Origin of the sequence: Thermococcus sp. M36 (genome assembly GCF_012027355.1) — an archaeon.
GTDB lineage: Archaea > Methanobacteriota_B > Thermococci > Thermococcales > Thermococcaceae > Thermococcus.
The window spans coordinates 437127-488404 of record NZ_SNUH01000001.1 but is presented as its reverse complement, the minus strand read 5'-3'; the positions used below and the strand labels follow the sequence as shown (position 1 = coordinate 488404).

The 51278-nt window shown below is 55.8% G+C and carries 71 protein-coding genes (2 of these 71 cut by a window edge); 23 read left to right on the top strand and 48 right to left on the bottom strand.

Annotated features, from left to right (window positions below):
• Positions 1 to 480, top strand: the 3' portion of a protein-coding gene (locus E3E36_RS02850; RefSeq protein WP_167893876.1) for a phosphoglycerate kinase. It extends 762 nt beyond the left edge of the window; the window shows 480 of its 1242 coding nt (coding positions 763-1242); its start codon lies beyond the left edge, outside the window; it ends in the stop codon at positions 478 to 480.
• Positions 481 to 492: 12 nt separating this feature from the next.
• Here E3E36_RS02850 and trxB read toward each other — a convergent pair whose 3' ends face one another.
• The 3 genes from trxB to E3E36_RS02835 form a co-directional block, all read right to left on the bottom strand.
• On the bottom strand, positions 493 to 1485 hold the full coding sequence (trxB, locus tag E3E36_RS02845; protein ID WP_167894726.1) for a thioredoxin-disulfide reductase: 993 nt from the start codon (positions 1483 to 1485) through the stop codon (positions 493 to 495).
• Positions 1486 to 1577: 92 nt separating this feature from the next.
• On the bottom strand, positions 1578 to 2108 hold the full coding sequence (locus E3E36_RS02840) for a metal-dependent hydrolase (protein WP_167893875.1): 531 nt from the start codon (positions 2106 to 2108) through the stop codon (positions 1578 to 1580).
• Positions 2109 to 2114: 6 nt separating this feature from the next.
• Positions 2115 to 3320, bottom strand: coding sequence for an AAA family ATPase (locus tag E3E36_RS02835; RefSeq protein ID WP_167893874.1), 1206 nt, complete (start codon positions 3318 to 3320; stop codon positions 2115 to 2117).
• Between the two features lie 61 nt (positions 3321 to 3381).
• Between E3E36_RS02835 and E3E36_RS02830 the strand changes: the two genes are divergently transcribed.
• Genes E3E36_RS02830 through E3E36_RS02815 form a run of 4 tightly spaced genes read left to right on the top strand, consistent with a single transcriptional unit; the run spans position 3382 to position 5312 of the window.
• Entirely contained in the window at positions 3382 to 3867 is a 486-nt protein-coding gene (locus tag E3E36_RS02830) for a THUMP domain-containing protein (RefSeq protein ID WP_167893873.1), read from the top strand.
• 33 nt (positions 3868 to 3900) lie between these two features.
• On the top strand, positions 3901 to 4611 hold the full coding sequence (locus E3E36_RS02825; protein WP_167893872.1) for a SagB/ThcOx family dehydrogenase: 711 nt from the start codon (positions 3901 to 3903) through the stop codon (positions 4609 to 4611).
• Positions 4604 to 4783 carry a hypothetical protein gene (locus E3E36_RS02820; RefSeq protein WP_167893871.1) on the top strand — a complete coding sequence of 60 codons (180 nt, stop codon included), beginning with the start codon at positions 4604 to 4606 and terminating at the stop codon, positions 4781 to 4783. The genes E3E36_RS02825 and E3E36_RS02820 overlap by 8 nt, the downstream gene beginning before the upstream one ends.
• A 46-nt stretch (positions 4784 to 4829) precedes the next feature.
• The gene (locus tag E3E36_RS02815) at positions 4830 to 5312 is read left to right on the top strand and encodes a ferritin family protein (RefSeq protein WP_167893870.1); all 483 of its coding nucleotides are present in this window, start codon (positions 4830 to 4832) and stop codon (positions 5310 to 5312) included.
• A gap of 2 nt (positions 5313 to 5314) precedes the next feature.
• On the opposite strand, the gene E3E36_RS02810 is transcribed toward E3E36_RS02815, so the two are convergent.
• From E3E36_RS02810 to E3E36_RS02675, 28 genes are all read right to left on the bottom strand, one after another.
• On the bottom strand, positions 5315 to 5812 hold the full coding sequence (locus tag E3E36_RS02810) for a 4Fe-4S dicluster domain-containing protein (protein ID WP_167893869.1): 498 nt from the start codon (positions 5810 to 5812) through the stop codon (positions 5315 to 5317).
• A 3-nt stretch (positions 5813 to 5815) separates the two neighbouring features.
• Positions 5816 to 6781, bottom strand: a complete 966-nt coding sequence (locus E3E36_RS02805) for a respiratory chain complex I subunit 1 family protein (protein WP_167893868.1) — start codon at positions 6779 to 6781, stop codon at positions 5816 to 5818.
• Positions 6778 to 8016, bottom strand: coding sequence for a nickel-dependent hydrogenase large subunit (locus E3E36_RS02800; protein WP_167893867.1), 1239 nt, complete (start codon positions 8014 to 8016; stop codon positions 6778 to 6780). Before E3E36_RS02800 ends, E3E36_RS02805 begins: the two co-directional genes overlap by 4 nt.
• Positions 8016 to 8579: an NADH-quinone oxidoreductase subunit C gene (locus E3E36_RS02795; RefSeq protein ID WP_167893866.1), complete on the bottom strand. Its 564-nt coding sequence runs from the start codon at positions 8577 to 8579 to the stop codon at positions 8016 to 8018. The genes E3E36_RS02800 and E3E36_RS02795 overlap by 1 nt, the downstream gene beginning before the upstream one ends.
• On the bottom strand, positions 8576 to 9022 hold the full coding sequence (locus tag E3E36_RS02790; RefSeq protein ID WP_055430039.1) for an NADH-quinone oxidoreductase subunit B family protein: 447 nt from the start codon (positions 9020 to 9022) through the stop codon (positions 8576 to 8578). Before E3E36_RS02790 ends, E3E36_RS02795 begins: the two co-directional genes overlap by 4 nt.
• Entirely contained in the window at positions 9023 to 9376 is a 354-nt protein-coding gene (locus tag E3E36_RS02785) for a hydrogenase (RefSeq protein WP_167893865.1), read from the bottom strand.
• On the bottom strand, positions 9373 to 10926 hold the full coding sequence (locus E3E36_RS02780) for a proton-conducting transporter membrane subunit (RefSeq protein ID WP_167893864.1): 1554 nt from the start codon (positions 10924 to 10926) through the stop codon (positions 9373 to 9375). Before E3E36_RS02780 ends, E3E36_RS02785 begins: the two co-directional genes overlap by 4 nt.
• Positions 10923 to 11288, bottom strand: coding sequence for a sodium:proton antiporter (locus tag E3E36_RS02775; protein WP_167893863.1), 366 nt, complete (start codon positions 11286 to 11288; stop codon positions 10923 to 10925). Before E3E36_RS02775 ends, E3E36_RS02780 begins: the two co-directional genes overlap by 4 nt.
• On the bottom strand, positions 11281 to 11748 hold the full coding sequence (locus E3E36_RS02770; protein ID WP_167893862.1) for an MnhB domain-containing protein: 468 nt from the start codon (positions 11746 to 11748) through the stop codon (positions 11281 to 11283). The genes E3E36_RS02775 and E3E36_RS02770 overlap by 8 nt, the downstream gene beginning before the upstream one ends.
• Entirely contained in the window at positions 11745 to 12017 is a 273-nt protein-coding gene (mbhE, locus tag E3E36_RS02765; protein WP_167893861.1) for a hydrogen gas-evolving membrane-bound hydrogenase subunit E, read from the bottom strand. Before mbhE (E3E36_RS02765) ends, E3E36_RS02770 begins: the two co-directional genes overlap by 4 nt.
• A complete protein-coding gene (locus tag E3E36_RS02760) occupies positions 12014 to 12277 on the bottom strand; it encodes a hydrogenase subunit MbhD domain-containing protein (RefSeq protein ID WP_167893860.1) in 264 nt (87 codons plus the stop codon). The genes mbhE (E3E36_RS02765) and E3E36_RS02760 overlap by 4 nt, the downstream gene beginning before the upstream one ends.
• On the bottom strand, positions 12274 to 12627 hold the full coding sequence (gene mnhG / locus E3E36_RS02755; protein ID WP_167893859.1) for a monovalent cation/H(+) antiporter subunit G: 354 nt from the start codon (positions 12625 to 12627) through the stop codon (positions 12274 to 12276). The genes E3E36_RS02760 and mnhG (E3E36_RS02755) overlap by 4 nt, the downstream gene beginning before the upstream one ends.
• Entirely contained in the window at positions 12624 to 12923 is a 300-nt protein-coding gene (locus tag E3E36_RS02750) for a cation:proton antiporter (RefSeq protein WP_167893858.1), read from the bottom strand. The genes mnhG (E3E36_RS02755) and E3E36_RS02750 overlap by 4 nt, the downstream gene beginning before the upstream one ends.
• Positions 12920 to 13423 carry a Na+/H+ antiporter subunit E gene (locus E3E36_RS02745; RefSeq protein WP_167893857.1) on the bottom strand — a complete coding sequence of 168 codons (504 nt, stop codon included), beginning with the start codon at positions 13421 to 13423 and terminating at the stop codon, positions 12920 to 12922. The genes E3E36_RS02750 and E3E36_RS02745 overlap by 4 nt, the downstream gene beginning before the upstream one ends.
• Positions 13424 to 13663: 240 nt before the next feature.
• The gene (locus tag E3E36_RS02740) at positions 13664 to 14089 is read right to left on the bottom strand and encodes a 4Fe-4S binding protein (RefSeq protein ID WP_167893856.1); all 426 of its coding nucleotides are present in this window, start codon (positions 14087 to 14089) and stop codon (positions 13664 to 13666) included.
• Complete coding sequence (locus E3E36_RS02735; protein ID WP_167893855.1) at positions 14086 to 15075, bottom strand: respiratory chain complex I subunit 1 family protein; 990 nt, start codon at positions 15073 to 15075, stop codon at positions 14086 to 14088. The genes E3E36_RS02740 and E3E36_RS02735 overlap by 4 nt, the downstream gene beginning before the upstream one ends.
• On the bottom strand, positions 15072 to 16367 hold the full coding sequence (locus E3E36_RS02730; RefSeq protein WP_167893854.1) for a nickel-dependent hydrogenase large subunit: 1296 nt from the start codon (positions 16365 to 16367) through the stop codon (positions 15072 to 15074). The genes E3E36_RS02735 and E3E36_RS02730 overlap by 4 nt, the downstream gene beginning before the upstream one ends.
• Entirely contained in the window at positions 16364 to 16891 is a 528-nt protein-coding gene (locus E3E36_RS02725; RefSeq protein WP_167893853.1) for an NADH-quinone oxidoreductase subunit C, read from the bottom strand. Before E3E36_RS02725 ends, E3E36_RS02730 begins: the two co-directional genes overlap by 4 nt.
• On the bottom strand, positions 16888 to 17370 hold the full coding sequence (locus E3E36_RS02720; protein WP_167894725.1) for an NADH-quinone oxidoreductase subunit B family protein: 483 nt from the start codon (positions 17368 to 17370) through the stop codon (positions 16888 to 16890). The genes E3E36_RS02725 and E3E36_RS02720 overlap by 4 nt, the downstream gene beginning before the upstream one ends.
• Before the next feature lie 56 nt (positions 17371 to 17426).
• Entirely contained in the window at positions 17427 to 17774 is a 348-nt protein-coding gene (locus E3E36_RS02715) for a hydrogenase (protein WP_167893852.1), read from the bottom strand.
• Between the two features lies 1 nt (position 17775).
• Positions 17776 to 19314, bottom strand: coding sequence for a proton-conducting transporter membrane subunit (locus E3E36_RS02710; RefSeq protein ID WP_167893851.1), 1539 nt, complete (start codon positions 19312 to 19314; stop codon positions 17776 to 17778).
• Complete coding sequence (locus E3E36_RS02705; protein WP_055430023.1) at positions 19311 to 19670, bottom strand: NADH-quinone oxidoreductase subunit K; 360 nt, start codon at positions 19668 to 19670, stop codon at positions 19311 to 19313. The genes E3E36_RS02710 and E3E36_RS02705 overlap by 4 nt, the downstream gene beginning before the upstream one ends.
• Positions 19667 to 20113: a Na(+)/H(+) antiporter subunit B gene (locus E3E36_RS02700; RefSeq protein ID WP_167894724.1), complete on the bottom strand. Its 447-nt coding sequence runs from the start codon at positions 20111 to 20113 to the stop codon at positions 19667 to 19669. Before E3E36_RS02700 ends, E3E36_RS02705 begins: the two co-directional genes overlap by 4 nt.
• Entirely contained in the window at positions 20103 to 20405 is a 303-nt protein-coding gene (gene mbhE, locus E3E36_RS02695) for a hydrogen gas-evolving membrane-bound hydrogenase subunit E (RefSeq protein ID WP_167893850.1), read from the bottom strand. Before mbhE (E3E36_RS02695) ends, E3E36_RS02700 begins: the two co-directional genes overlap by 11 nt.
• A complete protein-coding gene (locus E3E36_RS02690) occupies positions 20402 to 20668 on the bottom strand; it encodes a DUF4040 domain-containing protein (RefSeq protein ID WP_055430021.1) in 267 nt (88 codons plus the stop codon). The genes mbhE (E3E36_RS02695) and E3E36_RS02690 overlap by 4 nt, the downstream gene beginning before the upstream one ends.
• Complete coding sequence (gene mnhG, locus E3E36_RS02685) at positions 20665 to 21036, bottom strand: monovalent cation/H(+) antiporter subunit G (protein WP_167893849.1); 372 nt, start codon at positions 21034 to 21036, stop codon at positions 20665 to 20667. The genes E3E36_RS02690 and mnhG (E3E36_RS02685) overlap by 4 nt, the downstream gene beginning before the upstream one ends.
• On the bottom strand, positions 21033 to 21296 hold the full coding sequence (locus tag E3E36_RS02680) for a cation:proton antiporter (RefSeq protein ID WP_167893848.1): 264 nt from the start codon (positions 21294 to 21296) through the stop codon (positions 21033 to 21035). Before E3E36_RS02680 ends, mnhG (E3E36_RS02685) begins: the two co-directional genes overlap by 4 nt.
• Positions 21293 to 21790 (bottom strand): monovalent cation/H+ antiporter subunit E, encoded by a 498-nt coding sequence (locus E3E36_RS02675; protein ID WP_167893847.1) that lies wholly within the window; start codon positions 21788 to 21790, stop codon positions 21293 to 21295. Before E3E36_RS02675 ends, E3E36_RS02680 begins: the two co-directional genes overlap by 4 nt.
• Before the next feature lie 364 nt (positions 21791 to 22154).
• Between E3E36_RS02675 and E3E36_RS02670 the strand changes: the two genes are divergently transcribed.
• The 3 genes from E3E36_RS02670 (at position 22155) to E3E36_RS02660 (ending at position 24076) form a co-directional block, all read left to right on the top strand.
• Positions 22155 to 22367, top strand: a complete 213-nt coding sequence (locus E3E36_RS02670; RefSeq protein ID WP_055430018.1) for a TRAM domain-containing protein — start codon at positions 22155 to 22157, stop codon at positions 22365 to 22367.
• 78 nt (positions 22368 to 22445) lie between these two features.
• Positions 22446 to 22745, top strand: coding sequence for a hypothetical protein (locus E3E36_RS02665; RefSeq protein WP_167893846.1), 300 nt, complete (start codon positions 22446 to 22448; stop codon positions 22743 to 22745).
• A gap of 53 nt (positions 22746 to 22798) precedes the next feature.
• Positions 22799 to 24076 carry a tRNA (N(6)-L-threonylcarbamoyladenosine(37)-C(2))-methylthiotransferase gene (locus E3E36_RS02660; RefSeq protein WP_167893845.1) on the top strand — a complete coding sequence of 426 codons (1278 nt, stop codon included), beginning with the start codon at positions 22799 to 22801 and terminating at the stop codon, positions 24074 to 24076.
• A gap of 30 nt (positions 24077 to 24106) precedes the next feature.
• Here E3E36_RS02660 and E3E36_RS02655 read toward each other — a convergent pair whose 3' ends face one another.
• Positions 24107 to 24760: a DUF257 family protein gene (locus E3E36_RS02655; RefSeq protein ID WP_342764369.1), complete on the bottom strand. Its 654-nt coding sequence runs from the start codon at positions 24758 to 24760 to the stop codon at positions 24107 to 24109.
• 188 nt (positions 24761 to 24948) lie between these two features.
• Positions 24949 to 25305 (bottom strand): cupin domain-containing protein, encoded by a 357-nt coding sequence (locus tag E3E36_RS02650; protein WP_167893844.1) that lies wholly within the window; start codon positions 25303 to 25305, stop codon positions 24949 to 24951.
• A gap of 128 nt (positions 25306 to 25433) precedes the next feature.
• On the opposite strand from E3E36_RS02650, the gene E3E36_RS02645 reads away from it, so the two are divergent.
• The 3 genes from E3E36_RS02645 (at position 25434) to E3E36_RS02635 (ending at position 29096) form a co-directional block, all read left to right on the top strand.
• Positions 25434 to 27092: a metallophosphoesterase gene (locus tag E3E36_RS02645; RefSeq protein WP_167893843.1), complete on the top strand. Its 1659-nt coding sequence runs from the start codon at positions 25434 to 25436 to the stop codon at positions 27090 to 27092.
• 107 nt (positions 27093 to 27199) lie between these two features.
• Positions 27200 to 28417 carry an inorganic phosphate transporter gene (locus E3E36_RS02640; RefSeq protein ID WP_167894722.1) on the top strand — a complete coding sequence of 406 codons (1218 nt, stop codon included), beginning with the start codon at positions 27200 to 27202 and terminating at the stop codon, positions 28415 to 28417.
• A gap of 4 nt (positions 28418 to 28421) precedes the next feature.
• Positions 28422 to 29096: a TIGR00153 family protein gene (locus E3E36_RS02635; RefSeq protein WP_167893842.1), complete on the top strand. Its 675-nt coding sequence runs from the start codon at positions 28422 to 28424 to the stop codon at positions 29094 to 29096.
• A gap of 55 nt (positions 29097 to 29151) precedes the next feature.
• Here E3E36_RS02635 and E3E36_RS02630 read toward each other — a convergent pair whose 3' ends face one another.
• Positions 29152 to 29379 carry an Lrp/AsnC family transcriptional regulator gene (locus tag E3E36_RS02630; RefSeq protein WP_012572508.1) on the bottom strand — a complete coding sequence of 76 codons (228 nt, stop codon included), beginning with the start codon at positions 29377 to 29379 and terminating at the stop codon, positions 29152 to 29154.
• A gap of 52 nt (positions 29380 to 29431) precedes the next feature.
• On the opposite strand from E3E36_RS02630, the gene E3E36_RS02625 reads away from it, so the two are divergent.
• Positions 29432 to 30079: a serine/threonine protein kinase gene (locus E3E36_RS02625; RefSeq protein ID WP_167893841.1), complete on the top strand. Its 648-nt coding sequence runs from the start codon at positions 29432 to 29434 to the stop codon at positions 30077 to 30079.
• Here the strand turns inward: E3E36_RS02625 and E3E36_RS02620 are convergent.
• On the bottom strand, positions 30047 to 30373 hold the full coding sequence (locus E3E36_RS02620; protein WP_167893840.1) for a hypothetical protein: 327 nt from the start codon (positions 30371 to 30373) through the stop codon (positions 30047 to 30049). The two genes, E3E36_RS02625 and E3E36_RS02620, sit on opposite strands and share 33 nt — an antisense overlap.
• A gap of 118 nt (positions 30374 to 30491) precedes the next feature.
• Between E3E36_RS02620 and E3E36_RS02615 the strand changes: the two genes are divergently transcribed.
• Positions 30492 to 32375: a S9 family peptidase gene (locus tag E3E36_RS02615; RefSeq protein ID WP_167893839.1), complete on the top strand. Its 1884-nt coding sequence runs from the start codon at positions 30492 to 30494 to the stop codon at positions 32373 to 32375.
• On the opposite strand, the gene E3E36_RS02610 is transcribed toward E3E36_RS02615, so the two are convergent.
• Both E3E36_RS02610 and E3E36_RS02605 read right to left on the bottom strand, forming a co-directional pair.
• Positions 32372 to 33229: a methyltransferase domain-containing protein gene (locus E3E36_RS02610; protein ID WP_167893838.1), complete on the bottom strand. Its 858-nt coding sequence runs from the start codon at positions 33227 to 33229 to the stop codon at positions 32372 to 32374. The genes E3E36_RS02615 and E3E36_RS02610 overlap by 4 nt on opposite strands.
• A 169-nt stretch (positions 33230 to 33398) precedes the next feature.
• Positions 33399 to 34334 (bottom strand): dipeptidase, encoded by a 936-nt coding sequence (locus E3E36_RS02605; protein ID WP_167893837.1) that lies wholly within the window; start codon positions 34332 to 34334, stop codon positions 33399 to 33401.
• Between the two features lie 131 nt (positions 34335 to 34465).
• On the opposite strand from E3E36_RS02605, the gene E3E36_RS02600 reads away from it, so the two are divergent.
• A complete protein-coding gene (locus E3E36_RS02600) occupies positions 34466 to 35026 on the top strand; it encodes a DUF531 domain-containing protein (protein ID WP_167893836.1) in 561 nt (186 codons plus the stop codon).
• Positions 34990 to 35466 carry a signal peptidase I gene (locus tag E3E36_RS02595; protein ID WP_167893835.1) on the top strand — a complete coding sequence of 159 codons (477 nt, stop codon included), beginning with the start codon at positions 34990 to 34992 and terminating at the stop codon, positions 35464 to 35466. The genes E3E36_RS02600 and E3E36_RS02595 overlap by 37 nt, the downstream gene beginning before the upstream one ends.
• A 69-nt stretch (positions 35467 to 35535) precedes the next feature.
• Here E3E36_RS02595 and E3E36_RS02590 read toward each other — a convergent pair whose 3' ends face one another.
• From E3E36_RS02590 to cgi121, 5 genes are all read right to left on the bottom strand, one after another.
• A complete protein-coding gene (locus tag E3E36_RS02590) occupies positions 35536 to 35862 on the bottom strand; it encodes a hypothetical protein (protein WP_167893834.1) in 327 nt (108 codons plus the stop codon).
• The gene (locus tag E3E36_RS02585; RefSeq protein WP_167893833.1) at positions 35852 to 37057 is read right to left on the bottom strand and encodes an MFS transporter; all 1206 of its coding nucleotides are present in this window, start codon (positions 37055 to 37057) and stop codon (positions 35852 to 35854) included. The genes E3E36_RS02590 and E3E36_RS02585 overlap by 11 nt, the downstream gene beginning before the upstream one ends.
• An 11-nt stretch (positions 37058 to 37068) precedes the next feature.
• On the bottom strand, positions 37069 to 37305 hold the full coding sequence (locus tag E3E36_RS02580; protein WP_167893832.1) for a TMEM165/GDT1 family protein: 237 nt from the start codon (positions 37303 to 37305) through the stop codon (positions 37069 to 37071).
• Between the two features lie 41 nt (positions 37306 to 37346).
• The gene (locus E3E36_RS02575) at positions 37347 to 38525 is read right to left on the bottom strand and encodes a pyridoxal phosphate-dependent aminotransferase (RefSeq protein ID WP_167894721.1); all 1179 of its coding nucleotides are present in this window, start codon (positions 38523 to 38525) and stop codon (positions 37347 to 37349) included.
• 84 nt (positions 38526 to 38609) lie between these two features.
• Positions 38610 to 39017: a KEOPS complex subunit Cgi121 gene (gene cgi121 / locus E3E36_RS02570; protein ID WP_167893831.1), complete on the bottom strand. Its 408-nt coding sequence runs from the start codon at positions 39015 to 39017 to the stop codon at positions 38610 to 38612.
• Between the two features lie 209 nt (positions 39018 to 39226).
• On the opposite strand from cgi121, the gene E3E36_RS02565 reads away from it, so the two are divergent.
• From E3E36_RS02565 to E3E36_RS02550, 4 genes are all read left to right on the top strand, one after another.
• On the top strand, positions 39227 to 39418 hold the full coding sequence (locus E3E36_RS02565) for a ribbon-helix-helix domain-containing protein (protein WP_167893830.1): 192 nt from the start codon (positions 39227 to 39229) through the stop codon (positions 39416 to 39418).
• Positions 39419 to 39485: 67 nt separating this feature from the next.
• On the top strand, positions 39486 to 40742 hold the full coding sequence (ftsZ, locus tag E3E36_RS02560) for a cell division protein FtsZ (RefSeq protein WP_167893829.1): 1257 nt from the start codon (positions 39486 to 39488) through the stop codon (positions 40740 to 40742).
• Between the two features lie 36 nt (positions 40743 to 40778).
• On the top strand, positions 40779 to 41549 hold the full coding sequence (locus E3E36_RS02555; protein WP_167893828.1) for a ParA family protein: 771 nt from the start codon (positions 40779 to 40781) through the stop codon (positions 41547 to 41549).
• Positions 41536 to 41874 (top strand): CopG family transcriptional regulator, encoded by a 339-nt coding sequence (locus tag E3E36_RS02550; RefSeq protein WP_206203461.1) that lies wholly within the window; start codon positions 41536 to 41538, stop codon positions 41872 to 41874. Before E3E36_RS02555 ends, E3E36_RS02550 begins: the two co-directional genes overlap by 14 nt.
• A 59-nt stretch (positions 41875 to 41933) precedes the next feature.
• Here the strand turns inward: E3E36_RS02550 and E3E36_RS02545 are convergent, their stop codons facing one another.
• The 5 genes from E3E36_RS02545 to E3E36_RS02525 form a co-directional block, all read right to left on the bottom strand.
• Positions 41934 to 42395: an adenylyltransferase/cytidyltransferase family protein gene (locus tag E3E36_RS02545; RefSeq protein WP_167893826.1), complete on the bottom strand. Its 462-nt coding sequence runs from the start codon at positions 42393 to 42395 to the stop codon at positions 41934 to 41936.
• 1 nt (position 42396) lies between these two features.
• Positions 42397 to 42915 carry an RNA-binding protein gene (locus E3E36_RS02540; protein ID WP_167893825.1) on the bottom strand — a complete coding sequence of 173 codons (519 nt, stop codon included), beginning with the start codon at positions 42913 to 42915 and terminating at the stop codon, positions 42397 to 42399.
• The gene (pyrF, locus tag E3E36_RS02535; RefSeq protein WP_167893824.1) at positions 42915 to 43556 is read right to left on the bottom strand and encodes an orotidine-5'-phosphate decarboxylase; all 642 of its coding nucleotides are present in this window, start codon (positions 43554 to 43556) and stop codon (positions 42915 to 42917) included. The genes E3E36_RS02540 and pyrF overlap by 1 nt, the downstream gene beginning before the upstream one ends.
• 4 nt (positions 43557 to 43560) lie before the next feature.
• Positions 43561 to 44163 (bottom strand): DUF4443 domain-containing protein, encoded by a 603-nt coding sequence (locus E3E36_RS02530; RefSeq protein WP_167893823.1) that lies wholly within the window; start codon positions 44161 to 44163, stop codon positions 43561 to 43563.
• A gap of 61 nt (positions 44164 to 44224) precedes the next feature.
• Positions 44225 to 45373: an inositol-3-phosphate synthase gene (locus E3E36_RS02525; RefSeq protein ID WP_167893822.1), complete on the bottom strand. Its 1149-nt coding sequence runs from the start codon at positions 45371 to 45373 to the stop codon at positions 44225 to 44227.
• Between the two features lie 235 nt (positions 45374 to 45608).
• On the opposite strand from E3E36_RS02525, the gene E3E36_RS02520 reads away from it, so the two are divergent.
• Genes E3E36_RS02520 through E3E36_RS02505 form a run of 4 tightly spaced genes read left to right on the top strand, consistent with a single transcriptional unit; the run spans position 45609 to position 50156 of the window.
• Positions 45609 to 47243 carry an extracellular solute-binding protein gene (locus E3E36_RS02520; protein WP_167893821.1) on the top strand — a complete coding sequence of 545 codons (1635 nt, stop codon included), beginning with the start codon at positions 45609 to 45611 and terminating at the stop codon, positions 47241 to 47243.
• Between the two features lie 9 nt (positions 47244 to 47252).
• The gene (locus E3E36_RS02515) at positions 47253 to 48191 is read left to right on the top strand and encodes a carbohydrate ABC transporter permease (RefSeq protein ID WP_167893820.1); all 939 of its coding nucleotides are present in this window, start codon (positions 47253 to 47255) and stop codon (positions 48189 to 48191) included.
• Positions 48191 to 49060, top strand: coding sequence for a carbohydrate ABC transporter permease (locus E3E36_RS02510; RefSeq protein ID WP_167893819.1), 870 nt, complete (start codon positions 48191 to 48193; stop codon positions 49058 to 49060). Before E3E36_RS02515 ends, E3E36_RS02510 begins: the two co-directional genes overlap by 1 nt.
• 10 nt (positions 49061 to 49070) lie before the next feature.
• Positions 49071 to 50156: an ABC transporter ATP-binding protein gene (locus E3E36_RS02505; protein ID WP_167893818.1), complete on the top strand. Its 1086-nt coding sequence runs from the start codon at positions 49071 to 49073 to the stop codon at positions 50154 to 50156.
• A gap of 1 nt (position 50157) precedes the next feature.
• Here E3E36_RS02505 and E3E36_RS02500 read toward each other — a convergent pair whose 3' ends face one another.
• On the bottom strand, positions 50158 to 51278 hold the 3' portion of the coding sequence (locus tag E3E36_RS02500) for a bifunctional L-myo-inositol-1-phosphate cytidylyltransferase/CDP-L-myo-inositol myo-inositolphosphotransferase (protein WP_167894720.1). It continues 166 nt past the right edge of the window; 1121 of the gene's 1287 nt are visible here — the last part of the coding sequence; its start codon lies off the right edge, out of view; the stop codon is at positions 50158 to 50160.

Sequence of the window (51278 nt, the reverse complement as noted above, 5' to 3'; positions counted from 1 at the left end):
GTCGAGCGGGCGGAGGGGATACTGGACGAGTTCTACCCATACGTCAGGACGCCAGTGGATTTCGCCGTCGATTACAGGGGGGAGCGCGTTGAGGTTGACCTGCTGAGCGGTGAGAAGAGTCTCTTCGACGAGCATCCGATACTCGACATAGGCTCCAGGACGGTAGAGAAGTACCGCGATGTCCTCATGCGGGCGAAGATAATAGTCGCCAACGGCCCTATGGGGGTCTTCGAGAGGGAAGACTTCGCGGTCGGGACTGTCGGCGTGTTCGGGGCCATCGGCGAGAGCCCTGCCTTCAGCGTTGTTGGGGGCGGCCACAGCATAGCCAGCATATACCAGCACAACATCACCGGGATAAGCCACGTCTCAACCGGCGGCGGCGCGATGCTGAGCTTCTTTGCGGGGGAAAAGCTGCCGGTGCTTGAAGCATTCAGGCTGAGCTATGAGAAGTTTTCCGGAAGGCTCGGAGGGGTAAAATAGTTGGGGAGAGGGTCACTCCACGACCTTCGAGTTCCACTCTTCCAGAAGTTCCTTGGCGGAGTTTGCAGCGATGGCACCCTGGCCTACTGCCACCGCTATCTGCTTGAAGACGTTGGTTATGTCTCCCGCGGCAAAGATGCCCTTCACCTTGGTGCGCATGTGCATGTCCACCGGTATGTAGCCGTACTCGTCGGTTATGCCGAGGTGCTTGACGAAGTCGGTCTTCGGCTCGTAGCCGATAAAGATGAAGACTCCATCGACCTCCATCTCCGTCTCCTCGCCCGTTTTGACGTTTTTGAGCCTCACGGCCTCGACCTTGTTTGTGCCCCTGATCTCCGTCACGACGGTGTTGAGTATCGTCGGAATGCCGCTCTCCTTAAACCTGTCTTGGAGTATCTTGTCGGCCCTGAACTTGTCGCGCCTGTGGACGAGCGTCACATCAACGCCGATGCTCTTGAGGTAGAGCGCCTCCTGGAGGGCAGTGTTTCCGCCGCCCACAACTATTACCTTCTTGCCCTTGAAGAGCGGGCCGTCGCAGGTGGCGCAGTAGGAAACGCCCCTTCCGGTGAACTCCTCCTCGCCGGGCACGTGGAGCTTTCTCGGGGCAGCACCGACGGCTATGATTATCGTCCTGGCCTTGTACTCCTTGCCGTTCTTGGTCTTAACCGCGAACTTGCACGGGCCCTCGTAGTAGGCGCACTCCGTCGGGTCTATCCTCTCGACCTCATCGAAGACTATATCAACGCCGAGGTTCTTGACCTGCTCGTGCATCTTGTTGGTCAGCTCCGAACCGCTGATGCCCTCTGGGAAGCCGGGGTAGTTCTCTATGAGGTCTGTTAAAGCCATGTTTCCGCCGAGATCCTTGCTTATGATGAGGGTCTCCAGACCGAAGCGCGCCGCGTATATCGCTGCGGTGAACCCTGCCGGTCCGGCACCTATGATGAGAACGTCCCAGGTCTTGTTCTCGTACTCTCCTCCGCGTGAGAATCCTCCGAGGCTGAACATCTCCTTCACCTCCGGTTCTTAACCTTGGGTTGAACACTTAAAAACATTGCGGGACAATCGTGGGTTAATCGGGGACAAAAAGATGGAGGGGGTTAAAGAAGCGATATATCCCTGTCGAGGATCAGGTGGAGGGTGTAGCCGCTGAAGGCCGCGAAGCCGACGTATAATCCCTCACCTGTGCCCATCCCCAGGCCATACTCGACGAGCAGGAAGGCCAGAGCACCGTATACTGCCGCAAAGAGTAGGGAGTGGACAACCCCCCTGTGGCCCGGCATCATCCAGGTGAAGGCGTACCACGCTACCAGTGCCGCAGCCACCGCGATTCCCCAGGCAACGGCGGTGTTTAACCACTGCTCACCGACGTTTATCGAGCTGGCAAGGTTGATGTATGCTGCTCCTCCCACCAAAACGCTCACTATCGGCTTTGCCCCTCGGTGGATGAGCGCGTTCGGGTGGTCCATGTCCGGCAGGTCTGCCCCGAGGACGTAGAGCCCGTAGCCTATTACCAGCGCCATCGTGCTCAGCTCGAAGGGTATGCCCCTGGTGGAGAGAAAGCCCGCCATCGCCACAACAAGCGGATAGCTGGCTACCCCGCTGAGCACGTGGGCGTCGTAGTTCGGCATAGGACATCACTCTTCTTCCCTTTCCGCCTGCCCTTCCTCAAGGAACTTCCTCACGTACTCCGGAACCTTGTAGTTGCCCTTCGGGTCGCCGACAAGAAAGCCGAGCCGTATAAGCTCGTTGAGCTGGTCGTAGACCTGTATTCCCGGCCTCTTGACGGTTTTGGCAACCTGGATGTAGCTCACTGGGCCGCCGTTGAACTCGTAGACTATCGCCTCGACGAGGTCCTTGTAGTCCTTCGGGATCCTCGTGAGGTATTCCTCAAGGCTCTTTGGCTCCTCAAGGATCGTCGTAACCACGTAGTCGTCTATCGGGTCGAACTTGTGTTTTGCGGCTTCACTAAGCACGTAGTGGAGAAGGCGGAGAATCTGCCTCGGGTTGCCCTTTCCGAGCTGGTGGATGAGCTTTACCGCCTCTTCTGTGAATGGGTATATCGGGTCGTCGGTGTCCCGTATCCTCACGAGGTTGAGCCTCTTCTTGACCAGCTCGTAGGCCTCATCGAGGCTCATTGGTCTGAGCCTGAACTCGTAGTGGAGGCGCATGAAGAACGCCGGGAATATCCTGGAGTACTCCTCATATGCTTCAGGAACGCAGGCAAACGCCACCACACAGCCCTTCGGCATGTTGCTTATGAAGTGCCTTAGCATCTCGAAGAACTGTATCTTCTCCCTCTCGCTCGCGCTCCCCATGTTCTCAAGCTCGTCAAGGAGGAGCGCGCAGTAGGGGTACCTGCCCATCTGCTCTGTTAAAAGCTCGGCTATGTCCCTGCTCTTGTACTCGTCCCTGTCGCTCAGCATCTTTTCAAGCCTGTCGATGAAGCCGAGCTTTCGCGAAAGGTTCTCAAGGAAGATGTTCGTCCTGCCCTTCGGCGGTTTGAGGGCGTAGAAGATGTCCCTGGTGAGCTTGAGGATGTCGTTGGTGTCTACCTTTACGTATATCGCCTTGCCCCGGTTTTCCTCTATGGCTTTCGCTATGGTCTTGAGCCTCTGGGTCTTGCCCATCCCGAGGGGGCCGACTATGCTCAGCGCTATGGAGCTCTTGTTGCCTATTACTTCGGATACTATCATCTGGAGGCGCATGTCCACCTCCTGGTAGACGTGGATGCTCTCAACGTCCCTTATGCCTTCGCTTGCGAGCTGTTCAAAGGGGTTTCGAGAAAGGCCGTAAACCTCGTATGACTGGTAGGGATAAAGCTTAAGGCCACCTCTTTCCATTTTAACTCACCGGGTAGTTTAGGAACGCGAAATATAAAAACTTGTCCATCGGTGAGCAGAGATGACGGTTCTCATCGTAACCGCCCCTCAGGGGCGCGAGGGGGATGCCATACTTGAGCTTGAGTGGGCGCTTGAAAACGTCCGCGTTAGGGGAACCGACTGGAGGGGCGTTCTCCTGGCCGAGACACCGCTGTCGAAGGAGGAAGCCCTCGAACGGCTGAAGAACTTCGAGACCCAGGCAATACAGAGGGTTGTTCCCCTCGACCTCATCGTTCCCGCCAAGAAGGAGGAGATTGAAAGGGCAGTCCTTGAACTAGCGAAAAAAATAGACGGCACCTTCGCCGTCCGCGCCAAGGTCAGGGGAAATAAGAGGCTCTCCCAGAGAGAGCTGGAGACAGGCCTCGGCTCGCTCATAGTGGAGCGCTTTGGCCTGAGAGTGAACCTGGGCTATCCGGACTACACAGTTGTCGTTGAGATTCTGGGGAATAGGGCAGGAATCGGGCTCCTGGGGAGGGGAGAACTGCTCCGCTTTGAGGTAATAGAGTGAAGCCTAAAATAGTATGATGTCCAATTCATGAATATGAACTTCAGGCACGTTTCGTACATCGTTGTGGTGCTGGTGGTGGCGTCATCCCTCCTTCTCCTCCTCAAGCCCTACCTCCTCTGGAGAGGGCAGGGTGAGACCCTTTCAGGGGAGGTTATAGTCCTGCCGGAGCCGAGGCTGGACTCAGAGGTCAGCGTCGAGGAAGCGATAGCGAAGCGGAGGAGCATCCGTTCTTATCGGAACGAGCCATTAACCCTGGAAGGGCTCTCCCAGCTCCTCTGGGCTGCCCAGGGGATAACATATTCGGCCAAAAAATACCGCTCTGCCCCGAGCGCAGGAGCTACTTATCCCTTCGAGGTCTATGTTGTAGCAGGAAACGTCGAGGGTCTTGAGCCAGGGATCTACCTCTATGACCCCTTCACCCATACCCTGGCCCTCGTGAGGAAGAGGGACTACAGAAACGCTCTCCAGAAGGCGGCACTCGACCAGGAATGGGTGGGAAAGGCGGCGGTTGATATAGTTCTGGTGGTATTCTATGATAGAACTGCCCATTACTATGGGGAGCGCGGAATAAGGTACGTGCACATGGAGGCCGGGCACATAGGCCAGAACATCTACCTCCAGGCGACTGCTTTAGGTTTGGGGACCGTCGCGGTCGGGGCCTTCGACGATGCATCGGTGGCCGGTATAATCGGAACCGACGGTGTTCCCCTGTACATCTTCCCGGTGGGTGTTCCAGGTGGTTAGCCTCGACCACTACACGCTGGGCTACCTTACATTCGCTTTTATGGGCCTCTCAATGCTGAGCGGGGCACTGATATTCCTCACCAAGCGGAGAGACTTCTGGATAAAAGTCCACGTGGTCATCAGCATAATCGCCTACATCGCGATGTTCCTGACGATATGGGTCGTCAGGTAGCCCAAAGCTTATTTATCGGACCGTCCTAGTGAGAACGGGATGAACCATGTACGACGTTGACGAGGTCGTCGAGGCGCTTTCAAAGCTGAGCTATGAGGAAGCTTTAGCTTACTGGATATGGGGTGAAAAGAAGGAGGCCGAGTTCTATGGCGAGCTGGCCAGGAGGGCCAGAAACCTGGGTCTCGGGAGGGAGCTCGTGGAGACCTTTGAGAGGCTGGCTGAGGATTCCCTCAGACACTCAACCGAACTGGGTGCCCACTATGAGGTCAGATACGGGGGAAAGCCGAAGGTTGATATACCGCCCCTTGAGGTTCTGTCCGTCATCGACGAGTTCGAGAGGGCGGACCAGCTCGAGGAGGTTCTTAAAGCTGCAATGGAGAGCGAGTTGATAGCCCACGAGTCCTACAAGCTGCTCGCGGAGAGGGCCAGGGACGGGGGGCTTAGGGAGCTCTACACAAAGCTCGCCGAGGTGGAGAGGAGGCACTACGAGATGCTCAGGGAAAGGTACGAAGAGTTGAAAAAGAAATAGCCTTATGTCTTTTCCCCCACCTGAGCAGGGGCTTCGGGCTTTTTCTTGTGGAGCTCCTTCGCCTCGGGCGGCTCCTCGATGAGGTTGTCGCTGTACTTGTCGTAGTCAGCTATGAGGAACTCCTCGCTCATGCTGAGCGCCTTCACAGCCTTCTCCTCGCCTGGGAACTTCTTGCCGGGGCAGACGTCAACACAGAGGGCGCAGAACATGCACCTGCTGACGTAGTGCCGTATCTTTTTCAGCTCGGGTATCCACTCCATGGCGTTGGCCGGGCAGACTAGGATGCACAGTCTGCAGCCTATGCACCTCTCTGGGTCGTAGTGAAGCTTGCCTCTGAAGCCCTCCGAAACGGGTACCGGTGGGTTTATTTGGACTTCCCCCTTTTGGACCTTTTCTATCAGTTCGGTGACGTTTGCCGGGGCGTGCTTGACGGGGAAGGGGTTCGTCGCCGGTTTGTGGACGAGCTGCTTGAGCAGGACGAACATCATCTTGTTTACCATGCATCACACCCCCATCCACACGAGGGCCACTCCCACGAGGGCGATTATGTTGACGTAGACCCAGAATATCTTGGAAGCCTGCTCTATCCTGAACCTCGCGAATGAAGTTCTGACTAATGTCACCGCCAGCAGGTAGAGCACCAGCACTTTGAAGAGGAACCACAGCGCTTCGACGGCGTAGTAGGACGTCCCCGTGAGGCTGAGGTTGAATATGCCGGTCAGTGTGAACGGGAAGAACAGCACTACCTCCAGGGCTATCATTGCGAAGCCCCTGACGGCATCGGAGAGGTAGAACAGTGCCAGGTTCCTCCCGCTGTACTCTGCGAGTATGCCCTCACATATCTCAGTTTCTGCCTCGGCTATGTCGAAGGGGAGCTTCGCCAGTTCCGCCGGCGTCACCACGAGCAGGGCTATAAAGAGGAGCAGTATTCCCATGGCCGCCAGCGGACTCACGATGCCCCACACCGGCGTCGAGGCTATCGTTGTCAGCGAGAAGCTCCTATAGACCAGCGCGAAGCCAATGATGACCGTCGCGAGCGGCATCTCATAGCTCATCATGAGCACCATTTCCCTCTGCGCACCCACCGATGAGAACGGACTTCCCGAGGCAAAGCCGCCTATGGTCATGGAGAGGGACTGGAGTGTCAGCAGGTAGAGGATGACGATTAAGTCGCCGTAGCCCTCAAGGGGTGCTTTGAGCACTCCGAAGGGTATGTAGAGCAGGAGCGTCATTGAGGCCGCGAATGATACTATCGGCATCGCGTTGAATATCCACGCTATCGCGTTCTCCGGAACCACTGTCTCCTTGAGGAGCAGCTTCCCGACGTCCCAGAAGGGCTGCCTTATGGGCGGGCCTATTCTGGAAGTCAGCCTCGCCGAGAAGCGCCTGTCTATACCCTTGTAGGCCAGTCCGAGGAAGACCCCCAGCACGGGGAAGGTGAACGCGTAAATGAGGGTCTCGGGGGTCATGCCCTCACCCCCAGTTCTTCCTTAATCCTCTTTGTTTTTTCAACCGCCTTCCTGTGGAGAGTTGCTGGGTCGATTATCCTGCCGTTCTCGTCCCTCACGACCGCGATTCTGTCGTTGCAGCACATGCACGGATCGATGTAGGCGACGACTATCGGTATGTCCGCCACCTCGGCGCCGAGGAGAAGCGGAGCCCAGGTGTTGATGTTGTTGTAGCTCGGCGCTATGACCTTCCATACCGCCGGCCCATCGCGGGTTCCGTCGAACTTGAGGTAGTGAATGACCTCGCCGCGCGGGGCCTCGTGAGCTCCGATAGCCTCACCCTGGGTGCGCTTTATCTTTGCGAGAAGTGCCGGGTACTTCTCCACTGCCAGCAGTCTGCCCTCGGGCATCTCGTCGAGGCAGTACTCTATGATGTCCAGGCTCTGGTCTATTTCGTAGAGCCTCACCATGGTGATGTCGTAGGCATCGCCCCTGGCCTCGCCGACGATGTCCTGCGGCACCACGGCCCTAACGCCTATGTCGGCGTAGGCGTCGTAGGGAATGTCCTGCCGGATGTCCATCCTTATCCCCGCCGCCCTAGCAACCGGCCCGACGACGTTGAGCTCCAGGGCCTTCTTCTTTGAGAGCTGGGCCACCCCGCGCGTCCTTGCCTTGTAAACCGGATCCGCCAGAAAGACCTCCTTCATCTCCTCGTTGAATATCCTGTAGTAGCTTATCATGTCCTCCAGGGCCTTGACGTGGCTCTGCTTGATGTCCCTCCTCACGCCGCCTATCATGAAGACCGAGTAGTTTATCCTGTTGCCCGTTAGGAGCTCCAGTATGTCGAGGAGTCTCTCCCTGCCCTTCCACGTCCAGAACAGGAGGGAGTCAAAGCCCATCTCGTGTGCTATAACGCCCAGCCACAGTATGTGGCTGTGTATCCTTTCGAGCTCACCTATTATCGTCCTGATGTACTGGGCCCTCGGGGGCGCTTCGATCCCCAGAGCCTTCTCGGCAGTAACCACGAAGGCGTAGGGGTGGGATATCGAGCAGATGCCGCATATCCTCTCGGAGAGGTAGAGGGTCTGGATGGCGTTCCTTTTCATGCCCATGTACTCTATTCCCCTGTGGGCAAAGCCCCTCTTGACGTCGACCTCGACTATCTTCTCTCCCTCGACCTTCGCCTCGACCCTTATGGGCTCCTTCAGTGCGGGGTGAATGGGTCCAACGGGAACGTAATACTGAGTTTTGGCCATCACTCCTCACCCCTCATCTTTCTTATCTCGTTCACGCTCCTGTGGGTGTGCTTGATCATGTCCTCGACGCCGTACTCGTCCCTTCTCCACGGGTACCTGCCCTCCGGCCAGTCGTCCGGCAGGAAGAGGTGCCTCTTGTTCTTCAGCCCCTCGAACTCGACGCCCAGCATCTCCCGGATTTCTCTTTCGTTGGTCTCAGCACCGGGCATGAGGTCCGTTATCGTCGGAAGAACCAGGTTGTCCTTGGGAAGGTCGAACTTGATGGTGATGCTCAGTTCGCCCCATGGGTGCGTGTGGAAGACTCCAAAAGAGTAGATCATGGTTATCGTCTCTCCTCCCTGGTCCTCTCCCGCTATGAAGTGGAGGTGGGGATAGTCGAGGGCAAATATGGCCTCGACGGTCTTCCTGAAGGCCTCTGGCTTTATAGTGATCCACAGCTCACTGTAGGTTCTCTTCCGCTTAACGCCCATGGTGTACTCCCTGACCTCGTGGGACAGCAGTGCCTCTCCCAGCGCCTCCTGGAGCTTCTTGAGTACCTCTTCCACGCTCATCGGCTCCTTCATTCTTTCTTCCCCTCCAGCTCCTTTTCCAGCTTCTCTATTTTGAGCCAGGCTTTCACAACGCCGTCTATTATCGCCTCAGGTCTCGGTGGGCAGCCCGGAACGTAGACGTCCACAGGTATTATCTCGTCTATCGGGCCCGCTATGTTGTAGGAGTCATAGAACACTCCACCGCTGGTTCCGCAGTTTCCTACGACCACGACCGCCTTCGGGTCGGGCATCTGCTCGTACACGCGCCTCAGCTTGTCCGCGAAGTCCCTTGGTATTGCCCCAGTAACGAGGAGCACATCAGCGTGCCTCGGACTTCCGACGAGTTTGATTCCAAAGCGCTCCACGTCGTAGCGGGGAGTAAGCACGGCAACTATCTCTATGTCGCAGGCGTTGCAGCTTCCGCCGGACGCGTGGAACACCCAGATGGAGCGCTTAAAGTTGGTGAGCTTCCCCATTCACACACCCCCCACGAGGATGAACAGGATTATTGCGCCGACTCCAAGGTACCAGAGGATGTAGTCCCTCACGTCCCCGGTGTGCATTCTCATGAGCACGGCGTAGTAGCCCTTCATTGCCTCTATGAGACCCCAGTATATGTCGCTTGCACGGACGCGTATGAGTTCCACGTCGTCAACGGCGTTGCCGCTGATGAATGGCTTCACCTGCTCCGTTCCGGGCTTGTAGCTCCTGTTTCCTCTTGAGTAGATGATGTAGCCGATGACGGCGAAGATTATCAGGAACGCCAGCCACAGCAGAGGGTTCCAGAAACCCGACGGCGAGGTCAGGGTAAGGCTCTCAAGCCAGCTCATAGGACACCACCCCACGTCTGGTAGCCGTTCAGGTTCAGCAGTGCGTCAACCGCCGGGTAGACGAGCTTGTCAAGCACTATGTTCGGGAACAGACCGAAGAGGATGCACAGAGCCGCCAGGATGAGCATAGCCACGACCATGGGCTTTGGAACCTCCCTGACGTTCTCGTACCTCTTTACCGGCGGCCCGAGGAATGCAGAGGCAAAGACCTTGACGAACGATGCCAGAGTCAGAACGCTCGTGACCATGGCGAATATTGCTAAAAGTGGGTTGAGCTGGTAGGAAGTCTCGTAGATGAGGAACTTGCTGGCGAAGCCGTTGAAGGGAGGGATTCCGGATATTGCCGCTGCTCCTACGATGAATGCCACCGTCGTGTATGGCATCTTTCTGGCCAGGCCCCCCATCTCGTTGAGGTTCCTCGTCCCCGTGACGTAGAAGAGCGCTCCAGCCGTCATCAAGAGGAGGCTTTTGTAGATTATGTGGTTGATAATGTGGAATATTCCGCCGGCCATGGCGTCCCTTCCGAAGGCGGCCAGCTTGGCCGGGTCGTTGAGCACCGTCAGGCCGACGCCAACACCGAGGAGCATGTAGCCGGTCTGAGAGATGGCGTGGTAGCTCATGAGCCTCTTAACGTCCTTCTGGACGAGGGCCATTGTGACGCCGATGAACATTGTGAGCACTCCGAGGACGCTCATTATCCACCCAACTGAGCTCATGCTGAGGCTGATGGTTCCGAAGAGGCTGAAGCTGACCCTGAAGAGGGCGTAGAGGCTTGCATAAGTGGCCACCAGCAGGACGGGGTTTATTCCGGACGGGACTTCGGTGTAAGCGTCCGGAACCCAGTGGTGGGTCGGCACCGAACCGCATTTCATCACGAAGGAGGCGAAGAGTATTCCCAGGGCTATCATGTCGACTGTGTTGAAGCCTATCTGGCTGCTGAGATAGGCTATGTTGAGGTTCCCGTACTGGCCGTAGAGCAGACCGATTGAGAAGAGAACCATGAGGGACGCTACCGCGCTGACTATGAGGTACTTCAGCCCGGCTTCGCTAGCCTCACCGCGGTAGTTCCTGAAGCCGACCAGTGCCGAGCCGGCTATTCCCGCTATCTCCAGGAACACGAAGAGGTTGAAGAGGTCTCCGGTGAGCACCATGCCGAGGATTCCGACCTCCAGGAGGAGGAGCAGGGCGTAGTACTTTTCGAGGCCGGTTTCGAGCTTCACGTGGCTGTAGGAGTACATCGCACCAATGAAGCTCATGAGAACCGCCGATAGTGCCATGAAGGCGCCCATTGCGTCAACCTCAAAGATTATCCTTATCGGAACGCTGTAGCCGGAGGGGAGCACCAGGCCGGGCTCGTCAGCGCCGAATACGTAGACCATCATTCCCCTTGTCAGAACCTCCATGACGAGCAGGACGCCGAGGCCCAGAGTAACGGCCGTGATGGCGAGTGCCCACAGCGCGGCGGCGCTTGGCTTCTTTTTCAGGAGCGGTGTTGTAAACGCCCCGAAGAGGGGGACGGCTACCATTAAAGCCGGCAGGTGCTCGATCATCCTCTCAGCCTCCTTGCCTTTGTGACGTCGAGGGTTCCGTAGTGGCGGTAGATGTTGACGGCGAAGGCCAGCATGAGGGCAGATACCGCGACGCCTATGACGATGCTGGTCAGGGTTAACGCCTGGGGCGTCGGCAGAACCATGTTGTTGGCTGCCTCCTTTGGTGCCATCGTGTATATCGGCGCGTAGGCGCCTTTGACGTAGCCGAGAGCTATGAGGAACAGGTTGACTGCCCCTTCGAGTATTTCAACCCCTATGACGACCTTGATGAGGTTCCGTTTGAACCCTATCGTGTAGAAGCCCACTGCCAGCAGGAGGGCCACTACTATGAAGGGCAGGTTGACCAGAACCAGGTTATTCATCTTTCCTCACCCCCAGGAGGAGGTAGAACACCAGGATTATGCTCGTCAGGCCCGCTAAAACCTTCGTCCCGACGAATATGTTCATGTACGGCAGCGTCCCCCCCGTGTTCAGGTAGCCGGGGTTTATTCCGGCGGGGGTAGGCTCCCCAAAGAGGAAGAACCCGCTGTTCGCCATGACGTTCTTGAAGAACGTGTATCCCATGAGGCCCAGGAGGGCCGTTCCAAGGAAGCCTAGGGCGCCTATGCTCTCAAGGGCACCCAGGGGGGCTCTGGCGAAGACCCTTTTGACTTCTTCGTACCTGTTGGCGACTATTAGCAAGGCCAGCCCGCTCGCAAAGACTGCACCGCCCTGGAATCCGCCTCCAGGGGTGAGGTGACCGTGGAGGATTATGTATGCTCCGAAGGTGAGTATGAGCGTAGCTAGGTACTTCGTGGTGGTCTTGATGATTACGGTGGTCATGTCTTCACCCCCTTACGCCTGAGGGCCATCAATACACCGGCAACGGCCGTGAAGAGGACGGTCGCCTCGCCGAGGGTATCAAATCCCCTGTAGTCGAAGACTATGCTCGTGATGACGTTGTTTGCCGAAGCCTCCGCCTGGGCGTGCCCGATGAAGTATGCGTCCATGTCAGTGTGAACAGGCTCCCCGAAGGGCCTGAGGCTCATGGCGGCGGCTATGAGGAAGAGGGTGAAGCCTATGAACGCGAAGAGACCGAGGGCTTTCCTCATTCTATCACCTCCTCGTCGGTTGTGTTCTTTATAGCGAGGAGGTACATGGCGGTCGTGAGGCCGGCCCCAACGCCTGCCTCCGCTATGGCGACATCGGGCGCCTGGAGCACGTAGAACTCCAGCGAGAGGATGAGGCTGAAGACGGCCATCGCTATCACGGCTGAGACCAGGTTCTTGAAGCGTATCGCCGCTATCGCCGAGGTTAGGAGCCCTATCCCAACGAGCACCTGAATCGCCCAGAACAGCTCCTCGAAGTTCATAGCTTTCCCTCCAGCTCGTCTATAACGGCCCCGTAGGGGGCTATCCCGGACTTTCTGGCGGCGCGGCCTATGGCATGTGCCCCGACGGGGTTGGTGAGAACGAGGAATATCACGACTAGGGCGGAGTGTATCCCTATGGTTATCCAAGCGGGGTCTTTCTGAATCCAGTAGTAGCTGTAAACCGAGTATGTAACCGTCGCGAGCACTATGAAAATCGTCCCGAAGGTGGTGCACTTCGTGGCCGCATGTATCCTGGTGTAAACGTCCGGGAAGCGAAGTATCCCGACGCTGGCCAGCAGGTTGAAGAACACCCCGATTGCTAGGAAAATCCCTATTATCCACTCTATCATGAGGCCTCACCCTCCGGCCTCTCGGCTATTCCGACCCTCTTCTTCACGAGGTAGCGGGCTATGTAAAGCGTCGCTATGTAGCTGAGAACCGCGTAGACGAGCGCGACGTCGATGAAGACCGCCTGTCTTGTTATAACGCCGTAGAGAACCATCGCGCCGGCGGTGGTCGTCGTCATGGAGTCGAGCGCAACGGCTCTGTCCGGTATGGTTGGCCCCGCGAGGAGCCTTATCAGCGTCAGCATGGCCGAGAAGAGAAGCAGTATCATCGCCCCTATAAACACCCCATTGACCGTCATTCCGCAATCCTCCTTGCCCATTTTGGAAGGTATCCGCACAACTCTTCGGGTGTGGGCTTCTCCTTTCCGGGCGGCACGTTTATCCAGTGGACGTAGAAGTTGCCCTCATCGTCTATCTCCAGCGTGAAAGTTCCCGGCGTCAGGGTTATCGAGTTGGCCAGGAGGGTCTTTGCCTCGTCCCTCGTCAGGCCGGGCGATATCTTCACAATTCCCGGCCGGATCTTCCCTGTTATGACCCTGTAGGCGACGTCGAGGTTGGCCTTCGCCATGGCAAAGAAGAACGGCCCGACTGCGTAGACGGCGAACAGCAGCCACCGCTTCGGACTGAAGAAGTAGCCGATCCTTTCGTCCATTACGTCCTTCGTTGCGTATCCTATTATCGCCGCAATAATCACTCCGGCCACCAGCTCCGCTGGGCTCCATGCCACGATGCTACCGGAGCCGGCCGTCAGCAGGAGGTAGACAATGAGGGACCATAGGAACGATGCGGCAAATCCCATTTTCCCACCTCAACTTTTGGTTTTGAACTCGGACCGGGCGTATTTCGCCCAAATCTCATTCTTGAATTGATAAAATTTTTATAAATGGGTTTCTAAAACAAATGGTTAATAACCAGAAATTTGACAAACATAAAGAGCACATATCTTTACAAAGGTACAGAAAACTGCACTCCGTAGTATTATTTGGTATACTAAAGCTCATAAAAGTACATTGGCGGATGAAAAAGAAAAGCAATGGCCTCATTTGGCCGCCGGCTTCTTGGCGGCCTCCTTGGCCTTCTTCTGCTCCTCAAGCTTCTTTTTGAACTCTTCGATCTCCTCCCCGTGGAACCACATGAGGTTGTCCTCGTACTTGTCGGTGGTCGCCAGCAGGAACTCGTCGCTCATCCAGAGTGCATTGACAGGGCAGACGTCGACACACTGGGCGCAGAAGACGCACCTTCCGAGCCAGAAGGTAACCTTCCTGACCTCTGGAACGTACTCTATGACGCCGGCGGGGCAGACCATGATGCACAGCCTGCAGCCGACGCACTTCTCGACGTCGTAGTTGAGCTTGCCCCTGAACCCCTCCGGAACCGGCACTGGCTCGCTCTCAGGGAATGGGTTGGTTGCAGGCTTCTTGAAGAGGTTTCCGAGGACGGTGGAGAGGGTCGGTGGAACCTTCATGCTATCACCCCCAGGGTGTCAATGGCCAGGAGCAGCGCCCCGACTACTGCCGCCGGCAGGAGCCTCGTCCAGAACATGTTCACCGCCTGGTTTATCCTGAGCCTTCCCGTTATGGCCCTGAAGATGCTCATGCTGACGAAGAGCACGGCAAATACCTTGAGGGTGTGGAAGATGAGCTCCACCACCATCGCGGAAACCCCGGTGAGGCCGAGGTAGCCGGAAATCCCCCACGGGAAGAATATTGCCACGACGAGGCTCGCACTCACGAAGGCCTTTATGGCGTTGGTGAGCTCGAATATCGCCAGGTGTCTGCCGCTGTACTCGGCCATAGGGCCTTCAGCGAGCTCCGTCTCCGCCTCTGGTATGTTGAAGTAGCCCACCTCTATCTCGCTGGCGAGCCAGGCTAGGAAGACGAAGAGGAGTATGAACGTCCCTATGAGGCTGAGGGGCGTCCCCAGCTCCCAGATGCTGTGCTCGTAGAACGTGCCCATGCTGAAGGGCTTGGTAACGCCGAGCTCGCTGAGGCGCCAGAGGATTGCAAAGAGGGCGAGCATCATGGGGGCCTCCCTTGACGCAAGGAGGGCCATCTCCCTCTGGGCGCCAATCTGGGCGTAGGGGGAGCCCGAGCTGACGGCACCGACCACGCGGAGGAATCCTATGAGGGTAAGCAGGTATATGAAGACTATGACGTCGCCCTTCGTCCCGAAGATAGGCTCGAAGCCGAGCGGCGTGTAGGCTAGGAGCGCTATTGAGGTCGCGAGCGCCATGACCGGGGCCAGCTCAAAGAACCTGTTGGCGTCCCTTGGGATTATTGACTCTTTGCTCACCAGCTTCAGGAAGTCGTAGAAGGGCTGGAGCAGCGGGGGCCCTATTCTCCTCTGCATCCTCGCGACGAGCTTCCTGTCCACTCCTCCCCAGAGCAGTGACGCGAGCGAGACGTAGATGTAAACCCCTATGAATCCAAGGGTAGCGTAGAGGAGGTTCATAGTCCACCACCCCTCGGGCATCCTACTCCAACTACTTCGGGTCTGGCCTTTACGTTGGGGTTGATCTCCCTCGTCTTCTCAATGGAGAGCCTGAGAAGGTCCCTCTCGGTGAGAACCTTCTTCCTTCCGGTATTTGCATCGATAACCGCGACCCTGTCGGTACAGCTCAGGCACGGGTCTATTGAGGCTATCGCGACCGGGACGTCGGCGACCTGCTCGCCTACCAATGCCCTGGCTATCGCGAACAGGTTGGGGAAGGTCGGCTCCCTCATCTTCCACCTCGCCGGGACGTCCTTGCCCTTCTGGGCCATGACGTAGTGGATGAGCTCTCCTCTCGGAGCCTCGTACCTGCCTATTCCCTCCCCCTCTGCCTTCTTGAGCTGGAAGAGGAGGGCGTTGTCCTTGGGGACGGCCTTTATCTTGCCCTCTGGCATCTGGTCTATGGCCCTCTCGATGAGCTCAAGGCTCTGCCATATCTCCCCGACCCTGACGACCATCCTGTCGAAGACGTCCCCCTTGATGACACCGGTGAACTCCTTGGGGGTTATCGGCTTCACTCCGAGGTCGGGATAAACGCCGAGCTTCTCGTTGTAGCGGACGTCCTTCTTGACGCCGCTTCCCCTCGCGGTGGGCCCCTGGGCGCTGTACTCGATTGCTATCCTCTTTGGAATAACGCCCGCGTCCCTTAAGCGGGCCTCGACGGTCGGGTCGTAGAGGAAGACCTCCTCTATCTTGGGCATGACCTCCCTGCGGTAGTAGTCTATCATGTCCATTATTGCCCTGATGTGCTTCTCCCCAATGTCCCTCCTAACGCCGCCTATCATGTTGACGGCGTAGTTGACCCTGTTGCCGCCGATGAACTCAAGTATGTCCATAACGCGCTCTCTGGCGAGCCATGTGAGGTGCAGGACGGTGTCGTAGCCTATGGCGTGGCCAACTACACCGAGGTTGAGCAGGTGGGAGTGTATTCTCTCCAGCTCGCCGACGATTACGCGGATATACTCGGCCCTCTCAGGAACCACTATGCCGGCCATCTCCTCTACCGCTCTGGAGTAGGTGTGGTTGTGGGAGAATGAGCAGATGCCGCACATTCTCTCTGCCAGGTAGAGTATCTGGATGTAGTTCCTTCTCAGGGCTATCCACTCTATTCCCCTCAGGTTGTAGCCGAGCTTGACGTCGACGTTGATTATCCTCTCTCCGTCTAGTGTTATGATGAACTTCTCCGGCTCCTCAAGAGCCGGGTGAATGGGTCCGATGGGTATCTTGACCCAGTACTCAATCCTCTCGTTCATTTCGAGCCCTCCCTCTTCATTTTGTACGGGTGGCCGGCGTTCTTCACCATCTCCGGCTTGATGCCTGTATCGTCCAGCCTGAGCGGGTAGACACCTTCGGGCCAGTCGTCCGGGAGGAAGAGCCTTCTGGGGTCGGGAATTCCCTCAAAGAACAGTCCGTAGAACTCCTGGACTTCCCTCTCGTAGGGCAGAGCGCTCGGGAAGACGTCTGTAACGGTCGGGAGCTTTGGGTCGTCCTTGGGGACGCTGGTGCCGACTATGAGCGAGATGCTCTCGCCCTCCTCCCAGAATAGCTCCATGTGGTACTTTGCCTCAAGCGTCTCGCCGGCGTCCCTGGCGATGATTATGGAGAACTGGGCCGTCGGATCGAGCTCCTTTATGAACGCCATCGCGTCATGGAACTTCTCCCTCTCGACCGTAACCCACACCCTCTTCCTCGGGTGGGGCTGCTTGTTCTCGCTGACCCTTATCTCCGCCTCAGGGAACCTCTCGCCGAAAACCCTGATGAACTCGTCAACGTTCATTTCCCTACCTCCTTCCCTTCAATCTTCTCAATCAGCTTCTGAAGGCCGAGCACGACGCCGTGCAGTATGGCCTCAGGTCTCGGCGGGCAGCCCGGGACGAAGACGTCCACCGGTATGTGTTTGTCCAGCGGTGCGTTGGTGAAGGGGCTCTCGAAGAACACGCTTCCGCCGGTGGGGCACGCTCCGACTGCCACTACCACCTTCGGGTCGGGGGTCTGCTCGTAGACCAGCTTGACCCTCTCAAGGCTCTGGTTGGTGACGGGGCCGGTAACGAGCAGTATGTCGGCATGCCTCGGCGTCCCGGCTAGCTTTACACCGAAGCGCTCCGCGTCGTAGCGCGGTGTCAGGACGGCTATTATCTCGATGTCGCACCCGTTGCACGAGCCGCTGTTAACGTGGAAAACCCATGGTGATCTTCCTATGTACCTGCACAGCTTCGATATCTCTTTCTCAAGCCTCTCGCGCTGGGAGGAGTTCATGCCGCCGGTATGGGCGTCGTGGGCGTGAACTTTAATGGCCATACCTTTTCACCTCCTCATCCCCAGACTATCAGGGCCCCCACCACTATCGCCGTCGTGACGAGCAGGTAGCTGACGTAGTCGCTCAAGAGACCGGTGTGCTCCCTGCGGAAGACCAGGAAGAGCCTGTGGATCCCTCTGATGAGGCCCCACATGACGTGCCTTCCAGTGACGTAGCCCTGGAAGTGCTCGAACTGCGGGATAACGTTGTCCTGATCCTCACCGCTGAGAAATATCTTGGTTCCATCCCCGGTTCTCCTAGTTCCAGTACTCGACCTCTCAGCCCACTTGTAGAGCATGTACGAGATGATCAGGCCTATGATGAAAACGTAAACGAAGTAGAGAGCGTCCCAGTAGCCGAACATTTCACGCACCCCCCAGTACGGCGGTTATGTACGCTCCGGCGTTTTCGAGCATCTTTGCGGCAGGTATCATGATCCGGTCGCTGATGAACCACGGGAAGAGCCCCATGACTATTATAACGGCCACGAGGAGGAGCATCGGCACAAGCATGGCCTTTCCTGGCTCCCTTGCGTCCATGACCCTCTCGCTGGGCCTCCCGAGGAAGGTGAAGAGCACCCTTATGTAGGCCGCGAGGCTGAAGGCGGTGCCTATCACCGCTATGACAGCCACCAGCGGGTTGAAGAGCGCCGAGCTCTCGTAGATGAGCCACTTGCTGGCAAAGCCGTTCATCGGCGGGAGGCCTATTATCGCTGCGGCGCCGATAAGGAATGCGAAGCTCGTCACGGGCATCTTTCTGGCGATTCCACTGAGCTCGTTGAGGTTCTTGGTTCCGAGCTGGTGGATGACGGCTCCAGCAACCAGGAAGAGGAGCGCCTTTATGACGGCGTGGTTGACGGTGTGGTATATCGCTCCAGCGAGGGCGATGTTTCCAACATCGCTTCCGTAGGCGGCCAAGCCTATTCCGGTTCCGAGGAGGATGTATCCAATCTGGCCCACACTGGAGAAGGCAAAGAGCCTCTTCATGTCCGTCTGGATTACAGCCATCGCGTTGCCTACTATTAGGGTAACGCAGGCAAAGAGTATTATGATCCACCCTACGGTCTTGGTGTCTATGCCTGTGCTGAAGACGCTGAAGGCCATCCTGGCCAGGGCGTAGGTGCCACCTATCTTGATGACCAGGCCGGAGAGCATGGCGCTGATTGAGCTCGGTGCTGCCGGGTGGGCATCGGCGAGCCACATGTGGACTGGAACCGCACCGCTCTTGAAGAGCAGCCCTCCGATGAGGAGTCCGAGGGCCACCTTGGCGGTGAACGTCGGGTTCTCGGCTATCATCTTGGCTAGGTAGGCCATCGTCAGCGTTCCGTACTGGCCGTAGAGGAGCACTATTCCGAGGAGGATGAAGCTGCTCGCGATGGACCCCACGAACATGTACTTTATGCCGGCCTCTATGCCCTCCCAGGTGTCGTTCCTGAAAGCTACCAGAGCGTAGCCAGCTATGCTCATTATCTCCATGAACACGTAGAAGTTGAAGAGGTCGCCGGTCATGGCTATACCGAGCATTCCGACCTCAAGGAGGAGTATGAGGGCGTAGTACTTTTCGAGCCCGGTATCATGGCTCATGTACTCGGTGGAGTAGAGCACCGCCACGAAGGCCACGAAGGCCACCATGAGGATGAACAGTGCAGCCAGCAGGTCGACCTCCCAGACTATCCTTATCGGGAAGGGCACGCCTTGGCCGAGCGGGCTCTCTGCACCCAGCGTGTACACTATTATCTCGCCGCCCTTCCATACGGTGTAGAACAGCTCAGCCGCGACGCCGAGCGTGATGGCGGTGATGAGTACTGCCCACAGCTCCCTGGCCTTCTTTCCTGCGAGGCCGACCATCGGGAGCGCGAACGCTCCGAAGAGGGGGACTATGATGAGGTACGGCAGGACGTTCATCCTCTCAACCTCCTGAGCTTGTTAACGTCGAGGCTTCCGTAGTGCCTGTAGGCGTTTATCGTGAGGGCCATAGCAAGTGCGAGGACACAGACTCCTATGACTATGCTGGTAAGGGTGAGCGCCTGGGGCAGCGGAGCCACCATGGCGCTCTTCACGGTCTCGTAGCCGGTGTAGATGGGTGCCGTGGGTATCTGGCCGAGCTCTATCCTGTAACCGAAGCTTATGAGGAGCAGGTGTATTCCGGAGTCGATGACGTTGAGGGCCAGGATGAGCTTGATGAGGTTCCTCTTGTAGAGGAACGCGTAGATTCCCATTGCTATCATGAGGAAAGCGGTGATGAACTGGAACGGGATCACTCTTTCCACCTCCTGTAAGCGGCTATCGCCACCATCGCGCTGATCAGTCCCGCGAAGACCTTCAGGCCGACGGCGAGGTTCATTATGGGAAGGTATCCCGCTGAAAGCAGCGTTCCCGGCTGGCCGTCGAAGAACGGCCCACTGTGCCAGAGCGTGTTGTAGAAGAACGCAACTCCCAGGCCGAGCATGGCCATGCCGAGGAAGACCAGGCCTCCAAGACCTTCAAGAGCTGAGTAAATGTGGTGGTCGTACCTCTTCCTCATCTCGCCGAAGCCGAAGGCTATGAGGAACAGTATCCCCGCCCCGGCTATCGTCGCACCTCCTTGGAAGCCGCCTCCAGGTGTTAGGTGACCGTGTGAGACCACGTAGGCGCCGAATATGCCGATGAGGGGAATGGTGGCCCTCGCGGTCGTTTTGACTATGAGCCCCATGTCACTCTTCATCCTCATCCCTCCTCCAGGGCCTGAGGAGCGCAACCGCTCCAGCTATGGCAGTGAAGAGAACCGTCGCCTCCCCGAGGGTGTCGTAGCCACGGTAGTCGAACACTATGTTCGTGACTATGTTTGTTCCACCGACTTCCTCAACGCCGTGCTCGATGTAGTACTGATCGGTGTAGCGATACTTCATCCACTCGTCCCCGCCGAGGCCGAACTTTATCCCCGTTGACGGACTCGCAACGACGAGCAATACTCCCAGGAGGAACAGCAGTGCGAGAGCTCCAAAAGTCCTGTTCATGGCCCCTCACGCTCCCATCTCTCCGTTTTGGCAATTCCATACACGACTATGGCTGTAACGACGCCGGCTCCAACAGCGGCCTCGGCTATCGCGACGTCCGGCGCGTGGAGCATGTAGAACTCCAGGCTCAGCAGAAGGCTCATCGCTGCCGAGGCTATGGCCGCGCTGAGCAAGTCGCGCATGGTTATCGTGAGGTAGGCCGCTATGAGGACGCCGAGGAGTATGCCGAACTGGATCGCCATGTCAACAGAGAGGACGTTCATTCCTCACCACCCCTTAGTTTCTCTTCGTAGGCATCAACGACCGCCTTGGCGGGCTTGTATCCGCTGAGGTGTGCCGCCTTCGCTATTGCGTGCGCCCCCGTCGGGTTCGTGAGGAGGAGCGCTACCAGTGCCACGAGGCTGTGGAGCGCCATCTGGAGGTACTTGGGGTCACCGGTGAGGTGGAGCTGGTAGGCAGCGTGAACAACTACCGCCAGAACCGCGAAGATTGTCCCAAAGGTGGTGCACTTCGTGGCCCCGTGGAGTCTCGTGTAGACGTCAGGGAACCTGTGGAGCGAGAAGCTGCCGAGCAGATTGAAGATGATGTTTATGCCTAGGAAGGCGTATATTACGTAGGTTACCGCGCTCACCTCAATCCCCCCTGGAGGTACTTCGCTATCGCTAGCGTTCCGACGTAGCTCAGAAGCGCGTAGACTATCGCGATGTCGATGTATATCGTCCTGTCGTAGGCCGCTCCTAGCAGAACCATCCCCGCGACGATGAGCGTGTTGAGGGTGTCTACTCCAACAACCCTGTCCGGCACGCTCGGGCCGAAGAACACCCTGAGCAGTGCCAGGAATGCGCCTATCATGACTATGACCGCAGCGTAGAAGAACTCGGGTGCTATCATCTTCCCAGCCTCCTTGCCCATTTCTCAAATGAACCGGCTATCACCTCGGAGCTCTTTGGCTCCTTATCGGTGACGTTTATCCAGTGGACGTAGAGTGCCTTCTCCTCCGGACAGGCATCAACGGTCAGCGTTCCAGGGGTGAGGGTTATCGAGTTGCTCAGTATGGTGTACTGGGCGTCGTTTTCGAGGTCAACCGGGACGCGCACGATTCCCGGCTTTATCCTGCCGGTTATGACGCGGTAGGCAACGTCGAGGTTGGCCTTGACCATGCCCCAGAAGAGCACGGGGGTGTAGGCTATGAAGCCCGCCCACTTAACGGGGTTGAGGAAGCGCGATGCTTTCTCCCCTATGACGTCCCTGGTGGCGAAGGCTATTATCGCCGAGAATATCACCCCGGCAACGAGCTCCTGGCTGCTCCAGAGCAGACCCCTGCTTCCCGCAGTCAGCACTAACCAGAGCACGTATGACCAAATGAATACAGCGATGAAACTCATTGTCCGTCCCCCCACTTTTGGTTTACAACCCTGTTCGGGCCTTATTTTCTTAGATTTCCGGAGGAAATAGAAAAAGACGGCTTAAAAGGGTTTTCTGAAGTTTAGAATTGAAAACAAAGGTATGTAACGCTTTGTTTTTAACCTTAGGTTAGATACCGGCGCCCGAGTGCCTGGGACTCCTCCAGCGTGGAGATCCCGGAAACCTCCCACCGGTGCCCATATCTGGCCCGGAAAGTCCTTTTTATGCCCCTGTGGCCATAAAGACCACCCAAAGCTTTATATACTCTCCCGGCTAGCCCACACTGGGACTCTTCTCGGAGTCTTTTCGGGAAGGTTCCAAAAGTTGAAAGAGTTGGTGTTGGATATGTATGGAGATGGATTTGGCGGTGGCTACGAGGCCCCGGTTAAGGTTGGAGAAAGGTACAGAGTTAGGATTGAGAGCCTTGGGAAGGGCGGTGACGGCATCGCCAAGATAAAGGGCTTCGTTATCTTCGTCCCGAACACCCAGGTCGGCGACGAGGTTGAGATCGTCATTAACTCGGTTAAGAGAAAGTTCGCTTTCGCGGAAGTCATCTGATTTCCTTTTCCTTCTATTCTTACCTGACGCTTGTGAAAACGTTTTCAAGGTTTTAGTCCAAATTCTCCCGGTGGTCTCATGGACGAGGACTCCATAACGATTGGGGTTATAGTCGGTGTTCTGGTTCTTCTCTCACCTATCATGCTCTACTGGACGGTGGCTTTCCTCGACACTGCGGGAATCGACCGCTACCTGTCGGGCACGTTCTTCATAGTGGTTTCAGCCTTCGTTCCGGTTCTTATCATCTCTGTCTTCTCCTTTCTGGTCATGAGGCACTACAACAGGCCCTATCCCTGGATAAAGAAGGTGTTGCTCAGCCTTGGTGCGTTCCTCTTCGTGGCACTCTTCATGCTCCTGAGCATGATAGGTTTTGTGTGAGTTCCCAAATCTGAACCGCACCCTTTTTAAACCCCTTAGTCCAGCCGGCACCGATGACAAGGGTTCACGTCGAGACCTATGGTTGCACGAGGAACAGGGCCGATGCGGAGATAATGGAGGCCATCCTGGTTAGGGCTGGGTATAGTCTAGTGGAAACCCCAGAAACTGCTGACTACGTCGTGGTGAACACCTGTGCCGTAAAGGACCCCACCGAGAAGCACATGCGCGAGCGCATAGCGGAGCTCATCGGCTCTGGAAAAAGGGTCATCGTCACCGGCTGCCTTCCTCACGTCAGTCCGGAAGCCATAGACCCCCGCGTCTCCGGAATCCTCGGAGTGAAAAGCATTGATAGAATAGCCGAGGCGATAAGCGTAGCGGAGCGCGGCGGAAAGCTGGTGAGCGTTGAGGGCTGGCGCGAGAGAAGCATAGACAAGCTCGAACTCCCGAGGCTGTGGAAAAACGGTGTTGCCTTCGTCGTGCCCATAAGCGAGGGCTGCTTGAACGGATGCACCTACTGTGCGACCCGCTTTGCGAGGGGAGTGCTTAAGAGCTACAAGCCTGAACTCGTAGTCAAATGGGTGAAGGAAGCTCTGGCAAGGGGTTATAGGGAGATACAGCTCTCAAGCGAAGACACTGGATGTTACGGCTTTGACATCGGGACGAATTTAGCCAGACTCCTCGACGAGATAACCGCCATAGAGAGCGACTTCAGGATAAGGGTCGGCATGATGAACCCGAACCATGCGATAAAGATACTCGACGAGCTGGTTGATGCCTACCGGGATCCGAAAGTCTACAGGTTCCTCCACCTGCCGGTTCAGAGCGGGGATAACGATGTGTTAAGGCGTATGGGAAGGATGTACACTGTGGAAGAGTTCGAGGAGATAGTTCGGAGGTTCCGCAGAAAAGTCCGTGGTCTGAACCTCAACACCGACATTATAGTCGGCTTTCCCGGCGAAACCGAAGAGGCCTTTCAGAACACCGTCGAGCTCGTGAAAAGGGTCAGGCCCGACAAGATAAACGTCTCCCGCTACTCTCCGAGACCGGGAACGGTAGCTGCCAGATGGAAGCAGCTCCCCGGCTGGAAGGTTAAGGAGCGCTCCAGGCTTCTGCACAGGCTCAGGCTTCAGATAGCCCACGAAATAAACCGCTCCTACGTCGGCAGGACAGTCGAGGTTCTCGTCCACGGCGCCGGGGAAAAGGGAGGGGTTGAAGGACGAACTTTTAACTACAAGGAGATAATCCTCGATTCAGGGGAACCGGGAGAGTTCGTCCCCGCAAAGGTCGTAAAGGCCACATCCACGTACTTGCTGGGTTCCGCCAGCCCCTGAAATTTTGGAAGAAAAATTTGAAAGTGTGGGTCACCTGAGGGTTATTTCGATGCCGTCTATCCTGTTGTTTACGGACTTTCTGATCATCAGCTTAACGCTTCTTCCCTCCTTGTTCAGGCTTATGACCGTGGTGGCGAGTTCTTCAAGGAGCGGGAGTACGTAGGGACAGCACGTGTTGATCAGGTCCACGTTCAGGAAGTAGAACATTATCCTCCGCTCATCTCCTGTGCTTGCAAGTATTGAGTTTAGCAGTGACAATGCCTCTCTTTTGGACTCCGATATAAGGAACAGCTTCCCTATGCCGAGGACGGGGCTTATCACGTTCCCGTCCTCAAGGAGGGGCTCGTACACCTGGCTGTACTCGCTCTTCCTGATGGACACCTCTTTGAGGGATATCCTCCTCTTGACCTGTCCGACGTTTATCGTGCCGCCCTCCTTTATCACGGTGGCCCCGTCAATGACCGACGTGTCCATCCCCATGGCCTTCAGGTGTGTTCTGTACAGGTGCAGGGTGTCTAGGATGTCGTCTATAACTACCCTGTATCCCCTGTCGCGGGCCCATGACGTCAGGTGGTAGAGGCCCAGCGCGGGGCTTGTGGTCGAGACGTGCTCTATGAGCACTGTCTCTCCGAACCTCAGGGTGTTCCAAACCTTCCGGATGGCCTCATCTAGGACTTCCACCACTTCCAGACACCTCTCAGTGGGCGGTGTTGGTTCGTAAATGGGTATGGCCTCACTTTTTTATACTTTTTGCATATGTAGATGCCCATGTTGTGAACGAAAACTGTTAAGTTTATGTGTTTAACATCACCATATGTTCCATCTTGTAATAAAAATCAACATCATGCCGGAAATGGACAATAAAAAGGGTGTCATTCCCACTCGTCCTCTGGGATGGCCTCTTTCTTTGCTGGAATTATGCAGAGAAACTCAAACGTTTCCCCCGTCGCTTTGTAGCCGTGGGGCTCGTTGGGCGGGACGTAGAGGAAGCTTCCCTCCTTAACATGGAACTCTTCCTTTCCGTTGGTTATTACCCCCTCGCCTCTGACAACAAAGATCTCGTGCTCCCAGTCGTGGTGGTGGAGGGGTATTTCGGCGCCCTTCTTGAGGACGAAGTAGCGCATGGCGTAGTTCTTCGCTCCTAACTTTGGAGAAACGAGCCACCTTATGGTCACCCCATCAAAACCGGTGTCCTTTTCCGGGACGTCTCTGTAGTGTCCGACGAACATGGCATCACCCAAAGAGAACTTTTAGACATCATTATTTAAACCTGCCGAGCCCGGGGCCAGCGGCAGGTATGTCGGGAAGGCCAAAAGGACTTTAAACGCCGGCTCCAAACTTTTTGGAGGTGGACAATATGAAGAAGATTGCTTCTGCACTCCTGCTGGTTTTGATCGTCCTGACGGCCGGATGCCTAGGGTCAACGGGAGGGACAGCTTCAACGTCTTCCCCTGAGACAGGAACCCCGTCAGCTACCTCACCAACAGTGTCTCATGCCGAATCCGGCGGCATTGACTTCGCGTCCTACGAAAAGGGCCAGGTTCTCTCCAGATGGTACGAGATCGTGGACACGTCGAAGGTCTACGCCAGCGAGGGTTATGAAGATCTTGCGAAGCACTACTTCCCGAACGCTAAAATCCTCCCGGTGAGCCAGTACGACGGAGGAATAGCGATACTCTCCCCGGAGGACGCCCGGCCGATCCTCAAGGGCAGACCGATACTGATAACAGTCAACGACTACTTTGGCTACATCGTCTACAAGCTCGGCCTCAAGTTCGTCGGCCAGGACAAAGGCATCTTTGCGGCCTTTAACAAGGACGGAAAGGCCTATCTCGTCTTCACCGGGACGAGCAAGGCCGGTGCCGGGGCTGCTCTGGAGTACGCGATGGGGCTGAAGGAGGGGAAGCGGATAAACACCGGCGACGTCCTGAGGAGCGGCGAGTTCGAGGGGATTCTCCTCAAGGTCATAGGGGACAACAACTGGAACGGGATACCCGACGAGGGAGAGCACTGGTACTTGAGCTCATTTAAGACGATGGAGCCCTTCATCTACTACTGGCGCGTCGTTGAGGGAGAGAATGTTACCGTGAAAGGAGGCTTCATAAGGCTCGTCAACGGCTCGACCGTTCACATATACTCCCTCAGCTTCAACGTCAGCGTGGAAGTCAAGAACCCCAACGGAGCGGAGCTCACCTACGTGATAGAGAACACCAACCCGAGCGTTCTCACCCTGCCGGAAAACGCTGAGGTTGGGGACACATGGGTCAGGTTCAGCACGTCGGAGGGTTCCTTTAGGATAGAGGCTAAGGAGCTGGCTAACTATACCGTCCTTGCATTCGGCGACCACAGACCGGACGGAGGGAAGGAGGTTCCTCCGGCGTTCCTCAAGGTGCGGGATGCCATGAACGCTGACGATGGGGTCTTCATAATAGACGGCGGCGACCTGGTTTATTCCGGCAAGGTGGACGAGTGGGGCGAGCTGATGAAGAACTGGAAGTGGAACAAACCGGTCTTCATAGCCGTTGGCAACCACGAGTACCGCGGTGAAGGGATAAACGTCTACCACATGCTCTTCGGCCCAACGGACTACTCCTTCGTCCTCGGGGATTACTACTATATCTTCATGAACAACATTGAGAACGACTACGGGCTGAGCGACGAGCAGTGGGCGTGGCTTAGGGACAAGCTCGAAAGGGCTAAGAGCCTTGGCAAGAAGCCCGTCATCGTCATGCACGCCCCCCCAGTTGACCCGAGGCCCAGCGGGAACCACGGCATGAACTACATGGACGGCAAGAAGCTCCTCCAGCTCATGAAGGAGTACGATGCCTTTGGAGTGTTCAGCCACATCCACATCTTCTGGGACGGCACGATAGAGGGTGTCAGGTACATAGTCACCGGCGGCGGTGGGGCACCGCTCTACGCCAAACCGGACGAGGGCGGCTTCTACCACTACGCCAGGCTCGTTATGGGTTCCTCGGGGAACATAACGGCCGAGCCCGTGAAGGTGGAGCCTTAACCCTGCGCTCTTCTATTTATTCTATTTATCCCTATATAGAGACTCCCACACAACTATATTCTACTGCGGCAAGATATTTATATAGCACCACTTAGCTCCCCACGGTGATGCAGGTGGAGCCGTGGTTGCTGGTAACGATCATTCTGGGCTTTGCAATGGCATGGGCGATAGGTGCAAACGATGCCGCCAACTCGATGAGCACTGCCGTCGGTGCGAATGCGATAACACCGAAGCAGGCGGTCATCATAGCCGGAGTCCTTGAATTCACTGGAGCCTACTTCTTCGGCAAGAGCGTCACCGAGACGATAAGGAAAGGCATTCTTGACCCGACGATGATAACCGACCCGATGGTTCTCGTCTACGGTTCCGTGGCTGCGCTCCTGGCGGCAACAGTATGGCTTATCATCGCAACAAAGTTCGGTCTGCCGGTCTCGACCACCCATTCCATCATAGGCGGCATAGCGGGCTATGGAATAGTCTACGCCGGAACGGCCATAGTCAACTGGGGCAAGATGACGCAGGTGGTTCTCAGCTGGATTCTCTCGCCGATAGTCGGTGCCATAATGGCCTACTTCATATTCAAGGCGCTGACCAAGAGCATATTTGAGAGGAAAGACCCGGTCAGAAGCGCCCGCATCTGGTCGCCCTTCTGGATTGGGCTGGCCTTCGTGGTCATAGGAACCATGTTCTACATCAAGGTTCTCCACGGGAAGGACCTCAAGACGGGCGTTTTCATGTACGGTGTCCCGCTCGGTATAATCGTGTTCGTTATAACGTACCTCCTCATAAAACTCCGCTTCCCGAGCAGCGACCCATTCATAGGAGTTGAGGCGATATTCAAGAAGGCACAGGTGGTTACCTCTGGCTACGTTGCCCTTGCACACGGTGCCAACGACGTCGCAAACGCGATAGGGCCTGTGGCAGCCGTTTACGCAGTGGCAACGATGGGACTGAGCGGCATGAAGGTTCCCGTCCCCAAGTGGATACTGGCGCTCGGTGGCCTAGGAATAGCAATAGGTGTCGCAACGTACGGATACAGAGTTATGGAGACCGTAGGAAAGAAGATAACCGAACTCACCAACACGCGTGGATTCACCATTGATTTCTCGGCTGCAACCGTCGTCCTCGTGGCGAGCTGGATGGGTCTTCCGATATCGACCACCCACACCGTCGTTGGAGCCGTCATAGGGATAGGCCTTGCCAGGGGAGTAAAGGCAATAAACAAGAACATCGTTAGGGACATAATAATCTCCTGGTTCGTTACCGTTCCGGTCGCGGGTCTGATAAGCGCGGCCATATTCAAGTTCCTTATGTTCGTGGGGTGATACCATGCAGGTCTGGACCAAGCTCTTCGCCAAGAGCCCCTTCAAGCCCCTCATAAAGCACTCAGAGGTTGTGCTTAACACCGTTGAGACCCTTGAAAAGGCGCTTCAGCACTGGTATGATGGGGATTACGAGGAGATGAAAAAGATAGCCGTCGAGGTTGACCGCCTTGAGGACGTCGCCGACAGGATAAAGGAGGAGATAAGGGATTCCCTCAGCTCGAAGCTCATGATGGCCGTTGCGAGGGAGGACGTGCTCATCTACCTCCACATGCAGGACAAGGTTGCCGATGCCGCCGAGGATACGGCCAAGTGGCTGCTCATCAAGGAGCCCGGCGAGCTTCCGGTGGAGGTCAAGGAGGTAATCCTCCAGATGGGCATGGAGAGCATTAAGGCTGCAAAGCTCGTCCACGAGGCCATAGTCCAAATGGATAGAGTCATCGAGAGCGGCTTTACCGAGGGCGAGATAAAGAGGGAGTACGAAATAATCAGGCAGATAGAGAGCGTTGAGAACAAGATAGACGGTCTCGACACAAAGCTCATGCAGCTCGTCTTCGAGAACGCCGATAAGCTCAGCTGGGGCGACGGGTTCTACATCCTTAACATCGCCAGAACGCTCAGCAACATCTCGGACAAGGCGAAGGATGCAGCCGAGAGAATAAGGCTCATGATGAACAAGTGAGCCCTTTGCTCTTCTATTATTCCTGGAAGAATTGCAAGAGAGAAGAACGAGAGGTTCAGATGGCTATCATCGTCGAGGTCATCTGTATCTCGGACATCTTCCTTATCTTCTCCGTGATGAACTGGTCAAGGTCCTTGAGCGTGTCGGTCTCAACCTTAACGACGAGGTCGTACTCGCCATAGACCACGTAAGCCTCCTTAACCTCCGGCATGGCCAGAAGCTTCTCCATAACTTCCCTTTCCTTTCCAGCGGCCGTCACCATCAAAATAAAAGCCGTCACCATGGCTATCACCAAAAGTATTTTATCGGCGGAGTATTTAAGCTTATCGAGGAGTATGTTCGACCACCTGATAAGCAAAGCCCAGCTGGGGCGGTTTTACTCTCACCTGAAATCGCTTGGATTTGAGGAAATTCGCCCCTACGCCAAGGGGACCACGAGCCTTATCTTCGGCGCTCGATTAGATGAAAAAAACGTCATTATTAAGCTCCAAAGACCCGACTCACCGAGGCAGAACTTCGCGAGGGAAGCGGAAATCGTCAGGACGATAGAGCCCTTCGGGATAACTCCCCCGCTGATAGCCTACGGCGTCTTTGAGGGCCTTGAATATCTCATCCGGGAGTTCGCTGAAGGAGAGATAATCTTCTACGCCGAGCTTGAAAAGCGCCATCTCTTTGAGATAGTTGAGAAGACGACTCTACTCGATAGGCTCGGCCTTGACCACGGTCAGATTCAGGGCGGCAAGCACATAATAGTCGGCGAGCGGGTTTACCTCATAGACTTCGAGAAGGCCAACTGGAGGAAGCCGAAGAACCTCACCTCCGCGATGGCGATGATTTTCCTCAACGACAACTACATCTCGCGTCGGGTGAGGGCGAAGTTCGGCATCACCCCTGACTTTCTTAAGGGGATGAGGGAAGAGCTGCGGACATATAAGAAGACGGGAAAGCTCTCAGGCCTCCTGAGCCTTCTTTCTCGCCTTTAACCTGTCCGCGTAGAGCGCCAGTAGGGGTATTGCAACTGCCATCGCTATGAGGCCCATCCTTGGATCCCAGAAGTAGTCAAACACGAGTATGACGACGACTGCAATGACTATCATGAGGAAGAGGTCACGGTCGTAGAGCCTCGACTTTGCGAGTATGTTCTGCTCCCTGGCCACGTACGCCAGGTAGAGCGGTATTCCGAGAGCTGAAAGGGCTATCCCGACGTACGTCCTGAAGAGCACCGAGATTAGTATTCCAGCCGCAAGAATGATTCCAACCGCATGTTCCTCCCTCATTTTCCCACCTGACTCTTGGGTATCTCTCCCGGTCTTTTAAAGCTTCCCTGCAGCCATTACTGTCTATCAAGGTAAAGCTTATATACTCTAAACTCCATTATAAACCGGTGATAGCGTTATGAGCAGTATCGAATGGAACCACGAGACCTTTTCTAAGTTTGCCTACCTTAACGACCCGAGGGTGAAGGGGAACTTCGTTGCCTATACCCTTACAAAGACCAACATGAAGGACAACAGGTACGAGAGCACCGTTGTGGTTGAAGACCTCAAAACCGGGGCCAGACGCTTCATTGAAAACGCCTCGATGCCGAGGATCTCTCCCGATGGCAACAAGCTCGCCTTCATGCGCCCCAACGAGGAGAAAAAGACGGGCGAGATATGGGTCGCTGACCTGAGGACGATGAGCGCCAAGAAGGTTCTGGAAGTGAAGAACGTCCGCTCAATCCAGTGGAACGACGACTCAAGAAGGCTGCTCGTTGTCGGATTCAAACGCCGTGATGACGAGGACTTCGTCTTCGACGACGATGTTCCGGCCTGGTTTGATAACATGGGCTTCTTCGACGGCGAAAAGACCACCTTCTGGGTTCTCGACACAGAGAGCGAGGAGGTAATAGATCAGTTCGAGAAGCCGAGGTTTTCGAGCGGCCTCTGGCACGGAGATGCAGTAGTTATCAACGTCCCGCACAGGGAGGGAAGCAAGCCAACCCTCTTCAAGTTCTGGGACATCTACCTCTGGAAAGCTGGCGAGGAGGAGAGGCTCTTCGAGCGCGTTTCCTTCATGGCGGTAGATTCCGATGGAGAGAGTCTGCTTCTCCACGGGAAGAGGGAGAAGAAGTACATGAGTGAGCATGAGTGGCTCTACATCTGGGACGGCGAGCTGAAGCCCGTCTATGAAGGTCCACTCGACGTTTACAGCGCCAAGCTCGACGGCGGAAAGGTTTACTTCCTCGTGCCGGACGCGGGCAGGGTCAACCTCTACATCTGGGACAGGGATGTTGAGCCTGCTGTGGTGGGCGACCACTGGATTTACGGCTTCGACGTGGACGGTGGAAAAGTCGCCCTTCTGATAGCTACCGCAATGAGAATAGCGGAGCTCTACCTCTACGACGGCGAGCTGAAGCAGCTCACCGACTACAACGGGCCGATATTCGAGAGGCTCAAAACCTTTGAGCCGAGGCACTTCCGCTTCAAGTCCCTTGACCTTGAGATAGACGGCTGGTACCTCAAACCGGAGCTGAAGGAGGGCGAGAAGGCGCCGGTTATAGTCTTCGTCCACGGTGGGCCGAAGGGAATGTACGGCCACCGCTTTGTCTACGAGATGCAGTTAATGGCGAACAAGGGCTACTACGTCGTCTTCGTGAACCCGCGCGGGAGCAACGGCTACGACGAGGACTTTGCCCTCCGCGTGCTGGAGAGAACCGGTCTGGAGGACTTCCAGGACATAATGAACGGCATTGAGGAGTTCTTTAAGCTCGAACCCCAAGCAGACAGGGAGAGGGTTGGTATAACAGGCATAAGCTATGGCGGCTTCATGACCAACTGGGCCTTAACTCAGTCCGACCTCTTCAAAGCTGGAATAAGCGAGAACGGCATAAGCTACTGGCTGACAAGCTACGCATTCTCGGACATAGGCCTCTGGTATGATGTTGAGGTAATCGGACCGAACCCGCTGGAGAACGAGAACTACAGGAAGCTTAGCCCGCTCTTCTACGCCGACAGGGTTAAAGCGCCGATTCTGCTCATCCACAGCCTTGAGGACTACCGCTGCCCGCTCGACCAGAGTTTAATGTTCTACAACGTGCTCAGGGACATGGGCAAGGAGGCCTACATAGCCATATTCAGGAGGGGCCCGCACGGCCACAGCATACGGGGCAAGCCGAAGCACAGGGCGAAGCGCTACAAGCTCTTCATCGAGTTCTTCGAGAGGAAACTGAAGAAGTACGAGGAGGGCTTCGACGTCGGGAAGATACTGAAGGGCGAAGGAAAGAACGGGGAGAATTAATCCTTATCCTTTTCCTTTTCTGGCTTCCTCGCCACAACCCCAAGTGCTTCCTCAACGCGCCTGACCCCGACGAAGCCAGCCTTCCTCAACCGCTCCATCACGCCCTTCTGGAGGTCCTTCCTCCGATACTTCTTCCCCGGGTTGCCCACGTAGTGGAACAGCCTCCCTCCAGGTTTTAGAACGCGGTACAGCTCGCGGTAGAACTCCTCGGAGTAGAGGTGCCCGGCTAGTGAAAAGCGCGGCGGGTCATGGATAACAGCATCAAAGCTCCCCGGCCTGAACTTCTTGACGACCTCTGAGGCATCTCCCCGTATTATCTGGATTTTTCCCCCTGTGAACAACTCCCTGCTCCAGGGGTTTATGCGCGCGAGTTCGAGGACGTTCGGGTCCTTCTCGACGGTTATGACGTAGGCACCCCTCTTCGCCGCCTCTATCGCGGTGTAGCCGAGGCCCATGCAGGTGTCGAGGACGGTCTCGCCCTCTTTAGGCTTCACGGCGTTCACCTTGTTTCTAGTATCCTGGAGGGGGTTTACATCCTTCGTGCGGTGCATCCTGATGCCGTTTATCTCTATCGTCGGCGGTATCGTCGGCACAAGCTTGTAGAAGTGCTCACCAGCTATTGCAGCCTTGTAAACGCCGTTTCTGATAAAGTAAACGCTCCCCTCATCTCTCGCGATCCTCTCTATCACATCACGCTCAACCCTTGTGCCGTCCGGGAAGACGAAGCCCTCACCGTCGCGCTCTATCTCGAACGTCCTGTTCGTTTTCCTGAGGTCGAGGTTGAGCCTGACCTTCCCGCTCGAAAGGAGCAATCTTTTCGCTTCCCTTGCGGTCAGGAAGTATAGTTCATCCATAACGCTCTCTCCCGGCTATTTTTGAGAACTCTATCAACGCTCTCTCCAATCGGGACACTATTGAACAACCCCGTAAGCTGGCATAGCTTAATGCGCCCGGGGGTTTATGAAAGCTCACTTTATCGCCCTTCATGTTGACCCATATGCCTTTGGAAAGAGCATTAAAAACCTAACCCACCACCCTCTCAAAAACGCGCTCGAAGTTCTTGAAGGTTATCGCCTCGACCTCTTTTTCGCTAAAGTTCTCCCTCAGTTTCTCGAGCAACGCTGGAATCCTCGACTCGTCCTCGAAGCCATCGACGCTCTTCCCGCTCCAGCCGGGAAGATAGTACACGAAATCAAAGCCAAGACCGACGTGTTTGTAACCGGCTAAATCCACCATGTACGCTATGTGCTCCACGTACCTTTCCAGCGTCGCGTGCTCCCTGTGGATGAAGCTTGGAATCACCACCGCCCCGATGACACCATCGCGCTCCGCTATGGCCTTTATCTGTTCATCGGTGAGGTTTCTCCGGTGGTCGCACAGTTCCCTGGCATTGGAGTGCGACGCTATAACCGGAAACGCGGTGATATCAAGGGCGTCCCAGAAGCCGGCTTCGTTTATGTGGCTCAGGTCTATCAGGATGCCCAGCTCCTCGGCTTTACCAACAACCTCAACGCCGAAGTTCGTCAGCCCTCCCCTAGTCCTCTCAAATACACCGTCGCCTATGGCGTTTCTCAGGCTCCAGGTGAGGGTCAGAACGCGGAGGCCCAGGCGGTAAAATACTTCCAGCAGGTCGAGGCTCTCGCCGATCGGCTCGCCACCTTCAAGGCCCAGCCACAGGGCGACTTTTCCCTCTTCAATAGCTGTTCTCATACCTTCAGTGCTTGTGACGATCTCAAAGTGCTCGCTTTCGGCAACGTCGTTCAGAAGGGCGTTGAAGACCTCCAGGCCATAGACCGTCGCGTCGGTTCTCCTCTCCGGCCGTGTCCATACGGCCATTACCCTGGAGGAGACCCAGCTGTTAAAGAAGCGCTCGAAGTTCCCTTCAAGGACGCCGGTTTTTCCCTTTTTTCTCTCATCGTAAACGAACGTTGGGAGGTCTGAGTGTGCATCAAATATCATGTTCCTCACTCCTAAGTTAATTACTGGACATGGGGCTTTAAGTGCTTCGTCTGACATTGCAGTGGGCCGGTGCCGGTTCGGGGGGTAGCGAATTCTTTAAAACCCTTCCACACAATAATGGGCTGATAGAGATGCTCACGGTGGCGTTGTACAACACCTACGACCCGAAGAAGCTGCACGAGGCCCACCTGAGGGCCATAGCCAGAGCCGGGCCGATAGCTTACGCCTACGGTTTTCACCTGGCTCTGGTGGGATTCCCATTCGAGGGTAGACCTGTTGATGTTGCCGAGGAGATAGCCGGCCATACGACCATAGGCGAGGGAGGGAAGTATCTCCTCGAGCTCGCCCAGAGAAACCGCTTTCACCTCCTCGAGTTCCCGAAGAAGGGCTTTCCCCCGCAGTTCGGCACGCCGGTTGCGACCACCAGAAAGCCGAGCGAGGAGAAGGAGATAACCCCACTTGAGCTCGCGGAGAGGGCTCTGAAAGGCGAGAGTTTTCTGCTCCTGATAGGCCTTGGAAGGCACGGCCTCCCGAAGGAAATATTTAAGATGGCGCGCTATCATATGGATATAACGGGAAAGAGGGTCAGCCTCGAAACCTGCACCGCGATAGGTGCCATACCCGCGAGGATAAGCACCCTCATGGAGGCGTTGAGATGGAAGGATCATGGAAGAAAGACCTGGCGTGGATAGTCGTAGTCCTGCTGACAGTCTTCACGCTTCAGGCAGGCCTTAAGATGGTGCTTCACACGGACTCGCCCCTTGTCATAGTGGTCAGCGGCTCAATGGAGCCGGTGTTCTACAGGGGCGATGTGGTGCTGCTGAAGGGAATAAATGAGGACAGCATAGACGAGATCCATGTCGATGATGTTATAGTCTACAAGCGCCCGGGATATGAGTACCCCATAATCCACCGTGTGAGGGAAATAACGACCGTTGAGCTCAACGGGAGAGTGGAAAAGTGCTTTGTGACGTGGGGGGACAACAACTGGGCTCCCGACCCCCCTTATCCGACACCCTACGGCACCGTCCCCTGCGTCCCGGCCTACGCCGTTGAGAACAAGGCCCTGCTGGTCTTCCCGAAGATAGGGCTTATCCCACTGATAATACGGGAACACCTCGGCCTGGGATGATGTGAGGGTAGGTGTCCGAGGCTTACGATGAGGAGCTAATCGGCCCCTGACCGGAGCCGGCGCGTCTGGTCATTCCTTCAGCTCCATTCTCACTTCTTCGTCCATGAGGATGAACAGGATGAGGGCGGAGAGGAGTGTAAGGGCCGTTGCCGGCAGGGAAAGGCCGACCATAACCCATAGGAGGCCAAATAGGAAATCCAGCAGGGCTATATGGACCGAGGAGTCCACTGCTGTTTCGTTCCCCTTTTCTATCCCATATGCAAAAAGAAGGTGGATGGTGCCCACAAGCACGTAGCCCCAGAAGGTGTAAGTATCTCCAAGGCTCATAGCGGCTATCCCGTAGAAGAACATGGCCAGAAGAACAAAGAAAGAGAGGACGGCGGACTTAGGCCTCATCGCCGAGCTCCTCCACAGGGAGCCTCATCCTAGAAACAACGACTAGCGTCAGGATACCCAGGAGCGGCATCACGGCCAGCTCGCCCAGGGCCAGCCCGGTGCTCTGCCTGGCGAGGGCGTCAGTCAGGCCGGGGGCTATGACGTTGGCGGAGTTTGATATGAGGCCAAGGGCAAAGCTGGCCTTGGGGAAGATGCTCTTTGGATACGTCGCCGGTGCGCTGGTCCAGAACGCCGGCCCAGTTCCCTGGAGGGCGCCGATGAGGACAACCGAGGCGAGGGCCAGGCTGTAGTTGCCCGCCAGCATGGCCTTACCGTAGATGATCAGGCCGACAAATGCGACTGCGTACGAGAATATCATGACCTGGACGATAGCCCTGAATAATCCCCTTGCAGTGGGGTTCTTCCTTGAGAGCAGATATCCGACATAGCCCATACCTATGCTCCAGAGGGCTTTGGATACGTTGAGGCTCGTGCTCAGTGTTGCGACGTGCTCCTTTGTCCAGCCCATATCGTAACCGAGGGAAGAGGAGAAGCCGACTATCGTGAATATCACCCACAGGGCCGGGAAGAACGTGAGGCCCAGCACCCAGGTGAAGGGCATCTTCCAGACGTTTGCCCTCTCTCCCCCTTCGGTCTTGTGAATTATCTCAAAGTCCTCCGTAAAGAGCCACCAAAGGGCAAGGACCGCGTACATTATGAGGACCGTGACCCAGAAGCCGCCCTTCCAGCCAAAGGCTCCAACCGCGTACTTGGCGCTTATGCTTCCGAAGACACCTCCCCAGAAGATTCCGGAGAGAATTATGCCTTTAGCAAAGGGCCTCTCGGCGACGAAGAAGTGTGCTATCTGGGTGCTGAAGAGCGGCACGAGCGTGACCACGAAACCCTGGATGAACCTGAGGAAGACTACGGTGTACCAGTTGGGTGCGAGCGGTATGAGCGCCTGCGCTATTGCCGCCCAGCTCAGGGCTATCGCGACGCTCTTCTTGAAGCTCCCCTCGTATATCCGGGTGTGTCCGAGGAGGAACGCTATGAAGAGACCGAAAACGTAAGCTATGTGCTGCCACTCGTACTCGGCGCTTCCGATTCCGAAGTGTGCTATCACATCGGGCTTTGCGACTGCCATCATGGTGAGGGTCCCAAAGCCTGCTGTCATGACGAGAGTGTCGAGCAGGACTGAGCTCCACTTTTTATCCATTTTGCTCCCTCCTAAATCTTTCCGAGAATCATGAGCGCCCCGAAAACTATGAACAGCGCTCCGGCAAACTTGTGGACGATCTCGATTGGTACCATTTCTCCCAGTTTGTCCCCCAGTATGGCCCCGAGCAAATTCACCGCCGCGAGACCAAGAATCGCGCCGGTAAAGGCTGTCTTCCACCCGTATTTTGAGGCCAAGACCATGGTTGCGAGCTGGGTCTTGTCCCCGAGCTCTGCTAGGAAGATCATAAAAAAAGATGGCGGCTATACCGTCCATCGCGCTTTCACCCTCACAGCTTTGAGAGCGCCTCGTTCATCCGCCGCATGGCCTCGGTGAGCCTCTGTTTGTCCGTAGCGTAGCTTATTCTTATCCAGCCCTCTCCGGCCTTTCCAAAGGCAGTTCCCGGAATCACGACCACCCCTGCGTTTTCCAGAAGCCACTCAGCGAAGTCTTCACTGCTCATGTCGAGGCCCGGATCTATTTTGGCCCATATGTAGAACGCACCCTTTGGCTTGAATGGCGTAACGTGCGGCATCCTGTTGAGGTGCTTGAGGACGAGCCTCCTCCTCTCGGCGTAAGTCTGGCGCATCTTCTCAACCGCTTCCCAGCTGCGCTTGTCCCTGAGAGCTGTTATTCCCGCTATCTGGATGAATGATGTGACGTTTCCGATGACGTAAGCGTGGAGCTTTATCATGTCCCTGATGACCTGGCTGGGGGCTATGGTGAAGCCCAGACGCCAGCCGGTCATGGCGAAGGTCTTGGAGAAACTGTTGGCGAGGATGGTGTTGTCGGGAGCGTACTTTATCATCGGGTAGTGCTTGGCCCCCTCGTAGAGGAAGTGCTCGTAGGGCTCGTCGCTGAGAATGTAGAGGTTGTAGTCCTCTGCTATATCCGCGATTGCTTTCACGGTCTTCTTTTTGAGGACGGCGCCAGTCGGGTTGTTCGGATAGTTGATGACGAGCATCCTTGTGCGTTTGGTTATCGCCTCAACCAGCTCATCGGGGTCTATCTGGAAATCGTTCTCCTCCCGCAGGGGGATCCTTATGATGCCTGCCTCGGCTATCTTCGCGTCCTCAACGTAGCAGACAAAAGCTGGATCGGGTATTATGACGTCGTCATCCTGCTCAAGAAGGGTCTGGAAGGCCAGATATGTGGCCTCGTAGGCACCCGCGGTGACTATTATGTCGTTGGGGGAGACGTCAACTTTGTAGTGCGTCTTGTAGTACTCGGCTATCGCTTCGCGGAACTCGGGAATGCCCGCGTTGGGCGTGTAGTGGGTGTAACCCTCATCTATAGCCCTCTTTGCCGCCTCCTTAATGACTGAGGGGGTGTCAAAATCCGGCTCTCCTATTCCCAGCGAGATGACGTCCTCCATTTTCTTTGCCTTTTCGAAGAGCTCCCTGATTTTTGAGCGCTGGATGAGGTTTATCCTGCCAGCAAGGAAATACTTGCGCTTTTTATACCTCATGAGCATCACCCCAAGCACTTCCGAAATGAGGGCCGGATTTTATAAACCTATCCTATAAATAGCACAGAAAAGTTCAAATGATGTCTACAAAACTTCAACGAGGGCAGCCTTTTCAAAAAAAGTTTTCACTTTTTCATCCCCGCAGCTGGTTAGGGGGAGCTCCCTCAGTCCGAGCTTTTCAATGATTTCAGACGCCTCCTCGCGGGAACCGAAGACCACCAGGTAGTTCTCCCCTTCCACCACACCGATCTTCCTTATTGCGTCGCTTATCTGAAGCGTTCCGGCCAGACGGAGGAGGAACTCCCCACCGGGAGTTTTTGCACGGTTTGTCTTCCTCTCAAAGGAGCGAACCGCAAGCAGTGCTGCAAATGCCACCGCCCGCCAGCAGTCGCTCCTAACCGCTTGGACGTTGCCGCCTAGGTGTGGAATCAGCCTGTCGGCATTTTCCACGTACACCCTGGATATGTGGATTCCTTTCCCTAGCGTTTTCATCTTTCCTCCCGGGGTCGTCTTTGATCCGGTTGGGTTAAAACTCTTTCCTTCCGGTGTCCCCCGGCCGCTGCAATATTTTTGTTGTTTTTAAAATTTTTCAAAAAATTTTTGAAATTTATATTATGATAGTATTATGAAGCAGGCGCAAAGTATTTAACTAATTAAAGCACTATTTATTTCAGCGGCTTGATGAACTGGGTGGTGCAGGGATGAGCAAAATGCGTATCGTCAGTGTACAGCTCCCCCAGGGCCTGATAAACGCCATGGATCAGCTCGTTAGGAGGGGCGTGTATCCCAACAGGAGTGAAATAATCAGGGAGGCAATACGCGAACTTCTGAAGAGGGAGCTGTACCGGCTTGAGACTGAAGAACGCTCAACACCTGACTACATCCTGAAATAAGCCGCTGAAATCACGACACTAAAATCTTGGTCATCAACAGACTGTCTTTGTTGAGGGGGTTGGGGCTATGGTATTTAAACTCCTGGAACAGGCTGGGATAAAACTGGATCTGGAAGACGAGGAGCCAAAGGCAGCGGCGTTTGAGGGGTTCTCCGATGAGAACCTTGAAGACCTAATAAGGATAGTCATTGTGGGTGTGGGAGGTTCCGGGAACAACACGGTGACGAGGCTCTACGAGCTTGGAGTCCAGGGAGCTGAGCTCATTGCTATGAACACCGATGCCCAGCACCTTGCCCGAACAAAGGCCCACAAGAAGCTTCTCCTCGGCAGGGAAATAACCCACGGCAAGGGGTCTGGGGGAAATCCGGAGATAGGCTATCATGCCGCCGAAGCCAGCGCCCATGAGATAGCTGAGGTCATCGGCGATGCAGACCTCGTGTTCATAACCGCGGGCATGGGCAACGGTACAGGTACCGGTGCCGCACCTGTTGTCGCCAGGATAATAAAGGAGCGCGCCAAGCACAGCGGTCGTTTCAGGGAGCCCCTCGTTGTCAGTGTTGTCACATTTCCCTTTAAAAACGAGGGGAAGATAAGGATTGAGAAAGCCAAGGCGGGGATAAAGGCCCTTATGTACTATTCCGACACCGTCATCATCATCGAGAACGATAAGCTCCTCAAGCTCGTCCCCAAGCTTCCAATAAACGTCGCCTTCCGCTTCGCCGATGAGATAATCGCCAGGATGGTGAAGGGCATAACCGAGACGATAAAGCTCCCCTCCATGGTCAACATAGACTTTGCCGACGTCTACAGCGTGATGCACAAGGGCGGAGCGGCTCTGATAGGCATTGGAGAGAGCGACTCCAGCAACAGGGCCGTCGATGCCGTTAAGAACGCCCTTGAGAACAAGATGCTCGAGGTTGAGTACGGCAGCGGCGACAGGGCACTCGTCCACTTTACCGTGGGGCCGGACGTGAGCCTCGGCGAGATAAACGACGCTATGAACATCGTCTACGAGAAGCTCGGCGAGAAGAGCGAAATCAAGTGGGGCGCCAGGATAGACGAGGACATGGGTAAAGTGGTCAGGGCCATGGTCATCATGACCGGTGTTAAGAGCCCGCACATCCTTGGGGGGGCGGAGGCGCTCCAGGTCGCCGGGTCCCCGAAGGAGAACATCATAATGGGCAGGCAGGTGAAGCCCTTCAAGTCTGCGGCCACGGATTTTGACAGGATTTTCAGGACCATTTCTGAAAAACAGGATAAGGGGAGGAGAGAGCTTCCACCCTACGCCAGGAGGGTTCTTGACGATTTTATTGACATAGCCTGAGCCTCTCCCACCTCTACCATTTACGCAGGTGATACCATGGCAGTGGTTATTAGCGTGGCTAACCAGAAGGGAGGTGTTGGTAAAACCACCCTTACAATGAACCTGGGCCATGCCCTTGCATCCATGGGCAAAAAGGTTCTCCTGGTGGACATTGACCCGCAGTTCAACCTCACCTTTGGGCTGATAGGAATGCAGGTTCTGAACTACGGCGACAGCAACGTGGGAACCCTGATGACCCGGGAAAGCGATGTGGACGACACAATAGTCCAAGTAAAGAAAAATCTTGACCTGATCCCAAGCCACCTGAACCTGTCGGCTAGGGAGATAGAGATAATCAACGCCTACAACCGCGAGAGACGCCTTGAGAAGGCATTGACTCCGGTTCTCCCAGACTACGACTACGTACTCATAGACAACCCGCCGAGCATGGGCATTTTCCTCGTGAACTCCTTAACGGCCTCGGACTACGTTCTCATCCCGCTGGAGCTCAGCTATTTCGGCGTCATCGGGATGCAGCTGATGTTCAACCTGATGAGGATGATCCGCGAGGAGACCAACGAGAACCTGAAATTGCTCGGCCTTGTCCCCAACAAGTTCACCCGCCAGACCAAGGTTCCAAAGATGCGCCTCAAGGAGCTCCGCGAGACCTACCCAGACGCTCCAATACTCACAACGATCCCGAAGGCGATAGCCCTTGAGAAGGCCCAGAGCCAGGGGCTCAGCATATTCGAGTTCGATGGGGATGGCCGGGCCGCGAAGGCCTTCTCAAAACTGGCCAGAGAGGTGGTTGAGATTGTCGAAGGATAAAATTCCCCGGCTTTTTGACGGTTCCGTTGACGAACTCACAAAGCCCTCAAGACCAAAACGAGACGAGAAGTTCCTTAGGTCGAAGGAGTTAAAAAAGGAGAAGATGCAGAAGACCCTTTACATAAGCAGGGACATAAACAAGAAGCTGATAGAGCTCTACGGAGAGGAGGGGAGAAGGCAGAGCGTTATCGTCGAGGACGCCGTCAACTTGTACTACTACCTGAAGCTGGCCCTTGGGGAGAAGAAGTTTGACGAACTTATGAGCGCAGTCAGAAGGGAGGACCCCGAGTTCCTCAGGGAGTACATGGGGAGATTCAAGCTTTAATGGCACAGTTACTGGATCCAGAGGGTGGAATCACAGGCTAAAATAACGCCCCAGCCCCCTCATTCGCAGTACGTTTCAATTATTTTCCTGATTATTTTGCTCGTCTTGGCCCTGTCGCTCTTGTAAAGGTAGGGTATGCGTATCACCTCTGCGTTTATCCCGTGCTTCCTCAGTTCCCCCTTTAGCCTCTCGCAGCTGAAGTCTTGGTCGGGTCCGATCGCGATGATGTCTGGGTTGATCCTCTTCACGAGCTCGTAGTCTATCGTCCCCGGAGCCCCAATGTAGACCTCGTCCACCATCTTGAGGGCCCTCAGCAGTTCTGCCCTGTCCTCGGCACTGTTCACCGGCTCCCTGCGCTTCTGCTTTCTGACTGTCTCATCGTGGGCGACTATAACCACTAGCTCGTCCCCGAGTGCCTTTGCCTGGCTCAAAAAGTGGATATGGCCGACGTGGAGGAGGTCAAAAACTCCCCCGACGAGGACGCGAACCTTTTTCCCTCCTTTTTTGCTTTTCTCCGCCATCTCAGCCCACCGTCAGGTTCCAGATCTTGTCCTTGGCGTGGTGGATGTTCTTCACGGCTTTGCCCTTGGGTTTTTCCTTCATGGCCTTGCCGTCCATGAGGGCTACCCCTATCGCGAGGGGCCTTCCGTAGTCCTCCTCGACGACGAAGACGAAGTCGCCCTCCCTGATGTTCTCATCAGCGTCGGTTATTCCCGCGGCCATAACGTCCGCGCCCTTGATGATGAACGGAACCGCTCCAGCATCGACGACGACGCGCCTCGGCCATTTCCTAAGATCCTCCTCGTTTGAGAGCTCGTAGAGTGCTATAACGAGCGGGAAGATGAGCCCCCTCCGCCTTATGAAGAACGGCCTCCCGTTCACGAGGATTATCTCTGTGGTCTTGTCGAACTCTGCCAGCTCCACTTTGTCCTTCTTGTTCAGCATCTTCTTCGCTATCTCCTCACCGAAAATCTCGCTCATCTCTCTAATAATCTCCTTCACTTCCTTCTTGCTGAGCGGGTGCTTGACTTTGAGCTCCATTAGACCACCTCCTTTATCTCCTCAAAAATCCTCCTCGCGCTCTCCCGGGGGTTCTTACTGGTGTAAATAGAACGGCCCACGATGACGTAGTCCGCGCCCGCCTTTACAACCTCTTCGGCCTTCCCTCCCTGGGCGCCGACGCCGGGAGTGATGACCTTAATCTCCGGCCTGAGCTTTGAGCGGATGTACGCAACGCGCTCCGGCCTCGTTGCGGGGGCTATGACTCCAAAGGGCCCAAGCTCATTGGCGAGTTCGATAAGTCCGTCCGTGGCCGGCTGGATAAACTCCCCCGCTCCGGGGTGGCTCATCTCGACAACGATTATCGTCTCTCCGAGCTCCATGACCGCTTTAACGCTCTCCCGTCCAACGAAGCCGTGGGCTATCACATAGTCCGCCCCGGCCTCGAAAACTTTACTCGCTATCAGCCTGTTCGTGTTGGGTATGTCGGCGAGCTTCAAGTCTGCTATTATCGGGAGCCCCGTCACCTGCTTGAGCTCCGTGATGATTTTCAGCCCGGAGCCAATTATCAGTGGCCAGTTGACCTTGACCGCCCAGAGGTATTCTGCGGTGCGCTCCGCTATTTCTAACGCCCTCTCGCGCTCGTATACGTCCAGTGCGAGTATGAGCCTGCTCTCCTTCATCCCTTCACCTCACAAGGGACTTTATTTCCTCTGGGATGTACTCGCCCTTCATTGTGAGTGCTACGTGGTAGGCGCTCTTCATAGCGTCTGCCTCGCTCTCCGCCCAGGTGACGACCACCATGTCGCCTTCTCCAGGATGGAGCTTCTCGTTCAGCTTCTCCTGGAGCTCTGGCATAGTCTCTTTTAATGGTCTCCCATCCTCAGGAAAGACTACCTCCCCGTTTTTGACAATCAGTATCATTGCACCCCTGGCGTGGAACCGTATTGCCTCGTCACGAAGTTCTATGCTCTTGAACCCCGGCGGCTCTTTCACGACCAGGGCATAGGCCGGGTGGCCATCGAGTTTCCCAACCTCCCTCGCCTCGGAGAAGTGCCTGCTCATCTCTTCGAGCAGCCCTTTGCCTTTCTCGTTAAGGGAGTGTCCCCGCTGGGTTGAGCTTATGACATCAAGCCACGAGAGCTTCTTCAAAAGCGTCCTGACGCTCCCCTCTCCAAGGTCGAGAACCTCCGAAATGGTTTTCCTTCCTGTCGGGTTTCTGAGCATGAACAGAACCGCGACGGCATCTTCGAGAGTGAACTCAGGATAGGCCCCCCTCTTCCAGCTCATCGGCTTCCCTCCGAGAAAAATTGGGAAAAGGGATTAAAAGGTTTGTTGGGAAGAAGAACCGTCAGAGCCACCTGGGCTTGAGGCCGGCCCACATGCGCATCTTCTCGTGGGCTATGATGCGCGGTATGTTGCCCCTCTCCTTTGGTCCCGGGTTCTTCATGTAGAAGGCGTTGACCTCGTAGACTGTTCCGAACTCCTTCTTCTCGACCGCTATCTTTCCGAGTCTCACCAAGTCAACGAGGAGTCCAGCGAGGGCCGGGCTGTCGTTTATCCTGCCGGTGATGACCAGCTCGTCATGGGCGCCGTTGAAAGAAACGTACTCGATGTGCATGGCGATAAACTTCTTGTCTCCGAGCGGCTCAAGGAAGCCCGTCGGCTTGATGTAGTGTGGAGCATCGTAGCCGAGGAGTTCCTTAACGACGGAGCTCTTGGTGAACTCCTTGCTCTTGTTCCTCTCCTTGTCGGTCAAAGCCAAGAAGTCGTTGTTGCCGCCGATGTTGAACTGGGCTATGTCGAGGACGTACCTGTTCCTCTGGGCGAGATGGCTGAGCACATCGGCGGTGAGCGGAGTGGCGCCGGTGGCGCCGTCATCGCCGAAAATGACCATGTTGCTCTCCTTCGCGAGCTCGACGAACGCCGGGTCGTTGGCTATGAGGGTCGGAATCGCGTTGACGAAAGCCGCTCCTCCAACCTCCTTGGCGTACTTGGCTATCGCGTAGGCGTAGACCTGGGTCGCGGTGAGCCTGTCCTTCTGGTTCTCCTCGATGGCCTTCTCAAGCTCCTCCCTGCTCTCGAAGGGAACGAAGGCCTCGGTGGTGCAGACGTTGATGAAAACATCCGCTCCGAGCTCCTTCCACTCGCTCACAAGGTGGTCGACAGCCTCCCGGAGGGTCATCTCGCCCTCGAGGCCAACCGCCTCTATTGGAAGGTTCCTGAGGCTCCTCAGGTGGATTCCCTTCCTTATGGTGAGCCCCCTGAGGCTCTCGGGGGCCTCGGGGTCGTAGGCTTTGACAACATCGTAGAGATCCTTGCCAACCTTAGAGGCGTCAACGTCGTAGGAACCGACTATCTCAATGTCCTTGATTTTAATCGGAAGCTCGTCGGCGAGAGGGACGCCGTAGGGCTCCATCTTTCCGGCCTTTATCTTCTCAAGGCCGCTCGCAAAAATGCTGGCAACGTATCCCTGTCCGAGTATGACAACCTTCACCATCTTTCCACCTCCTTTGTTGTCCTAAGATATTTTACGGTAGTTAAATAGTTTTTGGTTGAAAAACGGTTTAACTTATTTTTGAATGAACCCCTTTCCCTCGAACGGGGCCGCGTAGCGCTTCCAAAAATTTTATAAATAACCAAATCTGAATAAAACGTGGCGAAAGTTTGATTTTTAAAATAAGCTTTTCGGGCCATTTTGGCTCACTTTTGAAAGCTTTGGTGGGGTGTGGGCTATGAGGGCCGCGGCACTCTTGCTGGTTGCGCTGGTGCTGTTCGGAGTGGTCGCCAGCGGCTGCATAGGCGGCGAGAAGGCTGAGACCTCTTCTGTCGAGGTTCAGCTGACCGGGGATTTCACCAAGGATGTCGTTGAGATCGGCAAGGTTCTGGAGCAGAACGGCATTAAGGAGGTAAAGTTCTCCGCCTGGGGTTCTGGAGACCCCAACAGCGTTATGAGGGTCTACGGCATAGTTGAGGCCGCGAGGAGAATCAACAAGATATGGGCCGACAACGGCATTAACGTCGAGATTGTGATAACCGACACCCACTACGTCGCCTCCTTCCAGGATGCTTACAAGGAGTACCTCAGCAAGCAGCCCCTCGGCCAGGCTGGTGATTTCTTTGTCAACAGCTACGCCTTCCTGCCGACACTGGCCGATGAGGGCTACATACTCGACATAACTGACTACGCAAAGGCCTACCAGAGCGTTATTGATGACTTCTATCCGTCCCTGATAGAGGCCTCCAAGTTCAAGGGGAAGCTCTACGGTCTGCCGCAGGACACCGAGGCGAGGCCCCTCTACATCAGGAAGGACGTTGCGGCAAAGATAGGCTTCGACCTCAACGGCCTTGATGGGAAGGTCAAGAACGGTGAATTCACCTGGAGCGACGTTTACTACTGGGCCAAGAAGGCCAAGGAGAGTGGGGCAACTGAGTGGGGACTGGTCCACAGAAAGGGCTCTGCCCACCCAGACCTAATACAGTTCATATTCGCCTTCGGCGGCAAGCTCTACGATGAGAACACAGGAAAGCTCGTCGTTGATGTTCCTGCCGTTTACAAGTGGCTCTACGTCGAGTGGAAGTTCGCCCAGGATGGGCTTCTACCGAAGGACATCATGAGCTGGGACTGGGCCAAGCAGATTCACCCGGCCATAGTGGAGGGAAGGACGCTCTTCGACATCGGCGGCACGTGGTACTGGACGGAGTGGCAGACCAAGCAGTACTACTCCAAAGAGGGAAGCCCGAGGGGACTGAAGCCGGATGAGGTGAAGGATTGGTTCTACTACACGCTCTTCCCCGCAGGTGAGAAGGGGGACAAGCCAGTTACGCTCAGCCAGCCCTTCGTCTGGATGATCAACTCGAAGGCCGGCCAGCAGAACTCGAAGTACGACGAGCTTGAGGACGTCTACCACAAGCTCGCCTTCCTCATGCTGATAAAGGCCAGCGACCCGGACATAAACGCCATCCACAGCGTCATTTCCGCCCACCTGCCGGTGAGGAAAGAGGCGGCAAAGCTCATCAAGGACGAGAAGTGGCTCAGCGACCTCAAGAGCCTCAACCTCGACCTCAGCCAGGAGGTCAAGGACAACATCAGGGACATCGTCCAGGCGACGGTCAACCCGGTAAACGCCCAGTTCCTCGCTGATGTCAGCTACATGCTCGAGTACACTCATCTCGCCCCGGCGCACCCGAAGTACCCAGCACTGGCAGACATCTTCAAGGAGGCTGTCGACAAGGTTCTCAGAGGCGAGATGACCCCGGAGGAGGCGGTCAACTACATTATCCAGAAGGTTCAGGCAGACCCCGAACTTGCCCAGAACGTTGAGATACAGGGCGAGATTCCGGAGGACTGGAAGTTCCCGCAGGCATGAGGTGATGCCATGGCAAAGGGAAAGCTCAGAGACCTTTCCTTCTTTCTTTCTCCCATGGTCTTGATGGTGTTCCTCTTCTACCTGGTTCCCCTAGTCATGACCGTCTACATAAGCATGACGAGAATGAGGAACTGGAACGTTGAGAGGTATCTAACCGAGTTCGTCGGGTTTTACAACTACCAGAGGCTCTTCTACATGTTCCAGCACGACCCGACCTTCAAGGCCGTAATCCTGACGACCCTCGCCTTCGTTGGCATCACGCTCATGATTAATGTCTTCGGCGGTTTGGCACTCGCCCTTGCAACCTTCTTTATTGATGAAAAGCCCGCTTCCTCCTACAGGCTCCTCTGGCTCCTCCCGAGGATGTCACCAATAGCGGTCTACAGCCTCGTGTGGTACTACTTCTTCCACGGGAGCGAGATTGGAACCCTCAACTCAATCCTCATGCACCTCGGTATCATCTCAGAACCGCTTCCCTGGGGCCAGATTACCCCCTGGGGGGCATGGAGCGTAATAATCTTCGTTAACGGCCTTGTGGGCGTCAGTTTCGGGATGATAGTATTTACCTCTGCCTTGAATCAGATTCCCAGGGAGCTCGTCATGGCGGCGAGGGTTGACGGGGCCTCCTCATGGCAGATATCGAGGAAGATTCTGACCCCCATGGTCAAGTGGCACCTCCTCTACGTTCTCACCTGGCAGTTCCTAAGCCTGCTGACGACCTACCCGCACCTCTTCCTCCTCGTCCAGTGGGACCTCGTCAACAGGGACTATGGAACGACCTTAGCGCTCTACGTCTTCAACACCGCCTTCGGTATGGGCGAGCAGGATCAAGGCCTTGCTGCGGCCGCCGCTGTAATACTCTCAATAATCGGCATTATAGGCGGCTTCGTGACCCTGAAGGTTCTGAAGTTCGAGCGGATGATGAGAAAGCCGAGGGGGGACTTCTGATGAGGGACGTCGAGACGAGGCCGAAAAGGTACAGCAGGTTGATAATCCTCGCCCTTCTTCTCGCGAGCCTGCCCCTGATTATAGCTTTCTCCCTCCTCGTACTCTCCAGCTTCAGCACCCAGATGGTTACCGACCTCAATCCGAGCTCCTTTCAGTTCACCCTTGAGAACTGGATAAACCTCTTTCAGGGCAAGATAGCCACAACTGGTGGAATAAGAGTCAACATCTGGCGCATAACCCTGAACACCCTTATAGTGGCCCTCGGCGTTTCCGGCGTCGTCACTGGAATAAGCACCCTTGCAGGATACTCGCTTTCGAGGATAGACTTCAAAGGAAGGAAGACCCTGATGGTTCTCCTCCTCGTGCTCCACGCCTTTCCGGGAGTGGCCCTAATCGTGGGCGTCTACCTCCTCTACCGCCTGACCTTTCCTGCCAGCACGGATTTTGTTGGCCTTTACTCCTTCGTCTACGTCATACTGGCAAGGGCGGCGCTTGAGATTCCGATGTCCATCTGGCTGATGAAGGGCTTCTTTGACACAATCCCCTGGGAGTTTGAGTGGTCGGGCATCATAGACGGGGCCTCTAGGATAACGGTCTGGAGGAAGATAATGCTCCCCCTCATCAAGCCCGGCATCCTCGCGGTGGCACTCTTCGCTTTCTTAGCTGGCTGGCAGGACATAATCTACGTCAGGACGTTCCTCGTATACCCGACCCTTGCGACCTTCATAGAGGCCAACATAGAGGCGGAATACTCTCACATGCCCCTCATAGCGGCCACAGGAACGTTCTACCTCCTGCCCACAATAATCTTCTTTATCACGGCCCAGCAGCTCCTCCTCCAGGGCTACTCCGGTGGAATCAAGGGGTGAGGTGGTGAATATGGTCAAGATTACGCTGAAGGGAATCACCAAAAAGTTCGGGGACTTCACCGCTCTCGAGGGAATAAACCTGGAGATAGAGGACAGGGAGTTCATGGCCCTCCTCGGCCCCTCGGGGAGCGGAAAGTCCACTCTCCTCTACACGATAGCTGGAATATACCGGCCAACGAGCGGGAGGATATACTTCGACGGCAGGGACGTCACGGAGGTGCCCCCGAAGGACAGGAACGTCGGGCTGGTCTTCCAGAACTGGGCGCTCTACCCCCATATGACGGTCTTCAAGAACATAGCCTTCCCCCTCGAGCTGAGGAAAGCCCCGAAAGATGAGATTGAGAGGAAAGTCAGGGAAGTTGCCCAAATGCTCAGGATAGAGAACCTCCTCGACCGCTATCCGTGGCAGCTAAGCGGCGGCCAGCAGCAGCGCGTGGCAATAGCAAGAGCCCTTGTGAAAGAACCCGACGTCCTGCTCCTTGACGAGCCGCTCAGCAACCTCGACGCACTTTTGAGGCTTGAAGTCAGGGCCGAGCTCAAGAGGCTCCAGAAGGAGCTTGGAATCACGGCAGTTTACGTTACCCATGACCAGGCGGAAGCGCTCGCTATGGCCGACAGGATAGCGGTGATAAGGGAGGGGGAGATACTCCAGGTCGGGACGCCGGACGATGTATATTATAAGCCGAAATACCGCTTCGTCGGCGGCTTCCTCGGCAGTCCACCCATGAACTTCATAGAGGCCGAAGTTGAGGACGGTCGCCTCAACGTCTATGGGAACAGGATACCCCTCCCGGCACAGTACAGGGAAATCATCGAGAAACTCGGGGTAACTGAGGTGCTCCTCGGCTTCAGGCCCCACGACGCTGAGGTTCTCAAGGGGAGGGGAGAGGGTCTTGTCGGGACGGTCTATTCCTTCGAGCCCCTCGGAAGGGAGCAGATAGTCACCGTTTCGGTCAATGGAGCGTTCGTCAAGGTCTTTGCCCCCGAGGGAGAGCACTTCAGCTTCGGTGAGCCAGTAACCGTGAGAATCCGCGAGGACAGAATAGTCCTCTTCGACAGGAAGACCGAGAAGGCTTTGGAGTTCCTGGAGGAGTGATTCATCCCTCTCTTCTTTTCCACACCAGCCATGCCGTCACGGCGACTCTGAGGTTCGTCATCGCCGCTAGCAGGAGGAACAGGGTCTTTATGGAAGCCTGAACTGGATACAGCAGGAAGAGCATCGTGATGAAGATTCTCTCGTCCCTCTTCCCGGGGAGCTTCCTTAGAGAGGGTACTTCGGCGTAAGCATCCCTTCCGTAGGCCGCCTTAAAGCGCTCGGTCGAGTAGCTGACCATCACGGAACCGAGGAGGGCAAGAAAAGCTATTAGGTACCAGAGTGGTTCCCTGAGCGTTGCGTAGGCCAACAGGCTTAAAAAGGCCCCATCAACGTACCTGTCCAAAATTGAATCGACGTAGCCTCCGAACCTGTTGGCCTCCAGACGGGCCCTGGCTATCTCTCCGTCAACGCCGTCGAGGATAGAGCTTATCTGGTAGAGTATTCCTGCTATTGGGGGGCTCACGAGCGTCAGCAGAGCAGATACAATGCCAAAGGTGAAGGTAAAGGCAGTCATCTGGTTTGGTGTTACCTTCTCTACCAGCAGGGCGCTTATCTCCGTTGAAATCTTCCTGTTCAGGTGCCTGCTGACGAAGCCGTCTCCAACGCCTTTAACTGCCGTCTTCACGAGCATCCTCCTTGTCCTCTTCAGGTCGCTGGGAGTGTCAACGTCGGTCCAGCCGAGGCCGTCGACGAAAGTAACCTCCAGCTTTGCCCTCTCAACGACCTCGCTGAGGTGGTAGTCTCCATTCTTTTCCGCCTCAAGGGCCTCCGTTACCTCAAAGACCCCTTCATCAAGGACAAAGAAGCCGGTGTCTACAGCGTCCCACTCTGCCAGGGATTTTCCGATTTCCCGAACCCTCCCTTCTCGAACCTTAAGCTTTGTAGCCTCGTCTATCTCCGCCCACCTTGGGCTCCTGTCGGCTATGAGGCCGCTCCCTTTAACTGCACTATCTATGAACGCCTCAGAATAGACGTGGTCGCTCATAACGAGGACGAACCTCCCGGAAACGAGCCTCTTTGCGAGGTGGAGTGAGTGACCGTTGCCCTTCTCTGGCTCGCGGTTGATTATTATCTCTACAGGAAAACCGTACCTCTCAATGAACTCCCTATAAAACGGCTCAT

Bases quoted from the DNA above. Each gene is read 5' to 3' on its own strand.
- pyrF (WP_167893824.1), bottom strand. From the start codon at position 43,556: ATGAAGGAGAGCAGGCTCATACTCGCACTGGACGTATACGAGCGCGAG.
- E3E36_RS02780 (WP_167893864.1), bottom strand. From the start codon at position 10,926: ATGATCGAGCACCTGCCGGCTTTAATGGTAGCCGTCCCCCTCTTCGGG.
- E3E36_RS02825 (WP_167893872.1), top strand. From the start codon at position 3,901: ATGAACTTCAGGCACGTTTCGTACATCGTTGTGGTGCTGGTGGTGGCG.
- E3E36_RS02610 (WP_167893838.1), bottom strand. From the start codon at position 33,229: ATGGATGAACTATACTTCCTGACCGCAAGGGAAGCGAAAAGATTGCTC.
- E3E36_RS02545 (WP_167893826.1), bottom strand. From the start codon at position 42,395: ATGGCGGAGAAAAGCAAAAAAGGAGGGAAAAAGGTTCGCGTCCTCGTC.
- E3E36_RS02650 (WP_167893844.1), bottom strand. From the start codon at position 25,305: ATGTTCGTCGGACACTACAGAGACGTCCCGGAAAAGGACACCGGTTTT.
- mnhG (WP_167893859.1), bottom strand. From the start codon at position 12,627: ATGATAGAGTGGATAATAGGGATTTTCCTAGCAATCGGGGTGTTCTTC.
- E3E36_RS02525 (WP_167893822.1), bottom strand. From the start codon at position 45,373: ATGGTGAAGGTTGTCATACTCGGACAGGGATACGTTGCCAGCATTTTT.
- E3E36_RS02830 (WP_167893873.1), top strand. From the start codon at position 3,382: ATGACGGTTCTCATCGTAACCGCCCCTCAGGGGCGCGAGGGGGATGCC.
- E3E36_RS02615 (WP_167893839.1), top strand. From the start codon at position 30,492: ATGAGCAGTATCGAATGGAACCACGAGACCTTTTCTAAGTTTGCCTAC.
- E3E36_RS02670 (WP_055430018.1), top strand. From the start codon at position 22,155: ATGTATGGAGATGGATTTGGCGGTGGCTACGAGGCCCCGGTTAAGGTT.
- E3E36_RS02675 (WP_167893847.1), bottom strand. From the start codon at position 21,790: ATGAGTTTCATCGCTGTATTCATTTGGTCATACGTGCTCTGGTTAGTG.
- E3E36_RS02735 (WP_167893855.1), bottom strand. From the start codon at position 15,075: ATGAACCTCCTCTACGCTACCCTTGGATTCATAGGGGTTTACATCTAC.
- E3E36_RS02625 (WP_167893841.1), top strand. From the start codon at position 29,432: ATGTTCGACCACCTGATAAGCAAAGCCCAGCTGGGGCGGTTTTACTCT.
- E3E36_RS02590 (WP_167893834.1), bottom strand. From the start codon at position 35,862: ATGAGGCCTAAGTCCGCCGTCCTCTCTTTCTTTGTTCTTCTGGCCATG.
- E3E36_RS02540 (WP_167893825.1), bottom strand. From the start codon at position 42,915: ATGGAGCTCAAAGTCAAGCACCCGCTCAGCAAGAAGGAAGTGAAGGAG.
- E3E36_RS02510 (WP_167893819.1), top strand. From the start codon at position 48,191: ATGAGGGACGTCGAGACGAGGCCGAAAAGGTACAGCAGGTTGATAATC.
- E3E36_RS02750 (WP_167893858.1), bottom strand. From the start codon at position 12,923: ATGACGGTCAATGGGGTGTTTATAGGGGCGATGATACTGCTTCTCTTC.
- E3E36_RS02730 (WP_167893854.1), bottom strand. From the start codon at position 16,367: ATGAACGAGAGGATTGAGTACTGGGTCAAGATACCCATCGGACCCATT.
- E3E36_RS02775 (WP_167893863.1), bottom strand. From the start codon at position 11,288: ATGAATAACCTGGTTCTGGTCAACCTGCCCTTCATAGTAGTGGCCCTC.
- E3E36_RS02595 (WP_167893835.1), top strand. From the start codon at position 34,990: ATGGAAGGATCATGGAAGAAAGACCTGGCGTGGATAGTCGTAGTCCTG.
- E3E36_RS02505 (WP_167893818.1), top strand. From the start codon at position 49,071: ATGGTCAAGATTACGCTGAAGGGAATCACCAAAAAGTTCGGGGACTTC.
- E3E36_RS02585 (WP_167893833.1), bottom strand. From the start codon at position 37,057: ATGGATAAAAAGTGGAGCTCAGTCCTGCTCGACACTCTCGTCATGACA.
- E3E36_RS02635 (WP_167893842.1), top strand. From the start codon at position 28,422: ATGCAGGTCTGGACCAAGCTCTTCGCCAAGAGCCCCTTCAAGCCCCTC.
- E3E36_RS02815 (WP_167893870.1), top strand. From the start codon at position 4,830: ATGTACGACGTTGACGAGGTCGTCGAGGCGCTTTCAAAGCTGAGCTAT.
- E3E36_RS02835 (WP_167893874.1), bottom strand. From the start codon at position 3,320: ATGGAAAGAGGTGGCCTTAAGCTTTATCCCTACCAGTCATACGAGGTT.
- E3E36_RS02770 (WP_167893862.1), bottom strand. From the start codon at position 11,748: ATGACCACCGTAATCATCAAGACCACCACGAAGTACCTAGCTACGCTC.
- trxB (WP_167894726.1), bottom strand. From the start codon at position 1,485: ATGTTCAGCCTCGGAGGATTCTCACGCGGAGGAGAGTACGAGAACAAG.
- E3E36_RS02640 (WP_167894722.1), top strand. From the start codon at position 27,200: ATGCAGGTGGAGCCGTGGTTGCTGGTAACGATCATTCTGGGCTTTGCA.
- E3E36_RS02530 (WP_167893823.1), bottom strand. From the start codon at position 44,163: ATGAGCTGGAAGAGGGGGGCCTATCCTGAGTTCACTCTCGAAGATGCC.
- E3E36_RS02710 (WP_167893851.1), bottom strand. From the start codon at position 19,314: ATGAACGTCCTGCCGTACCTCATCATAGTCCCCCTCTTCGGAGCGTTC.
- E3E36_RS02745 (WP_167893857.1), bottom strand. From the start codon at position 13,423: ATGGGATTTGCCGCATCGTTCCTATGGTCCCTCATTGTCTACCTCCTG.
- E3E36_RS02790 (WP_055430039.1), bottom strand. From the start codon at position 9,022: ATGGGGAAGCTCACCAACTTTAAGCGCTCCATCTGGGTGTTCCACGCG.
- E3E36_RS02800 (WP_167893867.1), bottom strand. From the start codon at position 8,016: ATGGCCAAAACTCAGTATTACGTTCCCGTTGGACCCATTCACCCCGCA.
- E3E36_RS02660 (WP_167893845.1), top strand. From the start codon at position 22,799: ATGACAAGGGTTCACGTCGAGACCTATGGTTGCACGAGGAACAGGGCC.
- E3E36_RS02740 (WP_167893856.1), bottom strand. From the start codon at position 14,089: ATGAAGGTTCCACCGACCCTCTCCACCGTCCTCGGAAACCTCTTCAAG.
- E3E36_RS02555 (WP_167893828.1), top strand. From the start codon at position 40,779: ATGGCAGTGGTTATTAGCGTGGCTAACCAGAAGGGAGGTGTTGGTAAA.
- E3E36_RS02760 (WP_167893860.1), bottom strand. From the start codon at position 12,277: ATGAACTTCGAGGAGCTGTTCTGGGCGATTCAGGTGCTCGTTGGGATA.
- E3E36_RS02840 (WP_167893875.1), bottom strand. From the start codon at position 2,108: ATGCCGAACTACGACGCCCACGTGCTCAGCGGGGTAGCCAGCTATCCG.
- E3E36_RS02715 (WP_167893852.1), bottom strand. From the start codon at position 17,774: ATGTTCGGCTACTGGGACGCTCTCTACTTCGTTTACGTTTTCATCATA.
- E3E36_RS02720 (WP_167894725.1), bottom strand. From the start codon at position 17,370: ATGAACTCCTCCCAGCGCGAGAGGCTTGAGAAAGAGATATCGAAGCTG.
- E3E36_RS02680 (WP_167893848.1), bottom strand. From the start codon at position 21,296: ATGATAGCACCCGAGTTCTTCTACGCTGCGGTCATAGTCATGATAGGC.
- E3E36_RS02600 (WP_167893836.1), top strand. From the start codon at position 34,466: ATGCTCACGGTGGCGTTGTACAACACCTACGACCCGAAGAAGCTGCAC.
- E3E36_RS02690 (WP_055430021.1), bottom strand. From the start codon at position 20,668: ATGAACGTCCTCTCTGTTGACATGGCGATCCAGTTCGGCATACTCCTC.
- ftsZ (WP_167893829.1), top strand. From the start codon at position 39,486: ATGGTATTTAAACTCCTGGAACAGGCTGGGATAAAACTGGATCTGGAA.
- E3E36_RS02630 (WP_012572508.1), bottom strand. From the start codon at position 29,379: ATGGTGACGGCTTTTATTTTGATGGTGACGGCCGCTGGAAAGGAAAGG.
- E3E36_RS02515 (WP_167893820.1), top strand. From the start codon at position 47,253: ATGGCAAAGGGAAAGCTCAGAGACCTTTCCTTCTTTCTTTCTCCCATG.
- mbhE (WP_167893861.1), bottom strand. From the start codon at position 12,017: ATGAGGAAAGCCCTCGGTCTCTTCGCGTTCATAGGCTTCACCCTCTTC.
- E3E36_RS02725 (WP_167893853.1), bottom strand. From the start codon at position 16,891: ATGAACGTTGACGAGTTCATCAGGGTTTTCGGCGAGAGGTTCCCTGAG.
- mbhE (WP_167893850.1), bottom strand. From the start codon at position 20,405: ATGAACAGGACTTTTGGAGCTCTCGCACTGCTGTTCCTCCTGGGAGTA.
- E3E36_RS02665 (WP_167893846.1), top strand. From the start codon at position 22,446: ATGGACGAGGACTCCATAACGATTGGGGTTATAGTCGGTGTTCTGGTT.
- E3E36_RS02795 (WP_167893866.1), bottom strand. From the start codon at position 8,579: ATGAAGGAGCCGATGAGCGTGGAAGAGGTACTCAAGAAGCTCCAGGAG.
- E3E36_RS02805 (WP_167893868.1), bottom strand. From the start codon at position 6,781: ATGACCCCCGAGACCCTCATTTACGCGTTCACCTTCCCCGTGCTGGGG.
- E3E36_RS02810 (WP_167893869.1), bottom strand. From the start codon at position 5,812: ATGGTAAACAAGATGATGTTCGTCCTGCTCAAGCAGCTCGTCCACAAA.
- E3E36_RS02620 (WP_167893840.1), bottom strand. From the start codon at position 30,373: ATGAGGGAGGAACATGCGGTTGGAATCATTCTTGCGGCTGGAATACTA.
- E3E36_RS02605 (WP_167893837.1), bottom strand. From the start codon at position 34,334: ATGATATTTGATGCACACTCAGACCTCCCAACGTTCGTTTACGATGAG.
- E3E36_RS02645 (WP_167893843.1), top strand. From the start codon at position 25,434: ATGAAGAAGATTGCTTCTGCACTCCTGCTGGTTTTGATCGTCCTGACG.
- cgi121 (WP_167893831.1), bottom strand. From the start codon at position 39,017: ATGAAAACGCTAGGGAAAGGAATCCACATATCCAGGGTGTACGTGGAA.
- E3E36_RS02580 (WP_167893832.1), bottom strand. From the start codon at position 37,305: ATGATCTTCCTAGCAGAGCTCGGGGACAAGACCCAGCTCGCAACCATG.
- E3E36_RS02575 (WP_167894721.1), bottom strand. From the start codon at position 38,525: ATGAGGTATAAAAAGCGCAAGTATTTCCTTGCTGGCAGGATAAACCTC.
- E3E36_RS02785 (WP_167893865.1), bottom strand. From the start codon at position 9,376: ATGAGCTGGCTTGAGAGCCTTACCCTGACCTCGCCGTCGGGTTTCTGG.
- E3E36_RS02565 (WP_167893830.1), top strand. From the start codon at position 39,227: ATGAGCAAAATGCGTATCGTCAGTGTACAGCTCCCCCAGGGCCTGATA.
- E3E36_RS02520 (WP_167893821.1), top strand. From the start codon at position 45,609: ATGAGGGCCGCGGCACTCTTGCTGGTTGCGCTGGTGCTGTTCGGAGTG.
- E3E36_RS02700 (WP_167894724.1), bottom strand. From the start codon at position 20,113: ATGAAGAGTGACATGGGGCTCATAGTCAAAACGACCGCGAGGGCCACC.